We start from the raw sequence: 57671 nt of genomic DNA on the forward strand, positions 1-57671 counted from the left end.
GGGGTTGTTTTCGTTTTTTTTTTTTTGTTAAAATGAAGACATTGAGTATCGGCTGTACCCGGATGTGTGCGCTGTATAAAAACGTGTATAACAGGCCGTTTTGCTCAAATATAAAAAAGTCAAAAAAGGAGGAAGTATGAAGAAAATTATATTTTTTTCTGCCTCTTTGCTGCTATTTACAGCCGCGAGTGCAGAAGAATTACAGTTTGTAACTACAATATCTCCCCCGGTGGGTAGTTTTGCTCACTTGGACGCGGCGGACTCTACTCACGTAACTACTGCGCCGATACTTAACTTTTGTAATACGCGGTCCAGCGCAGGGAAGATAGCCATCAAAGGGGCGGGAGCGTATTTAAAGCAAATAGATATCCAAAACGGAACTGCCTTGGGCAGTACAAATACCCCGGAATACCGTTTGGGTGAAAAACTGACTATTGAAAATGGCGGAACGGTAACGGCCGGGCGCGTAATGGCTAATCAAGTTACCTTTGACGATACTAACTACCACAAAAGTAATGTAACAAATACGCTTTACGGAAATGATGTAGCCGTAATGGGCGGAAAAACGGACAATATGGAAATTAGTTCCACGGCTAAAATAAACAAAAGTGCGCAAAAGACAGAGAATTTGGGAGTGGAACTCTGGTGGGATAACCAATACAAAAACGATTATGACGCTTCCGGCAACAAGAAAACAAACGGCAAAACTTACACCTCGTTTTTGCTGAAAAGTAAAGGAAGTGTTGACGACTGCACGCCTTATCACTCTGAATATAAAAAAATTACGGAAGAAGAAGCCAAGACCTTGTCGGAAGATGACAACACTAACCTTTGTTACTCCTTCTACGCAAAATTGCAAAAATATACTTGTCCGACTAATTTGACCGAAAAAAAGGAATGTATAGATATTTATAAAGCTCATAGGGCCGGTTCTTCCTATGTAGGCATATATACGGAAAGAGCGCCACAAACGAAATTCAAAGATGACTATGGAACTGAAATTGATTATAAAAGGCGTCCAAGCGGAAGTCGTCCTACTTCTCCAAATGTTATGGAACAGTATTTGCCAAAAGGCATTCTCAGTCAGACCTTTAAAGGGTATATGGAATACTATGATTCATATTCTTGGATGGATTATCCAAAGGGTGTAATCATGAAGTGGGAGGGTATAGGCGGTAACCTGCCTTATGCAGCAGATGTTATACATGATGAGTTTAGGAAAATTTGTAAAGAACGGGCTCCGCTTGAAAGAGAAGAGGGCTACTATCTGATGTATTCGGGTGGTCTTTTTCGTGTGAAAGCACCGGATGGGACCCCGACTAACTATTGGTATGTTATTACTGCCGGGCTGTGTGAGGTCACAAAATCCGACCAATTTTACACGGCAAATGTTACCTGTTGCCCAAAGTAAGGCAATATTTTGGAATAAAGTAAAAACCTCCGCTTTTGCGGAGGTTTTTTACGGTAGTTTTATAACTTTTTGATAAACCTATTAAAGGCATCCTGCCCTTCGGGCGTGCGCTTAAAAACCCCTGCATATTCAAGCCCTTTGGCAAACACTTTTCCCACTTCGCTGTGCAAAATAGTTTGCGTGTTTTGCGGGGTAAAGGTATATCTTTTAAGCAGTTCTTCTGCCCACTCGGCGTGCTTATTTAGCGTGTCGCTCTTTTTTATGGACATTAAATCCCGCTTGATGAGTAAGGGGGCCAAGTCTGCCAGTTCCTTGCCTAACCGTGCCGGCAAAACAGCCAGGCCCATTACCTCAATCAGCCCGATATTTTCCCTTTTGATGTGGTGTACCTCTTGGTGCGGGTGGAAAATGCCGAACGGACATTCCGGCGAGGTGCGGTTATTACGCAGAACAAGGTCTATTTCAAACGCTTTTCCGCGCCGCCGGGCTATCGGTGTAATGGTGTTGTGGGGCGTGGTGTTTGTATGCGCCAAAATAGAGGCTTTTTCGTCGCTGTAAGCGCGCCATTTTTTAAGGATGTATCCGCTTGCTTCTATTAAATCTTTCTTCGTTCCGTTCAGGCGGATAACGCTCATCGGCCATTTGACGATGCCTGCTTTCACGCGCGGAAATTTCTTCATTTTAAAGGTCCTGTCCACGGGGGCCTTTTCCATAGCAAAGGTATATCGCCCGCCCTGAAAGTGGTCGTGCGTTAAAATAGACCCGCCGACGATAGGCAAATCCGCATTGGAACCGATAAAATAATGGGGTAAAAATTCCACAAAATTAAGGAGTCGCGCAAAGGTGGTTTGGGAAATCTTCATCGGTTCGTGATGCGCGGAAAGAAAAATACAATGCTCGTTATAATAAACATACGGGGAGTATTGAAGATACCACGGGTTGCCGTCCTTTAACACATCTAGCGCAATTAAGCGCAGGTTTTGGCGTGCCGGGTGATTAATTCTGCCGGCGTAGCCCTCGTTTTCCTTGCACAGCAGGCATAGCGGATAGGCGGAAGGTTTGGCTTGTAAAGCGGCGGCAATGTCTTGGGGGCTCTTTTCGGGCTTGGACATATTGATAGTGATGTCCAGCGTGCCGTACGGGGTGCGCGTTTTCCAAACTTGGTTTTTAGCCACGCGGTTGGTGCGGATATAGTCCAAAGCCCGGGCGTCGTGATAAAACTTATCGGTGGCGGATTTGGGGCTTTTTTTGTGCAGTTTAAAAAACTCGTCCGTAACTGCCGAGGGTAAACCGGCAAAAACACCCATTAGTTTCGTATCAAACAAATCGCGCATCGTAACCGTATCGGGCGAAATAAGGCCGTTTTGGGCGGCCCAGTTGCAGATGTTGTTTAAAATTTCGCACGGAAATTTGGGAGTTTTGCCCTTAAAGCCGCTGGGGATGTATTCGTCCAGGTGCAGGAGCGATAATAATTGGTTTACCGCCCACGCACGGTCGCGCGGCGCGAGCAGTTTTTCGTTGATTGCGTAGGTAATTAATTGGTCAATCAGTAAATTGATATCCATAGATATAAAAACTCCTAATATTTGCGGTGTTGTTCCCAGTTCCAAGCGGTTTCAATAATGCGGGTTAAGTTATACTGTGGTTTCCAGCCCAGTATGCGTTCGGCCTTGGCACTGTCCGCCACCAAAACGGCAGGGTCTCCGTCGCGGCGGGGGGCCTTTTCTACCGTAAAGTCTATACCTGTAATGCGTTTCGCCTCTTTGACGATTTCCGCCACGGAGAATCCGTTTCCGCTTCCCAGGTTAAAGCGTTCGCTGACGTTATCTTTGAACATTTTTTCAAGTGCTAAAATATGGGCGCGGGCCAAATCGTTAACGTGCACATAATCGCGCACACAGGTACCGTCCGGCGTTGGGTAGTCCGTACCGAACATTTTGATAGAAGCGCGTTTGCCTGCGGCGGCTTGCAACACAATGGGAATTAAATGTGTTTCGGGATTGTGTGATTCGCCGATTTCGCCCGAATCATCAGCACCGCTTGCGTTAAAATAGCGCAAGGCGGTAGCCTTTAAGCCGTAGGCGGTGTCAAAGTCCGCGAGTATTTTCTCCACCATTAATTTGGTGTTGCCATAGGGGTTAATGGGGTTTTGCGGGTGCGATTCGTCAATTTTGGGGCGGATAGGCTCGCCAAAGGTGGCCGCCGTAGAGGAAAACACAAAGTATTTGATATCGTTTTCCACCAACGCGTCCAGCAAATCCAGCACCTTGGCTACGTTGTTGTGGTAATATTTGGAAGGCTCCTTGACGCTTTCGCCCACTTCGGCAAATGCGGCAAAGTGCATTACCGCCTCTATACCGTATTTTTTAAATACTTCGGTTAATCGGGCTTTATCGCCCAAGTCGCCCAGTTCAAAGGGATAGTTGGCTACGGCTTCTCTGTGCCCTTTGGAAAGATTATCAAATACGACAGGATTATATCCCTGTTTGGCGAGCATCCGCACCATATGGGAGCCAATGTAACCTGCCCCGCCGATTACTAAAATATTTTTCATAAATTGTCCTCCAATCAAATAGGTATAGCCGAGGTGCTTTTTTGTCGGCGTAAAAATTTAATACATCTTTTCTTCTTGCCGCGCCGGACCGCCGACGGAAGCAATATAAAAATCTGCTTGGAGCCCTGTTTTTTCGCGGTAGATTTTGCCCACGTTATCAATAAAATGTTTTACGTCGGCATCTTGCACCAGTGCAATTGCGCAGCCGCCAAAGCCTGCACCGGTCATTCTCGCACCCAATACGCCCGGCTGTTGCCAAGCGGCTTCGGCCAAGGTGTCCAGTTCTTTTCCGGTTACTTCGTAATCGTCGCGCAAGGAAATGTGGGACTCGTTCATCAGTTTTCCAAAGGTTTTTAAGTCGCCCGCCTTTAAGCGTTCCACGGCCTGTAAAGTCCGTTGGTTTTCGTACACGGCGTGTTTGGCGCGTTTTCTGTCGGTCGGGTTTGTGATTAACTCTTTGTTTTTTTCAAACTCGTCTATGGATAAGTCGCCCAACGATTTAATTGGCAGTTTGCGTTGCAGTTCCTTTAAGGCGCGTTCGCACTCGCTGCGGCGTTCGTTATATTTGGAATCGGCCAATTCGCGGCGTTTATTGGTGTTCATAATTACGATAGACACGCCCTTTAAATCCAGCGGGGCATATTCGTAATTTAGCGTATTGCAATCCAAAAGCACCGCGCAGCCCTCTTTGCCCATACCGATAGCAAACTGGTCCATAATGCCGCAGTTCATCCCTACAAATTTATTTTCGGCCTCTTGGCAAAATTTCACCAGTTCCACTTGCGGGATATAGAGGTTAAAAACCTTGTTCATCGCTACGGCGGTAGCCAGTTCTATGGACGCGGAGGACGACAATCCTGCTCCGTTGGGGATATCTCCCCAGAACATCAGTTCAAAGCCTTGATTAATATTATAGCCGTGGTTTTGCAGGGTTTTGATGACCCCCAGCGGGTAATTGGCCCAGTCTTGTTTTTTATCGTAGGAAATGGCGGATAAATCAGCATCTATAATGCCCTTTTCGGGAAAATTTAACGAATAAAGACGTACTTTTTTATCGTCGCGTTTGCAGAATACACAATGCGTACCGAACGAGAGCGCGCACGGAAAAACGTGCCCGCCGTTGTAGTCGGTATGTTCGCCGATTAAATTTACGCGCCCCGGAGCAAAAAAATATAATTTTTCTTTCTTAAACACTTCGTTGAATTTACTTCTTAAAGCCAGTTGGTTCATATTTATCCCCTTGGCGCATAAGCGCCTGTTTTAAAGCACAGTCATTTTTAATTTCCAAACAAATTTGTCTTTGGGTTCTATTACGGCAGTACGGCGCAGTTTGTTGGCGACGTACAAATCGTCAAACTCGCCCGTGCAGGGTTCCAAGGCGATATTATAGTCTCCGCGGTAGCCTCCTTGGGTTTTCCATACGCCCAAATAAGGTATTTTTTTGCCGTCGTAATCGTAGCGGAGTTTTTCGCCGGTGTCGGTGTGTTCAATGGAGCACCAGCCGGCCAAGTTAAGGGCGGTAAAATAAAATTTTTCGCAGTTGCACGCGCTCGCCGGTTCGGTGGCGGCGAGGTCAATCGTTTTCCCGTGTATATCAGTAGTAATCGGGTAAGAATGGCGCGAACCCCAAACGCCCAAGTGCTGGGTGGAGTGTTCCACCGTCATAACTTGGGTTAAATTTTCCGGTACGATAATGCGCGTGGCAGGGGAACAGGCCAGCAGGCAGTGCGGTGTCCAAATAAATTTAAATTCCTCGCACGAGGTATTTTCCACCTCATATTCAAAGGTAATTTCGTTGTTGTTTAACGTGGTCCGGCGGGAAAAAATATACGGGAAAATTTTGCTCTCTGTGAACGCTTTTACCGATTTCCCGTCCGGCGAGGCTATGCCCTCCCAGGGGAGGGTCCACAGTTCGCCGTGGTCCGGCACGGGTAAGCCTTTATAGGGGCCGTCCGGGTACGGACAGGCATCAATAGAGGGGAACACTTCGTCAAAGCCGCTGGAATCATACGCGGAGAACGGCGCGCCGTATTCCGGTATGCGCAGGGTATTTTCCGGGGATTGGAACAACCACTCCCGCCCTGTTTTCTTGCTGAGTAAACTGGCTAATTTAAACCCGTACCCGGGCAGAAAAGTCAGGCGCAGTATTTCATTTTCCAGCACAAGGGCAGAAAGCCCTTTATAGACGGCTTCGGTCATAAGGTTCCCCCAGTGTGTAAAAGCGGAATTATTTTTCCGTAAATTTATCAAACGGATAAGGCATAATTTCGCGCAGTTGCTTTTTGTAGGCAACGCGTTTGGTTCCGTTTAATACGGCAATATATATCGGCGTATCGGGCGCCATAAATTCGCTCATTACCTGACGGCACGCGCCGCAAGGCGAGTTAAACGTCAGCCCGGGCAATTTTTGCGTAATGAGGGCTAATGCCCGGAAACGGCGTTTGCCCGCGCCGACAGCCGCGAATATCGCGTTGCGTTCGGCACATACAGTCAGCCCGTAGGAAGCGTTTTCAATATTGGTGCCTGCGAAGATATGATTATCCTCCGTAAGCACGGCCGCCCCTACTTTAAATTTAGAGTAGGGCGAGTAGGAATTTTCCCGCGCGTTCTGCGCGGCGTCTAACAGATTTTTTTCTTCGTCTTTGCTCAGCGGTATTCTCATACTCTTATTCTATAATAAAGTAACAAAAAGTCAACCCTTTTTTTGTACGCGCGTACGGCGCTTTGTTATAATAAGAGTATGAAAAAAGCATTTTTTATTTGTTTACTGGCGGGGGCGGCTTATTGGTTTTTTATGACACCGAAAACGGAAATCAAAAATTTGCATAACCCCGGGCTGACGGTGGTGGCATTTGGCGACAGTTTGACGGCAGGATACGGCGCGGGTAGGGATAATTCTTATCCCAGCGTGCTTGCTAAAAAAATTAGCCGCCCGGTGGTGAATTTGGGCCTTTCTGGCGATACGGGCGCGGCGGCACCGGTGCGCCTGGACAAAGTGATGGAACAAAACCCGTATATGGTGTTAATTGAGTTCGGCGGAAATGATTTTATGCGTGGGGTGGGGTTGGACGAAACGGAAAAATCTATCCGTCAAATTGTCGCTGCGGTGCAACAGTACGGAGCCATAGCCGTTATTGTGGATACAGGTGGATATTCTCAAATGGCACGCTACACCAAACTGTATAAACAAATTGCACGCGAAACCGGCGCTGTGTTTGTGCCGGGTATTTTAGATGGTATTTTTCACCAAAATAAATATAAAGCGGACCAAATACATCCTAATGCCGCCGGGTATGAAATCGTTGCTGAGCGGGTGCACAAGGTTATTAAACCATATTTGTAATTAAATAAACGGATTATAGGCCCATTGGAGAAGGGCTTGCCGCTGTCTTGGACGGCAAGACAGGTCTGCCGGGAGACAATTTTTTTCTACTTGCGCTAAATGGCGTTTAAAACTTTTCCAACGGGTTATTTGAAGTTCGTCCAAGCCGGCAATTCTCCTTCCCAGCCAATAGCGGCAATACCATTGAAACCAGCCTCGCGGGTCAGGCGGAAAAATCCAGCCGCGTTGTATCCAATCACTTCTATCCAAGCGGGATTTTACTCCAAAACAATTTAGCGTAATATCGGGGCGATTTGGATTTAATTTTGCCTTTTTAAACCACTCTGCCGGAAATTCCTCCGTACAGTCTGTTAAGTAATGTCCTTCAAAAATGCCCATTTCCAACATTTGCCCAGGCGTAAGTTGCGGGGAAAAGGCTAAGTCTGTTCCCGGCGGTTTTTGCAGCACATAGGAATAATGAGTTTGCATTTTATCGTGTACCGTAATTTTATGACCGGGTACATATAGGGAAAGTTTTTTTTGCATAAGCGGCTCCTTATTTTAGAATAATAAAAAGCACACTTTTGGGCAGAGGAAAAAAAGGGTTAAAAAACCCCGGAAATACCGGGGCGTTTAATTTACTTTTTGATGATTTTTAGGGGTTCCAGTACGCGGTCGTATCCTTCGGCTGCTACAATACGTCCTTTGAAGATGCTCCCGGGCGTAACGGGTTTTGTAAAGGTTACCCGTCCGTCAATATCCGGCGCATCTTTATAAGTGCGCCCAAAATCAGCGCCGTCCGCAACGGCTTCCAATTCGGAGCCTATCAGGTTTTTGTTGATTTTATCAATTACGCGGCTTTGCACTTCTTCCAATTCCCGCGCCCGGCGGTGCTTTATACTGGCGGGAATTTGTTTCATCTCATAGGCCGCTGTACCCTTTTCGCGGAAATATTCAAATACACCCATATTGTCAAACTCATATTCGCGGACAAAATCTTTTAATTCTTCAAAATCTTGCTCCGTTTCTTCCGGAAAACCTACAATAAAGTTTGTGCGCAGGGATACGTCGGGGATTTCCTTTTTAAGCATATCCAGCGTGGCACGCACTTTTTTCCCGTCGCATTGGCGTTTCATATTTTTTAGCACCGGGTCCGCAATATGCTGCAAAGGAATATCTACATAATGAAAAATTTTTTCTTCTCCGGCAATTAATTGCGCCAGTTCACGCGTAACCATATTGGGATATGCGTACATAATACGCAAACGGCCCAGCCCGCGGATTTTTAATAACTTTTTAAGCAGTTCCGTCAGTTGCGGCTTTTTATACAAATCAATTCCGTATGAGGTGGTATCTTGTGCAATCAGCGAAATTTCCTTCACGCCGTTTTGGGTCATCAGGCGCGCTTCCTGCACGACTTGTTCCATCGGTTTTGAACGGTACGCCCCACGGATAAAAGGAATAGTGCAATAAGCGCAGCGGTAGTTGCACCCGTCGGCAATTTTTAAATAACCGGTGTGCGTGGCCGTTAGGCTCATTTTGTATTCGGGGATATACAAGGCATTTGCCAAAGATTCTAAAAACAGGCCGTTTTGACCAATAATATCCTCTACGTGTTCCTGCGCGGCAATAGAAAACACTAAATCGGCTTCCGGAAAGTCTTTTGCCATTTTTTCTTTGTAGCGGTCCACCATACAGCCGGTAACGGCTACACGTTTGATTTTGCCCTCTTTTTTCAGTTCCAGCGCGCGGCGTATTTCGGACGTGCCTTCTTTGACGGCGGAGGAAATAAATCCGCAGGTGTTAATAATAACGGTGTCGGCTTCTTCTGGCGAGAATACGAGTTCGTGCCCGTTGGCTAAAAGCCGGGCGGAAAATTCTTCACTATTGGTTAAGTTTTTGGGGCAACCCAAACTGATAAGATAAAATTTCATACTTATATTTTACTAAATTGGCCCTCGGCTAAACGGCCACGTCCTCTTTTTCGGCGGGCTTGTCGTTGTCATCATCGTCATCATTTCCTAAAAGTGCCATACCAAACGTTACTACACCGATACGGCCGATAAGCATTGTGCCGATAATAATCAGTTTGCCCAACCACGAAAGTTGTGCCGTAGCCCCCGTGGATAAACCCGAGGTGCTAAGTGCGGCGGAGGATTCAAATACTAAATCTAAAAATGGCAATTTTTCTGTCCAGGTTAAAAGGAAAATACTGCCAAACAGCATTAAGGCATAGAGTAAAAAAGTAGAGGTGGCGGCATACATCCGCACCAAGGGCAAGCGGCGGCCCATCATTTCCACACGGTCGTGCAGACGCAACCGGTTATACATAATTGCCATTACGCTCACAAAAGCCGTTGTTTTGATACCGCCTGCGGTGCCGGAGGGGGAACCGCCGATGCTCATAAGTAAAATTAAAATAAGTAATGAACACGAGGATAAAATACCAATGTTTACCGTATTAAATCCGGCGGTGGTCATTGCGGCAACAGATTGGAAAAAAGATTCCCAAACGGAAAGCCCCGGCGTGGTTACAAATAGTGTAAATGTACCGAATGCCACCATTACTACGGTGGAAAGGCAAATCAGTTTGGTGGTAAAAGAAATTTCTTTGGTGCGGCGGCAGATAAAGTTGAACAGGTCTGTTACTACGATAAAACCCATAGCCCCCGCTAACATCAGGCACGACATTACCAAGTTAATGGTTTTGCTGTCGGCAAAAGTTTCCAAACTGTTATTCCAAAGAGAAAAACCCGCCGTACAAAAAGCGGAAACGCTGTGGAAAACGCTGTACCAGGCGGCCTGCCAAATAGTATAGTCGTGATGGCGGAAATAATTGAACAAAAAAACGGTTCCGATACTTTCCGCAATAACAGTGAACGCGAGTGCCGCCCACAAAAAGTCGGAAAGTTTTAAGGTATTTGGCAAGGCTACTTCGGCAGACAGGGCATCTTGTTGGCTTTTGCGCAGACGGTGCTTTTGTGAAAAGGACAAATACACAAACGAAGCGAACGTCATATACCCCACGCCTCCTACTTGAATAAGAATTAAGACTACTAATTTGCCTAAAAAGGTATAAGAGTCGGCAAAGTTTACACTGTTAAGCCCGGTCGTGGAAACAGCGGATGCGGCGGTAAAGAGATTATCCAAAAAAGAAACGTGTACCGTGTTCATAAACGGCAAAGAAAGGACAATCCACCCGATAAGCGTGTAGGATAAGACCGTTTGGGCGATGTTTTGGTGCGGAGTGAGGCGCACAAGAAACAACGAGTATTTTTTGAGCGTAATTTTGGTAAATTCTTTTACTTCGGCATATACCTGGTGCCAGTTAATTTTTCCCATAAAATTATTATAGTAAATCCCTGAGGGTGGCTGCTCAATGCGTTGGGTAGCGTTTGGTGGGACCATACACTATTTGTAAAGTTTCTGGCAAATGAAAAGGTAGCACCAGCCGTCATCCCCGAGTGTCTGCCGGCGCGGAGCGTTCGTGGATCTGTCGTGTTGTAAGCAAAAAACAAACAACAAAAACAGATTCCCGACTACGAACTTCGGGAATGACAACTAAAAGGAAAAAGTCCTTACAGACCGTTAGAATAAAAAACACCCCGGAAAAGGTAAATTTCCGGGGGTGATAATCTCTTGCCTGTTAAACTTATTTGGTGGGAACGCCGCCCGTTAAATCTTTGATAGCGGCCACCGCACCCAACACATTGGAGGCTTCGTAAGGCATATAGACGATTTTATTGTCTTTGCCGTCGGTCATTTTAGTTAAGGCTTCAATGTATTTGAGCGAAATCATATAACTGGCCGGGTTGGAAGATTGTGCCACGGTGGCGGCTACAATTTTGACGGATTCGGCTTCCGCCTGGGCCACTTTGATTTTGGCCTCCGCCACACCTTCTGCCTGTAAAATAGCAGATTGTTTCATACCTTCGGCTTTTTTAATTTCGCTTTCGCGTACGGCTTCGGCCTTTAAAATTTGGGCCGTTTTGGTACCTTCGGCTTCTGTTACCATCGCGCGGCGGTCGCGTTCGGCTTTCATTTGTTTTTCCATAGCCTCACGGATAGCGGCGGGGGGGATAATGTCCTGCAATTCTACGCGGTTGACTTTTACACCCCATTTGTTGGACGCATCATCCAAAATTACCTGTAATTTGCTGTTGATAATTTCGCGCGAAGTAAGCGTTTGGTCCAGGTCCATTTCGCCAATGATATTTCTTAACGTGGTTTGGGTTAATTTCTCAATGGCGGTCGGCAACGATTCCACTTTGTAAGCGGCTTTAATCGGGTCCGTGATTTGGAAATACAGCAAAGCGTTAATTTCAATACCCACGTTGTCTTTGGTAATTACGCTCTGGCGCGGAAAGTCATACACCGTTTCGCGCATATCAATCGTGTCGCGCATTTCCATAAACGGTACGGAGCGCGTGCGGCCCGTGGAATCCAAATATTCGCGGCTGTTGCGCCACTCCATTAAGTGCGGCTTATCCATAATCGGGATAATCCAGTTGATGCCCGGGTTTAACGTTTCCAAATATTTCCCGAAACGCTCAATAATAATCACCTGCGCCTGGCGCACAATTACAATGCCCTTGGCGATGATGACGATGACAAAGAAGATAAAGGCAGCCAAAAACACTAGCCCGAAGTTCCCTGCTGTTTCTGTCATAGAATAACTCCTTTTTTTATTTTACGCCCGTGGGCGTTCCTGCCAAATTACTCTTTGCGTACCGTCAAGGTTACGCCGTCTAACTTTTCAACTACGCATTTTGTGCCGGCCGGTAAGGGTTCTTTTGCGGTGGCTTTCCAACTTTCGCCCTCCACTTTTACGCGTCCGGTCTCTTGCAGCGGGTCAATATCCGTTTCCACCACAGCCGGTTTGCCAAGCACGTCCTCGGCCGGGGTTTTAACGTCCTTGGCCTTGCCGTAGAGATGTTTTAAAGCAAAAGGGCGGACACCTATCCAGGTAATGGCGGAAACAGCGGCAAATATACCTACTTGGGCCCATAAACCCAGCCCCAAATAAGCCGCCACGGCGGCCCCTAACAATCCCGTACCCAAGCACGCAAGCGAAAATTCCATAGAAAACATTTCGCCCACAAAACAACCTACGGCAATAATTAGCCATACATAATAGTTCATTTTTCCCTCCTTGGGGTTAGCCCTTGATAATATCCAAATAGCCGCGCAGGAATTTTAGACGCCTTTCATCGCGGAGTTTATTTAAAGCATAAATCATATTGGCGATAAAACGCCGGATAATTAAATGGGATGAAAGCGGTGTTAAGAAGGAATCGTGCCAAGAGAGTTGGCGGAGTTCAATGTATTGGCGGCAGTCGCGCTCGCTTAAAACTTTTCCGTTATCCAACGGGTCAATGAACAAGGCCTCACCCGTAGCAGGATTTTGCAAATTGACGAGTATCCGTCCGGCTAAATCAATCAGGTTTACATCCAGGCCAAAGCGTTGGCCTAATGCCGCATACAGACAAGCCATACATAAGCCGGAGCCGCGTTTTTTGGCTAAAAAACGGGAAAAAGACATATCCTTTACGTCCGCGCTGGCGGACAAGGCAGAAAATTGGCTTACATTAAAAATATAATGACCCAAAATAGCGGCAATTTCCCCATAATTGGCGGCATTTAATAAAGCCGGGCGTAAGTCTTGCGCCATACGGTCTAGCGGCGCGGAAATGTTCCCGCGTGCAGTGGTGGGACTGGTAAACTTGGCAAGTAAGGTGAGACCTTCTTCCAGATCCGGGTTGATTTTGTTGCAGTAGCGCGCCAATGCTTTGGACAGGTCTTCCCAACAGATTTCCTCTAATGCGTGGACGATGGTGCGCGGTGCCGAGGAGTGGAATTCTTCCTGCATTACGCGTTCTACCTGGTCGGGGTTTTGTTTGATAGCGACAGCCAACGCGTCCTTCAAAACGGGGCCGTATGCGTCGCCTTCCGTTTCCAAGAGTTTGATAAGTGCTTTGATGCCGTCGTAACCAAGAATAGTCATATAATAAAAGATAGCAAATTGGGGTTGTTTTTTCTACTGTTTTTTGAAGGGCATTTATTGACGGGGGAAAATATATTCCTTTAAATTTTGCCAACAAAAACCCCTCCCCGGGAATATCCCAAAGGAGGGGCTTTTCAGCAATATCGCTTCAAAAAAGTTATTGGATATCTTTTTCGTTGGCGGTGATTTGCAAGACTACGCGGCGGTTCTGCGCGCGACCGGCAGCGGTAGCGTTGCTGGCAATCGGGTTGGCGGAACCATAGCCCACATAGGTAATGCTCTTGGTCTTTAAACCGCTGCCCAAGAGGAAATCGTACACGGCTTTGGCGCGTTGGGTGGAAAGTTTATTGTTAATAGCAGCCGAACCGGTAGAATCGGTGTATCCCTGTACCACAATGCGGTTTTTGGGATATTTTTTGAACACTCTGTTCAGGTCCGTCAGCGTTTGCATAGAATCGGCGCTGAGTTCGGAACTGCCGGTGGCGAACAAAATATCGTTCTTCAAATAAACTTGAATACCGTTATCGGTCTTGACGACTTCGGCGATTCTGGCCAATTCTTTGGCTTGTTTGTCATAATAATTGCCTAACGCACCGCCAGCAGCCAAGCCGGCAAGCGCACCGTAAATGGCACCGTGTTCGCTCTTGTGGCCCGTATTGTTGGCGATGATAGCACCGGCAGCCGCGCCTACGGCAGCGCCGCCAGCGGCACCCCAAGCGGTTCTTTTGCCGGGAGTCGTGCAGGCCGCGCCGAGTAAAGCGCAAACCGTGCAAAGCAAAATAACTTTCTTCATAATAGGTGTATCTCCTTGTACAACTTTTTTAAAGTAAATATATTTTACTTTTTTTAGCGTTTGCTTCAAAGTATTTTTGGTAAAAAACGCATAAAAATAAAAAGCCCCGCGGGGGCGGGGCTTTTGTCATACAACCGGATAAAACTATTTGATTTCCAATTCCACGCGGCGGTTTTTGGCGCGTCCTTCGCGGGTTTTGTTGGAGGCAATCGGGTTCGCTTCGCCGTAACCGATAAAGGATACATTTTTAGCGGGTACGCCTTCCTTTACGAGTTCCAACGCTACGGCCTTGGCGCGGCGCTGGGAAAGGTCCATGTTGTAATCGGCGGGGCCGAAGGAATCGGTGTAACCGGCTACGCGGACGGTATGATCCGGGTATTTCTTCAAGGCGCGTGCAGTTTGTTTAATGGGTTTTAAAGAGGCGGGGTCAATTTCGTCGCTGTTGTAGCGGAAATTAATCGGTTCTTTATAGGTCAAAACAACGCGGTCTGCCTTGCGGTTGACTTTGGCAACTTCGGTAAAATCTTTGTCGTCCACTACGGTTTTGGCGGGTTTGGCAGTTTCTTTCTTGGGGGCCGGTTTAGCGGCGGCTTGGGTTTGAACGGGCTTTTTAGTGGTTTTGCAGGTGTTTTTTGTGCAAGTGCAATGGCACGCGCCTAAAAATAAAGCAGCGGCCAAGATTGTAACTACTTTTTTCATAGAATCTCCTTGTTGTGTACAGTATGACTGCTCTGTATATATTTTACAAAATACGGCAGGTGGGTGCGCCCTTTTTTTTCATCAACTCACGGTAGAGCCGGTAAACAGGCTTGCCCAGTTTGGGGTGAACATAGTCCGGCAACAGGTACGAGAGCGGTTTTAATACAAATTCCCGCTCGTGCAGGCGCGGATGCGGCAGAAATAAGTGATATTGCGGGTCGTCCTCAAACAGGACTAAATCGTCATAAAACAAAATATCCAAGTCAATTACGCGCGGGCCGTTGGTAAACGAGGGTTTTCTGCCCAACTCCTTTTCCAGCGATTTTAGTTTTTTTAAAAGCGGCATTGGCTGAAAGGGGGTGCTTAAAATCAGCACTGTATTGATAAAATCTTCTTGGTGAGAATATCCTTCCGGCTTGGAAATAATATACGGAGCCACTTCTTTTACTGTTCCGGCGGCAGACAGGGCCTTAATGGCGCGGTCTATGTGTTCCTTGGCGGGGGCAATATTGCTGCCCAAGGCAATTACGGCACGGGGCATTAGTTTTCTCCTCTGTATTCTATCCAGCGGTCAGGCTCTTCGCCTACTTTTACGCTAAACAAATGCGGCAACAGGGCATTTAGGCGGTTGTACATCCATACGGCCAGTTCTTCGGTGGTGGGTTGCTTTAAAAAGGTTCCCAGGTCGCAATCGTCCAATTTGTCGTTAATTTCCTTTTGAAAGGTGTCCGCTAAAAGGCGGAAATCAATCAGGTAGCCCTCCGCATTAGTGGGGCCGTAAAAAGTAACCTCGTAATGGAAATGATGCGCGTGAACGGCCTCGGCCAAGGTGCCGCCGTGTCCGTGGCGCGCGGTAAAGGAGCCGCATTGGGTCAAATAAACCTTGCTCATTTGGCCCCCTGTAATTCTTGGTAAAAGTCCATAATTTTGCGTGTATCTTTTACGTCGTGCACACGCAAAATGTCTGCCCCGCCCTGCAAGGCTACTAAATTAGCGGCTAATGTTTGCGCCTTGCGTTTTGGGGGGAGTTCGCGCTTTTGCGCAAGAAAGGTTTTGCGCGACAGTCCGACTAACATTTGTACTCCCAAATCTTTAAAGAAAGATAAATGTTTTAAGAGTTCATAGTTTTGTTCGCGCGTTTTGGCAAAGCCGAAGCCTACATCTATAATCACGTTTTGCTTTGCAATCCCGCACGAAACAGCTTCGTCTATTTTGCGGGCCAAAAATTCTTTTATTTCACCCAATAAATCTTTATATTCCGTCATTGTTTGCATTGTCTGCGGGGTTCCGCGGGTATGCATTACCACAATTTTTGCGTTAAAATCTTTGACAATTTTAAACATTTCTTTATCCGGGGTACCGCTTACGTCGTTAATGATAGACACTCCCGCCTTTAACCCCTCTAATGCTACCGGAATTTTGACGGTATCTAACGAAACGGGTATTTGCGGCCAGGCCTTGCGCACCTCTTTTATAAGCGGCAAAACGCGGGCCAATTCTTCCTCCGCCGGAACGGGGGCGGCACTCGGACGGGTGGATTCGCCGCCGATATCAAAAATATCTACACCGCCGTCTGCATAATCTTTGCATTTGGCAAGTAAGGTGGGCAGATTGTTTTGCGGATTTCCGTCGTAAAATGAATCCGGTGTGGCGTTTAAAATGCCCATTAATAGCGGTTTTGTCATAAGCGTGCCTATTTAATCATTTCCAAAAATTCGCTGCGCACTTCCATTTTTTTGAACGCACCGCGGATGGCACTTGTAACCATTACGGCATCGTGCTTTTCAATGCCGCGTGCGCTGATGCACATATGTTTGGCCTTGCAAACCACCATCACCCCATAGGGTTGTAAAGTTTCCATTAAACTGTCGGCAATTTGCGCCACCAATTTTTCCTGGATTTGCAGGCGGCGGGCATAAACCTCCACCAGGCGCGCCAATTTGGAAATGCCAAGCACGCGGCCCTTGGGCAGATAGCCGATGCTGATTGTGCCGAAGAACGGTTGCAAATGGTGTTCGCAGGTGGAATAAAATTCAATATCTTTCAGCACCACCATTTCTTCGCAGGAACCTTCTGTAAAGGTTTTTAAGACGTCCTGCGGTTTCATTTTGTAACCGCCAAAGAGTTTCTGCCAACTGCGCACGATACGTTTGGGCGTTTCCAGTAATCCTTCGCGGGCCGGGTCGTCGCCGATATAGGCTAAAATTTCACGCAGGTTTTGCAAAATCTTTTCTTCGGTTAGCGGATGTTTATCAGTTTGTGCATTTGCAGGCTTAACCGGGCTGTGGGATGTTCTTTTAGCAGTTTTACGCATAAGTCAATGTTCTCCTGTTTGTTACTTTCGGGTTGAAGATAAATATGGGTGTGTTCGTTTTCATACGCATAGTATTTCTTCAAATCTGTTAAATCGGTGTCTTGCCCGACAACGATTTTGATAATATCCGCCTTTTTCAGCATTTCCGGACTGACGTATTTTTTGGGCGATACACACACAAAATCCGCTTGGCTGACGTTGCAATCGCGTGCGCCGTTTGTTTCCAGGTGGACGGTGTAGCCGTGCTTTTTAAGCAGGGCAATCAGCGCGGGCAAATCTTGCTCGGTGGGCTCTCCGCCGGTAATAATAACGGTTTTTACCGGGTATTGCGCCAGGTCATTTAACAGGGCCTCTGCGCCCATTTCCTTGCCCGTTCCAAAGGCATATTTGGTATCGCAAAAGGAGCAGTTCATAGAGCAGCCGGACAGACGCAAAAAAACAGCGGGCATACCCGTATGGCGGCCTTCTCCTTGGATAGAATAAAAAATTTCGTTAACCTTCCACGACGGCTGCGGCATTGTCGCTCTCCCAAATTTCCAATGTTTTTAGTTTTAAATCTTTTTTTGCCAGTTCTGCGCCGATTTTTTGGAACAGGTAATCGGCCAAATTTTCTGCGGTGGGATTTTCCACCAAATCGTTCAAAAAGCGGTGGTCTGGCAAGTTGTCGTCCAACAATTTTTTAATAACCTTAAAGTCGCAGACCATCCCGTCCGGGCGTATTTCGCCCTCAATCACAAAAACAGCCTTCCAGGTATGCCCGTGCAGATTGTGGCAGGGACCGTCGTATTGCGGCAGACGGTGGGCCGAACTGAAAGAGCGGATAAGTTTTACTAACATTTATTTCTCCTCGGGAAGTGTATTAAAAAATTGTTGCATATAAATAAGGCATAAAATTATTTGGGCAAAGGTAAACAGCGGAATATTCCAGTATAGCCGTGCATACCACAGCGCAGACAACGGCCCCAGCATAAAAAAAGCCCATTTAAAAATAATCTTGCGCGGCAGGGCGCTGCGGGTAAGCAGTTTGAAAAACATCCCCACCGCCCCGGCTACACAAAAGCCGAAAAGCATAACAAGCGGAATAGCAACAAGTGCTGACAGGCACGCCATTACCATTAGTGCCGAGGCCAAAGAGTCTTTTTGCTTGGCTAAATTATCTTGCGAGGTTACAAACGTCAGTTGCGGCGGAAGTTCCCGGCTTTGCACCCCGTTGGCGGCCAGCATATAGAGTTTATTTCCGCTGACTAACATTAAAATTTGCTCCTTTACCATATCCGCTTGTGTGGGCGGTGTGGTGCGTGAAGCATCAAACACCAGTTTTACATCACTGTCCGGCACGGTAACGCTGACCGCGTTTTTAGGTGCCGCCAATACACCTTTTTCAAAGGTAACTTCGGGGAAGTTTTTAAGCAGGACAGGCAGATTTTTATCAATATATGAACCCGCAAAAAAGTAGAAAACAACCAGCGAGAGCATAAACAGATAAATGGCGAACGCAATCATTTGTCCCCGCGTGGCAAAGGCCAGGCGGTGATAGAAACGAAAAGAAAAAATACTTTTTATATGCAACCAAATCATATGTCCATTATAGCAATTTGGGGGTTATTTTTTGTTCTGGCAGGTAAGCGGAGTTCCCAAAAAGTAGATTTGGTTCTTTTTAAACACGCAAGTAAGTTTGGCTGATTGCGGTGAGCCGTTTGCCGCAGGGGGCAAACCCTTTAAACAAGATATCCGCGTGCAGGAATAGGTTTTGCCGCACTCGGGAAAAGACGAGGTGGGAAAATTATCAATAAACCAGGAAAAGGATAAATTGTAGTTGAGTGCTTTTAAAAAATTATCACAAGTCAGTTCGCCTTCAAAAGTGCAGGCGGGTTCGGCGGAGGAATTTTCGGTCGTCAGCGTTTGGGCGAGCAGGGTGTATCGTTCGGTGTCTATGGGGTCGCCTTGTACGCGGTACACATCAAAGCATTTAAAGCCTGGTTTCTCTTTGGACGAGCAGAAAAATTGGTTAAAAATATCGTTGCCCGGGCAGGTGTCCTCCACGGCTGCGCCGTCGGTGGATAAATATTGCGGGGCTTCACGCACCGTTTGCAGTTTTTTACTGCCGCCGTCTGCCGCTTGGATAGCGGTCGCGCCCAGGATCAAGAATAAAAATAAAAATTTTTTCATAAGGGTATAGTAGCAAATTTATTTTTTTGTGCTGGTGTAAAAAATGATTAGTTCTTGTTTTTCCGTACGCACGCGGACGGGCGCGTACTTCTGTATGTTGCAAGTGCGGGCGGAATTTATTAAGATATATCCGTATTATCATCTCTATATTGTAAAGAGGGCTTATGTCCAATAACTTTTTTTCCTTTTTTTCCAAAAAAGAAGTTCCGTCCGTTGAAATTAATACTTTAACTCCGGAAATGTTTTCCTTTTTAAGCCAGTTCCCTACGGCTATTTTGCTGTTAGATGCTACGGGAAAAATTGCCTTTGCTAACGCCAGCGCGGCGACGTTACTCCACAGTAAAGTATCTTCTTTAACCGGTGCCAAGGTGGACCGCTTCGGCCTGACAATGCCGCAGGTGCGTACAATGGCGGAGGATAAAGCCGCCAAAAAGGTGGTAATCCAACTCGTCAACCGGGATGCTGATGCCGTTTTTGTCAGTGCGGGTGCGAGCAATTTGGCCTCCACTCCGTTTATTATGCTGACGTTTGAAGCCGTGCCGCTTTTCAAACAACTAACAGCGGAAAAAAACTTTTTATCTTCTTTGTTGGACGGATATCCCTGTGCGCTTGCATTGCAAAATTTTGCGGGCGTTTGTACTTTGTGGAATAATGCAGCGGCCAAGTTGTTCGGCCATAAGTCGGCGGATGTAACAGGCAAAAGTATTTATGACTTTTTACCCAAGGAAATTATCCCGTCCGTCAAGCGCGTGGATGAACAGGTCCGCACCAAACTGGAACCGCGCGAGGGCGTACAACTGACGTATCGTAACACCAAAGGAGAGGAGCGCGCCCTGTGTGTAAGCAAAACCTTGGTAAAAGGCGATAACGGCAAACCGCAATTTATTTTAACCTCGTTTGAGGATTGCACCGAGCGCCGCAATTACGAACAGGACCTGTTGCAAAACCGTACTTTGCTGCGCGCCGTTTTGGATAACGTACCTTTGGGGCTTTATACGCGCGATTGCGACAACGAAATGACCTTTTACAACCGGCAGAGTATGACGGTGCTGGGCGAAACGGATGCAAAATGCGTCAATACCCCGCATCCGTATCAGGATAAAAATGTGGTGGCCGAGCATCATATCCGCGAACAAGAAGTTTTGAAAGAGGGAAAAATTCAAGACTATCCTTCCGAAGAATATGTGGACCACCACGGAAATAAAAAAATTTTACACTTAATTAAGGTGCCTCTTATGGATGCGGGGCCAAAACCTTTGGTGCTTTCTATTGTGGAGGACATAACCGAACGCCGCCAACAGGAAGAAAAAATTTCCCGTATGAACAGTATCCTTTCCGCCATTTTGCAAAATGCTCCTATCGGCCTGTATGCCCGCGGAGAGGACGGGACAATGTGGTTGCGCAACAAAAAATGCTGTGATATCTTTGGCGAAAAAGAGGAGGCTTTCTCTCTGGACGGTGCCTTGCCGCACGAAACGCCGGACCAAGTCAGCCAGTATATCACGCGGGAACACGATTTGTTAAAACAGGGCAAAACCCTAGATATCCCGGAGGAAGAATATGTGCTTGGCTCCGGCGAAAAGAAACTTTTGCATATGATTAAAGTGCCGATTACGGGTACTAATGGCGAACCTAATATGGTGATTACCCTGGCCGAAGATATCACGCAAAAGAAAGAGCAGGAAAAGGCTTTGATAGAAAATAAAAATTTCCTGCAAACCTTGTTGGACCAAGTGCCGGTGGCTATCTATTCACGCGGGGTGGACAAAAAAATCTCGTATGTAAACCGCCGCGCCTTGGAACTGTTCCCCGACGAAAATCCGGAAAAAGAGGACCCTTTCTATATCCAACGCGAAGACAGCATTTTCCACGACGGCAAAATGGTGGAATTTCCCGAGGAGTGGTACACCACCAAGCGCGGGGATAAAATCCTCTTGCATTTAATTAAAGCCCCGGTTTTTGACAAAGAGGGCAAGCCCTTTATGGTGCTGACGGTGGCGGAGGATATTACGCAAAAGAAAGCGCAGGAAAAGGCTATTGTCAATGCGCGCAACTTCTTGCAGACGGTTATTAACAACCTGCCTGTTTCCTTGTCTGTAAAAGATTACGACGGAAAATATATTTTGTGGAACAAAAAAGCCGAGGAAATCTTTGGCGCACTTGCCAAGGATGTTATCGGCAAGACCTCGTACCGCGCGGACTTGAACAAGGACCAGGCGGAGTTTGTACGCGAGTCCGATTTGCGTGTGTTTGATAACAAGCGCGAACAAAATATTCCGCAGGAACTTATATCCACGGCTACCGAGGGCGTAAAGATTATGCACACAGTTAAAACGCCGCTGTTTAACGAGGACGGCACCCCCAACTGTCTGCTTTCTGTTTCGGAAGATATTACCGCCAAAACGCGTATGGAAAAGCAAATCCGCGAAGCGAGCGACAAAAACACTCTCTTGGTTGAAAACGCCCGCGAAGGAATTGCCATTTTGGAGGACGGCAAAATTATCTACGCCAACCGCGCCTTGTGCAGTTTGTTGGGATATGAAGATTTAGCCACCGTAAAAGGCAAAGCACTGTTGGACTTGGCGGTTGAGGATCACCGCTTGTTTTTAAAGGATAAATACGATGCTGTGGTGGCCGGGGCCGATGATGCTTCCTCTGCCATTGATTTGCGTATGATTAAAAAGAACGGGGCGGAAATAGAAGCCGAGTTTGCCGCCGTGGCCTCTACTTATTTGGGCCGGCGCATTGTGCTGGGCTTCGTGCGTGATGTAACGGGGGCCAACCGCACCCTGCGCGAGGTAAAAAATGAGCGCGCCAATTTCCGCGCCGCGTTTGAAAAATGCGTAACCCCGGCATTTATCTTATCGCATAAGGGATATATCAGCGTAATGAACGAGTCCTGCCGCAGTTTGTTTGCCCTTACGGAAGCGGATAAGAATTTCTACCGTAATGTCTATATAAAACCGGCCATTTCGCTCTCTGCGCGTAAACTGTTGCGTGCGGGGCAACCGGCCCAAATGGATTATACCTTTGATTTTGACCGCGCCGCGCGGCAGTTCCCCGGGCGCGTAAAGGGTACAGGCAAAATGTCGCTCTCCGTCAGTTTTGTGCCGATAAACAAGCGCGATGCAAAGGACGGCTCTATTGAGGCCGACTATGTGGTGTTTTTGGAGCCTAAAAAACAGCACACTCCGCTGCCGCCCGCCCCGCCGGTGCACGAAGTCATCACCAAAACTCCGCAGGAAATGCTTGTTTTGCCCAACAGCGAGCCTTACGCGCTGTGCAAGGATACTTGGCAAATTGACGTATGCAATGATTTATTTTCTTCCTTGTGCCAAAGACCGCTGGACGGGCTGACGGGAAAAGATATCCGCAGTATGTTTGATGAAGAATCCCGCAAGCGGTTGGAAACCGATTTAAAGGACCTCTTGCAGGACGGCACCTTGGTCAACCGCGAGTACCATATTTTGCTGGGTAACGGCCCGGAAAGCACAGCCGTTCGCCTGACGGCTATCAAGGAAACGGACGGACGGTATTTGTTTGTGTTCCGTAATATGGCATTTCACCGCCAAATTATGAAGATTTTAGAGGAGCGTTCCGCCCAACTAAACGCTTTGTTGGAAGCCACCGACGGTGTGGTCTTTACTGTATTGTTTGAAAACGGACGTTTCGGACACATTGAACAGGCTGGTAAACCGCTTGCGCACAAGTTGGGTTTTTCGCAGGATGAGTTGGTGCATAAGAATTTTGCCGATTTGTTTGACGATAAAAACCGCGGCGAAAAATTTTGCGCGTCCGTCTTGGCTCGCGCCCAAGAGGAACTGGCCTTGCAAGGCAAAACGTCCTTTAAACTGCCGGTACGCAGAAAGGACGGCACTATTTTTGAAGCGCAAACCGTGCTGACCGCGCTGGATATGCCGGGGAAAGATTCGGCCTTGGTGGTGGTGCACGATTTGTCCGAGCAAATGGACCGTATGTCCAAAGACTCCAAGGAAGCGCAGGAATTAAAAAGCGTCCGCCAAGCCCTGCCCGGCCTCTATTTAAAAACCGATAATAACGGCCGGGTGTTGGAAGTGTATTCCAACTTGGACTATTTAAATAACCAGCAGGCCGCGGAACTGTTTTTGGATAAAAAACCCGCCGAATATTGGCCGGAGGAAGCCGCCGGACGGGCGCTGTTTGCTATTAAGGAATCGTTATCCATTAACGTAAGTTCCAACTTTGAGTTTTCGTGGACGGTGCCGGATAAACTGCGCCACTTTGAAGCAAGCGTAACGCCCATTTCCGGGCGGGATGAGGCTGTCCTGTGGGTAAAGGACGTTTCCAACTCCCACGCATACGACGAGCAAATACACGAACTGTATCATTTAACAAGCGAGCCGGGGCTTTCTATTACCGACCAGGTAAATAAAGTATTGGCTTTTGGTTTAAAGGCGTTCCGGGCGGATGTGGGGCTTGTTCTGCGGTTTGAACAAGGCAAATTGGGCTTGGAAAGCCACGTCGTGTACGTTACTAAAAATGATTTTCATTTGGAGCGCCATATGGAATTTCCGGTAGAGGAATGTTTGGTAGATGTTCCCGATGGAAATGTGGTTATGTTCCCGGATTTGGGTAATGCTTCCTGTGAGCATTGTTTGCATAAGGAAAAGAACTTCGGCTCCTTGGCCGCGGCCCCTTTGTATGTGGGGGGAAAGGTGCAGGGCGCGCTGTGTTTTGCTTCCCGAGCCTCCCGCCGCAGTTTTGACGACGGAGCAGAGGAACTGTTGGGAATTATGGCGCGGCTGCTCGGCCTGCGCATAGAATTGCGCCAAACCGGCAAGCAGTTGGGCGAGGCTTCGCGCTCCTTGGCGCGGACGCTGGAATATGTGGAAATGCCCGCCGCTATTATTGACTTGGATTATCAGACAACCTTTGTGAATAATGCACTGTTGCAGACGACGGGCAAGCGCATTGGCAATATGCTGGGGCACGACTTTTTTGCAACGGTTATCCGTAATGACGATTTATCCAAACGGATGTTCAAATCGGCCGAAAATTCCGCCGCGGGAAACGCGTTTCAAGTGCGTATGGATTTATTGCACGAAAACGGTCTCTACCAAGATACCGCGTGGGACGTGTATGCGTGCAAAAATTCCGACGGAGAGATTGACGGCTATGCTTTAATCGCCTCCGGCAATTAAGTTTTCGTTTAGCAGTAGTGTTATTTAAGGGACGGCCTGTCTTTTTCAGGCTGTCCCTTTTTGTGGTAATACTCTTTTATCTCGTTGTCCTTCCAGTACAACCTTTATTAACGGTCTTTTTGTCTTGTTATCCCCAAGTGTTTGGCGGTCCGCGTTATTATGGTTGTCATTCCCGAGTGTCGTAGTCGGGAATCTGTTTTTTTCGTAGTTGTTCTCTTCCGAAACGACAGATCCCCGACAGAAACCTTCGGGGATGACGAAGGAAGAATATACTCACCAAACCCTCGGGAATGACCCCAGTTTTTATAACGGCCTTTGTTTTATTTATGGGTGTTGTTTTGTTGGTTGCGACATTGCCAAAACAGGGTGGCTCCATTAGTCAAAAGAGGGAAAAAGGTAAGCCGTTCGCCGGACTTCTTTTTAAAGGGTTGTTTTATTTTTTTTTTTTGTTAAAATTTTGAAAATTAAGGCCGGATATACCCGGATGTATCCGGTATATAAAAACGCGTATAAAAGGCCGTTTTGCTCAAATATAAAGACCTTAAAAAGGAGAAAAAATGAAAGGGTTTATTGATGTTAGCCGTGCGGCTACTTGTGCTAGTGTCGTCATTCTGGAAAGTTGTAGTCCAGAATCTGTTGTTGCGAAACGGCGAGATTTCGTACAGAAACCTTACGGAATGACGTTTGTTTGGGGTGGCCGCACGGCAAGAGCCTTTGTCAAACGGTTGGTTGTTATGTTTCTGATTACTCTATTTGCGGCGGTAAATGCTCCGGCGGAAATCATTTCCGCGGTGTCGTATAATCCGTCGCGTATGGGCGATTACGTCTATTTAAAGGTAGCCGATAAGGCCAATTTAAAAGGCGGTATTGAAGCCAACACGATGACGGTCCGCTCCGGCGGTACTGTGAGTGCCAGTTCACCTAATTTAAATTATAATGTTCCCGCTGTGGTGGGGGAGTCCGGCTCTGCGCTTGATATGCCCAATACGGCTATCCACGGAGCGGCGGCCAATACTTATGATAATTATCAGGCAGTCAATACGGGTACGCCTACGGCACTTTTAAATAAAGTGTATGTAAACGGCGGAACGACAACGGTTAAAAACGATTCGTATATATCCACGTTAGATGCGGTAAACCGCTTAAAACAAAAGGCGGCTACATTGCGTGCTAATAAATTATCTGTCAGCGGGTCTGAGGATGCAAGCCTTTATGATGATGCCACAACGGACGGGTTTACATTGTCTGGGAACGATATTCCACAGCCGACATCTTCGCACGTCAATACAGGCGCGGCACTTAGCAACTGCACCTTAAAATGGGAAGAACGCGTAACAAGCAACAACCAAAAAGTAAAACTCTTGGCCTTGGCAAATTGTAATGGCAGTTCCGATGGGGATTTCTCCGGAAGCGAAAAGTGTACTTGGGGCAGCAAGGGCAATTTAATAAGTTGCCAAATAAGAGAATCTACCTATTGTCAATTATTAGATAATGGTTTAAGCCAAGTTGAGATTATGGTATCTTCTACTTGTGGGGCGGACCGCTATGTGGCTAATTCGTTGTCTGAATGCCCGACGGCCACGAGAGGCGCAACCTGCGTGGTGCGGGAACAACACAGTAACCGTATTGCTTGTAGATATGGGCAAATAAGTTCGTCCAAAACGGTAACAATGTGCCAAGGACGGATTTATACGGCAACTTGTAAACCTTCAAAATTATAGCATTAGGCGACTCATTTACCCCGGGGTACTATAAAAGGTCCCCAGGGTTTTTAAGTGTTTTTAAGGCTAACTATTTGCCCCAAATTTGTCTGGCTTTGGCATTGTCCGGCTGGACGGTTTGTGTTTCCAAATCTACACGCCACTTACCGCAAGGAAAGGTGGAGGCTTTTAATTGGGCGGTATTTACTCCTGTGCGGGCTTTGGCGTGGCAATAGACGGTAAATCCTCCCTGTGTGTTTAATTCCTGCGCTTGCAACAGGCGCTCGCTTAACATAAATACGGCCCCTTGGCGGTTATAGGACTTATTCATTTGATAGAAATATTTGTCTATTTTTGGCCCCGCCACGAGGGAGAGCAAAGCCTTGGCCTGCGATTCCTTGCTAATGGGTTGTGCGCCCCTTTTAGCGGCATTTTCGGCCTGCTGTTGGCGTTGCTCGTTTAAATAAGCGTTGCGTCTGGTTTGCAGGCGGGTGGCGGCCTCTTCAATTTGTTTTAATCGTGCGGGATTTTCATATTCCTTATACGTCAGTTTTACAAGGCCGCTGTTTGAAACCGCACCTTTGGGGTCTGTGGTTACTTTGGTGGTGTTTACTAAATTGGAGTGCGTTACCTTAAAGGTGATTTTTCCCGGGGTATATTTGCGTGCGCGGCCATAGTAAGCCAGGCGGGCGTCAAAATCTTTATTAAAGTCCAGCGTTACTTCGCTTTTGTCGCTGCGCCAGCAACAAGCATTTACGCAAGATTTTTTTAAATCCACCGCTTCGGCGGCTTCTTGCGGCCAAAAATGAAGATTAAATTGGTAGCAAGAGTCGTATTGTTTGCCGTCAAAGTCCAGTTTCTTGGCGGAAACTTCCAACCAAGGTTTTGTGGTGGCTACGCCGGAGTTGTTTAGCGGCGTATAACAAGCAGAAATTAGGCAGGCAAGCATTGCGCCGCAAAGTATTTTTTTCATACACTTTATTATAGTAACTTTTTGACAGAAAGGAGCATTTTGTGAAATTTATCCTGCCGTTAGTGGAAAACTTGCCGTATATCCCGGACAAATATAACGTGTTGATTGCGCAAATTATGTCTGCGGTACTGTTTGTGCTGATATTGTATGTGTTGGCGCGCATTAGCACTTGGTTTTGCAATACTTATTTGAGCAAACTGGTGGCTAAATTGCACTCCGACAAGTGGTTTAACGCAATGCGCGAGCACCGTTTTTTTACCGCCCTTGGCGTGGTCGTTGCGGCAATGGTTGCCATTAACTTGCACCCGGTTTTTATTTTTCAAGATGTTACTTGGCTGGCAACCTTAATGGGTAAACTGACGGGCCTGTTCGTGGTGATTAGTTTTTCGTGGCTGATTAATGCGCTATTGGATACATTATCCCATTTGTACGGGCGGAACCCGAATATCCCCATAAAGGGGCTTGTGCAGGCGGTAAAAATCGTCGTCTTTTTGGGCACAGGGCTTTTTATATTGTCCTTGGTGTTGGGGCGCAAACCAATGTATATTATCACGGGGTTATCCGCTTTGGCAGCCGTATTTTCTTTAATTTTTAAAGACCCGATTTTAGGATTTGCCGCCAGTATTCAGTTGACTACAAACAAACTGATTAAAATAGGCGACTGGATTACCGTAGATTCCGCCGGGGCTGACGGAAATATTATTGATATTTCGCTTACCAGTGTGCGCGTGCAAAACTTTGATATGACGATTGTCAGCGTGCCGACTTACGATATGATTTCCAAACCGTTTAAAAATTGGAGCGGTATGTACGCAGCCAAGGCCCGGCGTATCCAGCGCAGTATTTTAATTGATGTGGATACGGTTAAATTTTTGGATAGCGATATGTTGGCGCGGTTGAAAAAAATTGAACTGTTAAAAGATTATTTGGCGGATAAAGAGGCCGAAATTGCGGCCTTTAATGCCAAGCGCAACGTAAAGGAAAATTTGATTAACGGACGGCATTTAACAAACCTGGGTACTTTCCGCCATTATGCGGAACTGTATTTGGCTTCGCGTCCGTATGTGGTATCAAATGACTCCAATTTTACTTTAATGGTCCGCCAATTAAAGCAAGAGTCGCAGGGCCTTCCGTTGGAGGTGTATTGTTTCTTAAACACGACGGTTTGGACCGATTACGAAGCGTTGCAGAGTGATATTTTTGACCATTTATTTGCTGTATTGCCGCAGTTTGGCCTGTATGCTTACCAACAGCCCAGCGGGCGGAATATTGCGCAAGGTATGGCAAATTTGTTGGATAACGCGCCCAAAGCATAAAATAGTAGTTTTTTGACGTTCGCCCTAGTGCCTGTTTAGGTGCTGGGGCGTTTTTGCGTGGGGAATTTTTGTCCTCTCCGTTCCCTGCGGGCGGCATACTGGCAGGCCCGCCACTCTTTCTGGAATGACAACAACAGGAAGAGTTATCCCCGAGGGTTTTGGCGGCCCGCAGGGTTCGGGGATCTCGTAGCGGTGTCGTAAGGAAACAAGTCCGACGAACAACAGATCCTGGACTACGACTTTCCAGGATGACGGCACCGGCGAACAACGGATTCCCGACTACAACATTCGGGAATGACGGCTATTTTGCTTTGGTTGTCATCCCCGAGGGTTGGCGACCCGCAGATTTCCGAGCCTTTCCGTTATTACACTTCTTTCGTTTGAAAGCACCATAAAAAAAGCCCGGCAATCAAAATGCCGGACTTTGGGTTTTGTAGGGAACCTCTGTAAATTCTACGGAATAGAATCCATAATTTTACGCAACTCTTCTTCGCTTTTGTCGCGCACTTCTACGGTTTTTTCCTTTCCTTTGGCGCCTTTTACAATAATAATGCTTTCTTCTGCCACGTTAAAGAAATCAGCCAGGAAGGTTTTCATAATGGCATTGGCGGCATCATCATCTACCTTTTTATTTTTAATCTTTACACGCAGTACGCTTCCAATGCGGCTAATTACCTCATTGCGTCCGGCGGTTGGGATTAAACGGACCTTTATAATCATAAACCCTCCAATGTTGTGGCAAATAAACGGCTGCCAATTCGCGGCAAGGTAGAGCCTTCCTCTACCGCCACCCTAAAATCTTCGCTCATCCCGAGAGACAAATACCGCTCGCCCCCGGGAAAATCTTGGTCAAAGGCTGTTTTGACCTGTTTAAAAATTTGGTGCAATTCCTCTTCGGATGCGCCTTGCGGGGCAATACCCATATACCCGCAAATTTTAATATGCTCTAATTCCGCCAGTTTTTTGACTAATTTCCGCGCTTCTTCAAGCGGTAAGCCGGACTGGGTGTCTTTTTGCGTCAGTTTTATTTGTATAAGCGCACGGATGATTTTTCCTTCCGGTGCGGTACGGTTCAAAGCCAAGGCGGTTTCTTCGCTATCCAAGGAGTCTATAAAATCAAACAACCGCGCGGCTTTTGCCGCTTTGTTTTTTTGTAAATGACCGATAAAATGTTTAACGGTTTTATACTTTGCAAAAACGGAATTTGTCCAACGTTTTTCAGCCTGTTGGACCCGGGATTCGCCGATATGCCGGATAAGGCCGCTATCCAAGAGCGTTAAAACATCTTTGTCTTGTGCGTACTTGGTTACCGCCATTAGGGATACATCCTGCGGGTTCCGGCCCGCCTTTTGGCACGCGGCGCACAGGGCAGACTCTACAAATTGCACATTTTTTATGAGTTCTTCTTCCCTGGTCATAAAAATCCCTTGACATATTATATCAAAATTTACTTTAATTGGGAAATTTTTTCTATTTGTACCCGTCGGGCACTCAACGGGGACGCGGTTAATTTTATACAATATATATTATGCAGCGCGAAACAAAACGCAGTATGATTCTTATTTCCGCAGCCAACGGCCTTTTGCTTTTTGGCTACGGGCTTTCTTTGCCGTTTTTTACCATTTATTTAATTACCCAACGGAATTTGACGCCCTCTTTGGCCGGCCTGGTGATAGCATTAGCCGGGTTGTCGCGCTGTGTATCCAGTGCTATCAGCGGCGAATTGGCTGATGCGTTTGGGCGAAAAAACGTAATGATGTGGGGATTGTTTTCCCAAATAGTAGCAATGTTTGCGCTGGGGCTGTGTATTGAACTAAAAGTAAATGTGGGCTGGATGCTTATTTGGTACTTTTTAACCACCTTTTTGGGTGCTTTTTTCCGTCCGGCCTCTAATGCGTGGGTAACGGATAATACCACGCCAAAAGACCGCGTGGAAGCCTTTGGCATTATCCGCATCGGGCTTAATATCGGTTGGGCATTAGGCCCGGCTATGGGTGGATTTTTGGTGCGCTATTCGTATAGTATGGCCTTTTATTTTACGGCTATTTTATATGCTGTTACTATTTTGTATTTGGGCCGCTTGGTGCAGGATAACCATATTCCGTGCAAATCCCGCAAACCCAGTTTTGTTTCCACTTTGCTTGCTTTGAAAGATACGCGGCTTGCCAAGATGTGTTTGTATGTACTGCTGATTACGGCGGTAAACTCCCAGTTGGTGGTGGGGCTTTCGGTGCATTGTAAGCAGTATTTGCATATGCCGGAATATTATATTGGGTGGCTATTTACCGTAAATGGCCTCGTGGTGGTTTTTTTGCAATATTGGGGGACGGTGCTAATGAGCAAAATCCGCCTTTCTACGGCAATGCTGCTAGGTTGTCTGGCTTATGCGGTGGGGTTCGGTTCGGTGGGATTTTTTAACAGTTTTCTTTTAATTGCTTTCGGTGTATTTTTAGCCGGGGTGGGGGAATTGCTTGTGTCGCCTGGAGAGCAAACCTTGGTGTCTAATATCGCTTCGCGCGAAACCCGCGGGCGGTATTTGGGGATGTTAATGGTATTTTATAATTTAGGTTCAGCGGTCGGTTTTTTTATAGCGGGTCTGTTGGGCGATTATGTGGCCCCTCATTATTTGCCGGGTCCGTGGCTGATTGTGGGCGCGGTAGCCGTGTTGGCGGGTATCGGTTTTTGGCGTATGCGTTACAGCCTTACGGACAGCGAGGACGGTAAGACAAACGTCCCTGTGCCGATTAAAAAAGATACAATTACTTTAAACTAATTAAGGAGAGTCGTATGAGAGGAATTGTTTTTGCGTTGCTGACGTTAGTCTTGGGGGCCTTGATTGGCCTGGGCCTGGAAAAACTGGCCGCCTATCTGCCCCAACAGTTAGACCACGCCTTAACGCGCGTTTACACGGTGGGGATTCACCCTTTGGCCCTGTGCGTGAGTATTTGCGGAATTATCGGCTTGGTGTTGGGCTATTTGATTATTGCCAAATTTGTGCGTAAATAATATGAACTTAATTTTAGCCTCCAAATCTCCGCGCCGCATTGCGCTGTTAAAGGAATTAGGGTTTACTTTTGATATTATTCCGTCCCAAAACCCCGAAACAAGCACCAAAAAGCGCCCCGCGGCCCGCGTAAGCGAACTGGCGGAACAAAAAGCCTTTGATGTTGCCCAAAAATATCCGGGTGCGGTGGTAATCGGCGCAGATACGTTAGTATTTTGCAAGGGGGAAATTATCGGCAAACCCAAGGATAAAAAGGATGCCTTGCGTATTTTAAACAAGTTAAACGGATCCTGGCAGTCCGTTTATACCGGGGTGTGCATTATGTGCCTAAACGAGCATAAAATGCTCTATGGGTACGATGTTTCAAAATGCAAGGCGCGAACTTTGTCGCCAGAACAACTGGACCACTTAGCCGGGAAACATATGGATAAAGCCGGTGCCTATGCCGTACAGGACGAAGAAGACCCGTTTATAGAGCGTATCGTCGGCAGCCGCAGTAATGTGGAGGGCTTTCCGGTGGAATATTTCCAAAAATTATACAAGGAGTTTTTATCATTATGAGAGAAGTGGATTTGCTTATTATCGGTGCCGGGCCTGCCGGGTGCAGTGCGGCTATTTATGCGGTGCGGGCGGGGGTAAAACCCGTGATTGCCGGCGGTGCGGTTCCGGGCGGACAATTATTAACTACACCCGATATTGAAAATTATGCCGGGTTTGTAAATCCCGTAGGCGGGTTTGAATTAATGGACAATATGCACAAACAATGCAAACGCCTGGGCGTGGAATTTACAGCAGAAGAAATTGCCAAAGTGGAGGGGGAAAAATCGCCCTTTACGCTAACAACGACCGACGGCAAGCAATATTTGGCGAAAAGTGTTATTGTTGCCGCGGGAGCCAAGGCTCGGTGGCTGGGATTGCCCGGTGAGGAAAAATTTATCGGCCGAGGCCTTTCCGCTTGTGCCACTTGCGACGGATTTTTTATGCGCGGTAAGACCGTGTGTGTAGTGGGCGGGGGAAATACTGCTTTTGAAGATGCACTCTTTTTATCGCAATTTTGTCCCGAAGTGAATTTAATTCACCGCCGTGATGCTTTCCGCGCCGACCAGGTAACGGTTGAAAAGGTAAAGTCCAACCCCAAAATTAAACTGGTGCTTAACAGTGTGCCGGTGGAACTGTTGGGCGGCGAAGCGTTGGAAGGTGTAAAGGTAAAAAATGTAAAAACAGGAGAAATCAGCCAAATTTCCTGCTCCGGCGTATTCGTAGCCATTGGCGCCGAACCGCAGACAGCCTTTTTAAAGGATTCTTTGGTGGCGCTTGCCGATAACGGCCTTGTGCTTGCGGATGAACGCACGCATACCACGATTGAAGGTATTTTTGCCGCGGGTGATTGTGCCGATAAACACTACCGGCAGGCAATTATAGCCGCCGGAAACGGAGCCAAAGCGGGTATTGAAGCCGCCGCCTTTGTGAATTTGCACCGTTAGCCTTGGTTATAATAAAAAACCCCGTACGTTTTTTCGTGCGGGTTTTTTATATATGCCTTTCCCGCGTGGATAGTCCAAATTTAGTAAAATATATATTCTATGATAGACATTAAAGACCTTTCCTTCCATTTTGGCTTGCGCACTTTGTTTGAAGATACCTCCGTAATGATTCAAGACGGACAAAAAGTGGGCCTTGTCGGCCCGAATGGGTGCGGCAAAAGTACGCTTTTTAAACTGATTGAAGGAAAGTTCTCCCCCGACGGAGGCAAAATAGACATCTCCCGCGGTACGCAAATTGCATCCGTGGCGCAGGAAATCACGGATCCGTCTGTGCCGCTGTTGGATTATGTTTTATCCGCAGATAAGGAATTGTCCTCTTTGCAAAAAGAATTGGAAAATCCCGCCATTTCGGGCGAACGTATGGCCGAAGTGTTTGATAAATTGGAGTTTTTGGGGGCGCACAGTGCCGAGGCCCGTGCAAGTGCTATTTTAAGCGGACTTGGTTTTTTAAATACCGATTTCCGCCGTCCGTTAAAGGAATTTTCCGGCGGTTGGCAAGTGCGTGCTAATGTGGCGGCTTGCTTGTATGCGCCGTCTAACTGTTTGCTGTTGGACGAACCTACCAACCACTTGGATTTGGAAACCGCAATGTGGCTGGAAAATTACCTTGTCCGTTTGGACAAAACCGTTTTTATCATCAGCCACGACCGTCATATTTTAAACCGCCTGTGCGATAAAATTATCCACGTGGAGGACGGACAGTTAAAACTCTACAACGGCAATTATGATACTTACGAGCGCACCCGCGCGGCCGCCATTGAGGGCTTGCGTTTGGCGGCTGCCAAGCACGAGCGTGTGGTAGCGCATTTGCAATCGTTTGTGGACCGGTTCCGTTACAAGGCTACCAAGGCCAAACAGGCACAGAGCCGTATTAAAATGATTGAAAAGTTGGGGGCCGCTCCGCAAATACCCAAAGACCCTGAATCCCATTTTGAATTTCCGTCTCCGGCGCGTTTGCAAAATTCCTTAATCACTATTGAAAACGGCGTAGCCGGGTATGACGATAAACCTGTTTTGAGCGGTTTAAATTTGCGCATAGAACCGGATGACCGCATTGCGCTGTTGGGTGCAAACGGAAACGGAAAATCTACCTTGGCTAAAATTTTGTCCCACCGCTTGCTTTTGATGAGCGGCAAAATGACGGTTGCCAAAAAAATGAAGATTGCGTATTTTTCCCAGCACCAGACCGAAGAGTTGGACGTGGAAAAAACGCCGTATGAGCAACTTTCCGCCGTAATGCCCTTGGCTACGGAAACGCAGGTCCGCGCGCAGTTGGGCGCGTTTGGCTTGAACAAGGCCAAGAGCGATACGGAAATCGGTAAACTTTCAGGGGGCGAAAAATCCCGCCTGCTCTTGGCGCTTATTACCAAAGATGCCCCTCACTTGCTTATTTTGGACGAACCTACGAACCATTTGGATATCCAATCCCGCCAAGCGCTCTTGGAAGCATTAAATGAGTACCAAGGGGCGGTGGTGCTGATTACGCACGATTTGCACGTTATTGAACTCACTTGCGATACCTTGTGGATTGTCCGCCACGGTACTTGCCAAAATTTTACGGGTGATTTGGACGATTATAAAGCCCAACTCTTAAAAAATAACGACCGCAACGACCTGGCAAGCGACAAAATGACTTCCAAAGAGGCCCAGCGTAAGGCAGCCGCCGAGCGGCGCGCGCGCGTTGCTCCGCTTAAAAAAGAAATCCGCGCGTTAGATGAAAAAATAGAAAAACTCTCTGCCCGGAAAAAGACTTTGGAGGAACAACTGGTGGCTGAATATTCGGCGGACGGGAGCATTGAACTGGCACTTTTAAATGACCAGTTAAAAAATGCCGAAGAAGAATGGCTGCGCTTAAACGAAGAATGCGAAGCCGCCTTGGTGGAGGATAAGTAATGAACGCCTTTGAATTATTGCCCGAATTTTTGCAAAAAGCCCTAAAATGCCTGGATATTACGGAGCCGACTCCGGTGCAGGAGGGAGCGATTGCTCCTGCCTTGCGCGGACAAGATGTGTTGGCAACCGCCCAGACGGGAACAGGTAAAACCTTTGCTTTTTTGCTTCCGTTGGCGGCCCGGCTGACGGATAACCCGCAGGAAAATGCGCTTATTTTGTCGCCTACGCGGGAACTGGCCCAGCAAACCTATGCGGAACTTAACAAACTGACAGATGAAGAACATCCGCTGTCCTCTGCTTTAATTATCGGCGGAGATAATATACATAAACAATATGCCGATTTGCGCCGCCGCCCGCGTGTGATTATTGCCACGCCGGGCCGTTTGCTGGACCATATGGCCCGCAAGAGTGTGGATGTTAAGCAGGTGCGCTATTGGGTGCTGGACGAAACGGACCGTATGCTGGATATGGGGTTTATTGATGATATGCGTAAAATTGCCGCTGCCTTACCAACTCCGCGCCAAACGCTCCTTTTTTCGGCGACGCTCCCTAATGAAATTGTAGGGCTTGCCAATGATTTTTTGCACCGGCCTGCCCGCGTAAAAATCGGCTCAGTAACGTCGCCTGCCGATTTGGTGGTGCAGGAAATTGTGCAAGTGTCCGTGCGCGAAAAATTGCCGCAGTTACTTCACGAATTAAACACGCGGCCCGGCTCTATTTTGGTATTTACACGCACCAAACACGGAGCGGAACGCTTGGCCAAGCAACTTAAACTGTATGGACAAAAGGCCAATGCTTTACACGGAGATTTGCGCCAAAACCGCCGCCGCCAAGTGTTGGAATTTTTTAGGAGCGGTGCGGTGCGCATATTGGTGGCTACCGACGTGGCCGCCCGCGGGATTGACGTGCCCAATTTATCTTGTGTGATTAATTACGATTTGCCCCAGTGCCCCGAAGATTATATCCACCGTATCGGCCGTACGGGCCGCGCGGGAGCGGTGGGGGCGGCGGTATCGCTCATTTCCGACGATATGGATAAGTGGAGCGATATTTGCAAGGTTACTAAATTTTCAATACCGGTCAAAAAAATTCAAAAGACGATTGAGCCTTTACCCGCGCCTAAATTTGTAGCGCAGGAAGAAGGCGCTGCGCACGCTAAAAAACGCCGTAAACGCGAGGCCCGCCCGTCTAAGGCAACCGAAGTCGCCAAGCGGTTATTGGCCGAGGGCGAAGTGTATTTGCCACAAACCCCGCGCGTGGAAGCCGTGCTTAAACCGATTCCGCTTAAAAAGCCTAAAACTTTCCGCAAAGCCGCCGATACCGCGCGGATATTAGGTGAAACCGAACCGCCGAAAAACCCCTTTGCCGTGCATGTGGGCGCGAGTAAAAAGAAATTAAAGCAGTTGCAAACCAAAAAAGCCTTTGCTTCCCAAGGAAATAAACGTTTTTCCAAGTTCTTCAAACGCAAGAAAAACGGCAGGTAAGCAAATTGGATGTGAAAGGATTGTTTCTGCCTGTCATCTCCGGGGCGTGGAGGCCCGCAGGTTCGGATACCTGTTGTTTTTGTACTAACGACAGATTTCCAACACGACAAGGAATATCTAATTTTAGTGTAAAAAAGCCCCGGGTTTTATTGCCCGGGGCCATTTTGTTTAGGCAAATTATCGAATCAAATACCCGCCGGCAGAATCCTTAACGGCGTTGCCGCTTGCATCCGTGGCGCCCATAGCAGGGCAAATCCACTCGTATTTTACGTTGCTGCTGGGGGTGCAAGTAAGCGCACTTTTGCCGTAGGTCCCGTGGTTGTAGTACATTTTAAAGCAAAAAGTATCGTTATAAGTATTGGACCCGCTTAACCGGCAGGCGCTGATACCGTCATTTGCAAAAATATATTCAAACTTGCCGATACCAAAGTTGGCTTCGGTGGTGCTTGTGGCGTCAAAGAAAGACACGTCCAAGCCGTTTAATTTCGTTGGCGTTTCCGAATTAGCGGAACGGTAGCGCTTGGCGGAGTCAAAAATCGTGCGCAGGTTGACTAACGCTTCCATAGACTCCGCGCGTTGGATAGAGCGGCGGTATTGCGGCAAAGCGATAGCCGTCAAAATACCGATAATCAGTACCACGGCCAGTAACTCAATAAGGGTAAAACCTTTGTTAAATCTCTTCATATAAAAATCTCCTTTACTTTGTTAGTATATCGGTTTTTGGGGGGATTTTCAATATTAACCCTTGTGAACGGCTCAAAAAAGGTTATAATAATTAGTAGCATTTTTATTTTTAAGAGGTTTTATGAAACTTACAAAACACGGTTTTACACTTACCGAACTAATGGCAGTAGTGATTATTATCGGCATTTTGGCCGGTATCGGGTTTGGCTCGTACCAAAAAGCGATTGAGCGCAGTCGGTTTTCCGAAGGGCTGGCTGCCGGCGCGGCGGTGCAGGAGGCCGTAAACCGCTATTATTACGAAAATACGGATTTAGCGTCAAGCGCGCGCAAATATCCCAAAATAGCATATTTAGATATTTCCCTGGCCAATGCCAAGGACTGTGCCACCAAGAGCGATTATTGTGTGCGTACGAAATATTTTGAGGTTATAGTTAATAATTCTGGGAGAGTCTATGCGTATCATATGAAAGGGACTACGCGCCAATTATATTATTTGCTTTGGCTTCCCAGTTTTGGTTCCGAACGGAAAAGCGAAGCCTGTGTTCCTTTTGGCAGTAACGCTACCGAGGGTGCAGATTTTTGTAAGAGTATGGGTTATACTTCTAAGCCTGCATCTGGTTCATTATATTACAAGCCGTAAAATTATTTACCCAATAAAAAAACCCCGCCAAGTGCGGGGTTTTTTAAAATGGAAATCTGATTTAGCCGTTTTGGACAGGCGGAAGAATTTTCTTCCCCTGTCCGCCAGCGAACAACTTGGCTGGCTTCAAACTGCTTTATGGGGTACTTTTACCCCAGCGCGCTTGCCTTATTTCTTGGCAATCATATAATGCGCGCCGCTGACGTTTTCGCCCACTTTTACGAGGGCATCTGCCATTTTTTCAAGCAACTTATTCATTACTTTCTCCCTTAAAAATATTACGATAAGGAGAATCCTTCTTATCTTTACTACACTAAAATTATACAAATTTTTGCAACGGTTGTAAAATTGGGGTATATATATTAACAAATATAAAAATATTATGCAAGTTTTTATAGGCAAATTTACCCTTCACTATTATATAATATATATATGAAAACACTTTCTACCGATTGTTTGGTTATCGGCGCCGGTATTGCCGGGTGCGTTTATGCGCACGAGGCCGCCAAAAAAGGCCTTAAAACTACGCTGCTTTGCTGCGGGGAAATGCTCCAAGCCAACAGCGATTTAGCACAGGGGGGCATTGTATATGAGCCCCATTTGAATATGGATGACCTCTTAGCCGACGTAAAAATGGCCACCGCCGGTATGTGCAACGATCAAGCGGTAAAGGAACTCTCCGCCGCGGGTTGCAAAGCCATAGAAGAAGTCTTTTTAACGGATTTATCCGTTCCCTTTGACCGTGATTCCCAACATCACTTACGATTTACGCGTGAGGGTGCACACCGCAAAAACCGTATTATTTACTCCAAAGACACCACAGGCCACGCCCTCTTGGCCGCTATTCAGGCATCTGTGCGCCAAAACCCGCTTATTACGGTAAAGGAGTTTACTTCTGCGATTGATTTATTAACGCTCTCCCACAGTTCGCCTGACCCGATGGACCGCTATTACCCGCTGACCGTTTTCGGTGCGTATGTGTTGGATAACAAGACGGGCGAAGTGTATGCTATCACCGCTAAAAAAACCGTGTTGGCTACGGGCGGGGTGGGGCAGGTGTATTTGCACACCACCAATGCCGAACACGCCTACGGCCACGGTATTGCAATGGCCTACCGCGTGGGGGCGCGTGTGATGAATATGGAGTTTTTGCAATTTCACCCCACGGTGTTTGCCAAGGGTAAAAGTTTTCTTTTGTCCGAAGCGTTGCGCGGGGAAGGGGCTGTTTTGCGCAACTGTAAGGGCGAAGCCTTTATGCCGAAATATCACCCGCTGAAAGATTTGGCTCCGCGCGATATTGTGGCCCGCGCTATTGAAGAGGAGCGGTTGGAAACCTCGCACGATTGCGTGTATTTGGATATTACCGCCAATCCGGCGGAGGAAACCAAAGAACGCTTCCCGGCTATTTACAAAAAATGTTTGGAAGGCGGCTACGATATGACCAAGGTTCCTGTGCCTGTGGTTCCTGCGGCGCACTATTTCTGCGGCGGCGTATATGCTACACCCGCAGGGAGAACAAATATCGCCAACTTAAATGCAATCGGCGAAACGGCTTGTACGGGTTACCACGGGGCCAACCGCTTGGCAAGCACCTCTTTATTGGAAGCCGTAGCAATGGGGTATTTGTGCGCGCACGCGGACGCGGAAGACATCAAAACGCAGCCTTTCCATATTCCTGCGCCTAAGGACTGGGTTGTGCCGGCGGAAAAGCCGGACCTTAACTTGGTAAAGCAGGATTTGGCCACGCTTCGCAATACAATGTGGAACTATGTGGGGCTTATCCGCAGCCGCAAACACTTGGGCCGGGCTGAAAAGATTTTGCGCCATTTGCATAACGAAATTGATTCCTTTTACAAGGGCAATGCCTTGTGCCAGGAACTGTTGGACTTGCGCAACGGCACGCAGACGGCTCTGCTGATTACCTATGCTGCCTTAAAAAACCGCCACTCGGCGGGGTGTCATTATTTGTCGGACGAAAAAAAGTAAGTGTATTCTGTTATCCAAACAACCGGGGCAAGGAGAGACTCCTTGGCCCGGTTGTTATGTCTAAAAGGTGCGTGCCACAGAAGGGTTTTTAATGGTACAATACAAAGATAGTAAGGAGGATTGTTTTCTATGAAGAATCGTTTTATTTTGCGCGCGCTTTTGGTAGGTGCGCTAGTTGTGCAAACTCTTTTGCCCGCTTTTGCGGCGGCCCCGGCCTTAAAAATTTTGTCTGCCAGCCCCAAAGGAAAACTGTATGCAGGGGGGCGTTATCCTGTTTCGGTATCGTTTAACCAACCTGTTGCCGCGCTGGGGGAAAAAACGGAGTTCTCTTCGGCTGACTGTCCAATTATTATTTCTCCCAAAATTAAGGGTTCCTGCCGTTACAGCGGCACACAAACGGTGCTTTTTGAGCCGGCTGAAAACTGGCCCGAAGCCACTGCTTACAGCGTAACAGTTCCGGCGGGTTTTAAATCGGCTGTTAGCGGCAAGAGTCTGGCGCAAAATTATATCTTCCGCTTTACTACACCGGTGCCCGAAGTAAACTTTGTCCAACCCCGCAACAACGAACATTGGATTAGTTTAAATCCTACTCTATATGTAGTGTTTACCCGTCCGGTGAAAATGGAAGAACTTTCCAACTATGTCCAACTTTCTTATACGGCCCCGGCCGAGGCTACTTTCAGCCAGCGTTTGGGTTTATCCTCCGCCAAACGCCCCGACGTTACCAAAACCGTCCCGCTGATTGTCCGCCCGATTAGCCAGTTGGAATACGATAAAGATTTTTCTTACTATAACAAACAAAATATTGCGGTTATCAGCCCGTTGTCCTCCTTGGAAAAGGGAACGCATTATACCCTTACGTTAAAGGCGGGCCTGCCCGCGCCCACGGGCACGCAGGGGATGGAAAAAGATTATAATACTTCTTTTTATACCTATCCTAATTTAACGGTTTTAAACCAAATTAATGACGGCTGTCTGCCCTATATGCCGACGGTGGATTTTTCCACCCCGGTCCGCTTTAAAGAAATGGCTGCGGCCGCCACCGTGGAGCCTGCTTCTGCCGTGCGCAAACTTTCCGAGCAGGAGGGAGATGCGTTGGGGTATGATGTGGTGGATAGCAAAACGGGACAAGCGTATTTCCGCACTCCGTTTATGTTTTTAAACTTAACCCCCGGACAAACCGTTACCGTAACTTTGAGTAAAAATCTGCGTGATATTTATGGCAATGCCTTAGGGGAAGATAAAATCTTTCAAATCACAAATTCCGGTTATTGCCCGGCGACGGATTTTTCGGGCGGGCTTGGCGTGTTGGAAAGTTATTTAAGCCCGCGCTTGCCCATTGATTTGATGAATACGCCTTCTTTGCCTGTGCGCGGGGCGCGCTTTAACAAAGAAAATTTTATTCCGTTTGATACGGCTTCTGCGGGCTACTGTGCCAAAAAACCGCTCACGTCAGCCACTTTTGACGGCACTTATACCTTTAAAGACGTAAAGGACCGCACCGTTAAAACCTTTATTGATTTAAATAAATTTAACCCCACGGCCAAGGACAGTATTGTTTTTAGCCAAGTAAAAATCCAAGACAAAAACCGTAAGGACGGCTGTTGGGTATCCTCTACCGATAACATTACGGATGTGGGCGTAACCTTAAAGACCTCGCCTGAAAATATTTTGCTTTGGGCTACCTCGCTCCAAACGGGCGAGCCGATGCCCAATTTGGCGGTGGAGTTGCGCGGCAAAGACAATAAAATATTGTGGACGGGCAGTACCGACCAGGACGGCCTTGTCCGCGCTCCCGGTTGGAAGAATTTGGACGTTACTGCTGAGTGGGGCCAACCCGTGGTCTATGCGTTTGTGTCCAGTGCCGGCGGCGATGCGGTTGTCAGCAGTGCTTGGAACGACGGATTGGAGCCGTGGCGCTTTAATTTAAATTACGATTATAATCCCCAGCGGGATGAATTACGCTCGGTCTTGTTTACAGACCGCGGTATTTACCGCCCCGGAGAAAGCGTATATTTAAAAGGGGTGGTCCGCCAGTTAAAGGGCGGTGCGTGGAGCCTTTCGCCCGCAGTGCGCGGCAAGGTACGCATTAGTGATGCGCGCGGAGAGGAAGTATTAAATAAAGATGTTACTATTTCTTCCCAAATGGGAACTTTTGACCTGAAATTTGATATTCCCAAAACGGCTTATACAGGTTCTTGGGATATTTCTTTTACTCCGCAGATAAAGGGGCAAACGGATGTTGCCGGTGCGTATTATAATTTTCAGGTGGAGGCCGTTAAACAGGCTGATTTTAAAGTAAATCTCCGCCCGGAACGGGAGGATTATTTCTCGGGTGATACGGCCCATTTTTCGGCTTCTGCCCAATATAATTTTGGCTCTCCGTTGGCGGGAGCCAAGGCCAACTGGAATTTGCGCCGGATGCGCGCCTGGTTTGAGCCGAAGGGTTTTGACGGTTACACCTTTACCCCGTATTTTCTGCGTGAAGACGAATACAAAGAGGATGGCAAACTCTTATTAGACTCCGGCAGCCAATTAGACGATAAAGGGGCTTTATCCTTTTCCGCACGGTTGCCAAAGGTGGATTTCCCGGTAACCGTATATGCTGAACTGGACGTGCAGTCTCCCGCGCGGCAGAATCTATTTGCCCGTACGGATGTTTTGGTACATCCGGCCGCTTTTTACTTGGGGGCCAAACTGGTAACGGACCGTGTGGAACTGGGCGATACGGTGCAGGCTGATTTGGTGGCGGTAACGCCTAATGGTGTGCGGACTTCGGCTACTGTTACGGCGGATATCCGCAAGGAACAATGGTTCAGCGTGCGCAAGGCCGGGCTGGCGGGCCGCTTGGAGTGGGTAAGCGAAAAGCGGGTAACCAATTTGCCCAGCCAAACCGTTCAGGTCGCCTCGGACGGAGGCAGATTATCTTTTAAACCGACAGAAGCCGGAAACTATTTTGTAACGCTTACGAGCAAGGACTCCTCCGGCCGCACCGTATTGGGCGGATTTAACATAATGGTCTACGGGCAGGGGCAGGCCTACTGGAAAAAAACAGATGATGACCTGTTAGTTTTAAAACAAGATAAAAATTCTTATAAACCGGGTAAAACGGCCCGTATTGCGGTGGAATCTCCGTATGACAATGCGTTGGCCTTAGTAACGGTGGAGCGAGAGGGAATTTTGGATGCGTGGATTACGCCGGTTAAGGGCGGGGCGGATTATGTGGAAGTTCCGGTAAAGCCTTCCTATCTGCCTAACGTATATGTCGGTATAACTTTGGTGCGCGGACGCAGTGCGGACCCTGTAAACGGCAAAGGCCTTGATTTGGGAAAACCGCAAGGTAAGGTGGGATATGTTAATTTGACGGTTCTGCCTGATTCCAAAAAAATTACACCTGTTATAAAAACTAACAAAACCCGCTACCAGCCGGGTGAAGAAGTAACGCTCAAACTGACCGCCAAACCGCACCGGAAAAATACTCCGGCGGAAATAGCCGTTATGGTGGTTGACGAAGGCGTTTTGGCCCTGACGAATTACCAAACGCCGGATTTGTTTGGTAAGTATTATGGCTCTCGCCCGGTATCTGTATTTACAATGGATAACCGCGTGTATGTGGTGGGCCAGCGTAATTTTGGCGAAAAAGGCGAAAACCGCGGAGGCGGCGGTGCGGATTATGCCGCCAGTAAATTAGGCGGGGTAGATTTGCGCACAAACTTTGTGTTTACGCCATATTTTAAGGCGGTTGTAAACACCGATAAAAAGGGCCGCGCAGAAGTGAAATTTAAACTGCCAGACAACTTAACCAAATTCCGCATAATGGCGGTAGCCCTGACGGCGGACGAGTTTGGCTCGGCAGAAACATCTATCCAAGTATCTAAACCCGTTATGGTAACGTCCAACTTGCCGCGTTTTGCGCGCAAAGGGGATAAATTTTCGTGCGGGGTGGTGGTGTATAATTACGAAAATAAAAAAGGCGAATTGTCCGTAACCGCCCGCGCCGAAGGGACTGTAACTTTGTCCGGCCCGGAAACCAAAACCGTAGAGGTCCCCTTGGGTAAAGCGCAAGAGGTAACTTGGGCGTGCGAAGCCGTGGAAAACGGAGAAGCGCAGGTAGCGTTTAGCGTAAAGGGAGGAAGAGCGCAGGATGGTGTGCTTTCTAAATTGACGGTGTCCCCGGTGGAAAAAATGCAGACTCTTTCCGTCTATGCGGCTACGAAAGATGTACAAGAGGAACTGCTAGATAAGCCCGGAAACTTAAATGAAGCGGCAAAGAACCAAATCACCCTTTCGCTTGCTTCTACGGCACTTTTAAACTTAAAGGGGTCTATGGTCTATTTGCTTACTTATCCGTATGATTGCTTGGAGCAAAAAATGTCCAAGGCGCTGCCTGTTATTTCGGGGGCGAAATTGGTGGAAGATTTTAAATTGGGCGATACCGCGCAATATAAAAAGCAGGTGCAGGAAATTTTGGACGTACTGCCCGAATACCAATATGCTTCCGGCGGCTTCGGCTACTGGAAAAATATTTCTTTGCCAGACCCGTATGTAACGGCTTATACGTTGGAAGTAGCCTATTTGGCCAAACAGGCCGGCTATCGGGTACCGGGCAAAACCTTAAATAAGGCTGCCGCGTGGTTGGAAAGTGCCTTTAACGGCAAGACGGCCCGTGCGTATAAGTATTCTGCTTTGGAAACCGACACCGCCCGCGCCTATGCTGCATATGTGTTGTCGTTGTATGGTAAAAACGTACAAAGTGCTTTTAATACACTCTATGCCAAGGCGGACTCTCTGCCGCTTCCCGCGCAGGCTTATTTGTTAAAAGCCGCGCAGGCCTCCGGCCGTTCCCAAGCCATTAAAAACGCCATAGCCCAGCGTTTGTTAAACCGCGTGGTCTTTACGCCGGAGTCGGCCTATTTTGATGTGCCGCAGGAAATGCCGTGGCTGCATATGAACAATACAAAAGGAACGGCTCTTGCGTTGGATGCGCTGTTATACGCGCAATATCCGTTTGAGCAAGCGTTCCAAACGGCGCATTGGCTGATTACGCAGTTAAATGCCGAGGGCCATTGGAATAACACAAGCGTAAATGCCGCGGTGTTTAGTGCATTAAATACTTATTACCAAACCCAAGAGGGCGCGGAACCTGATTTTTTGGCCTCTGTTAAAATAGCCGGAAAAACTTTGTTGCAGAACGCCTTTAAGGGCCGCAGTATGGAAAGTAAAACGGCGGCGGTTCCGTTTGCCGGAGTTTATGGCAATAAGGGCGAGGCCCGTTTGACCTTTGCCAAAGCAGGAAACGGAACGCTGTATTATACGCTTGGGCAGGTATATGAGCCGCGCCGCTATGATAAACCTGTGGACGGCGGCTTTGCGGTTTCCCGCGCGATTACCACCTTGGACGGCAAACCCGTAAGTGAAATTGTGGCGGGCGAACGCTATAAAATTACTTTGACTGTTAAAAATGCTACTGCGCGCAACTTTGTGGTAGTGGAGGATTTTATCCCGGCCGGGTTTGAAATTGTAAATACCTCGCTGGCGACCGAATCCGCCGCGCAGGGTGCTGTATTAGCCGAGGACAACGGCGACTATTATAACGGCTTTACGCGGAGCGAAAAATATGACGACCGCTTAGCCGCCTTTGCCGATTACTTGCCCGCCGGCACGCACACCTATTCTTATTTGGTGTCTGCTTCCGTTCCGGGTACGTTTGCCTATCCTTGCTTGTGGGCCAGCCAAATGTATGAGCCGGCTGTCTTTGGCCGAAACGCAACCGGAACGCTTATTATTAAATAATGAAAAAGCGTTGGACGCTTCTTTTAAGTTTATTGCTTCTTCCTTGCCTGGCGGGCGGGGAAGAAGCATTTTTGTTGCCGTCTAAACAAATTTACGACCGCTATGGCGCCCCCATACGCGGCTTTTTATCTAAAAATAACACTTATTATTTGCCTGTTTCGTTAAACGAGGTGTCGCCTTGGCTGATAGCCGCCGCCGTGGCCGCAGAGGATAAGCGTTTTTTTACGCACGCCGGAGTGGATATCCGGGCTGTGTTGCGTGCCGCGTGGCAAAACACCAAAGAGGGCGAAATTGTTTCCGGAGCGTCCACCATTACCCAACAACTGGCGCGTGCGGTGGAGCCGTATCCCAAAACCTTGTGGGGCAAAACGCGCGAAGCATTTAGTGCGCTGAAAATAGAGCGCAAAATGACAAAAGAGGAAATTTTAGAGGAATATTTTAACCTTTTGGAATTGGGTAATTTAACGCAGGGGGTGGAGGCTGCCAGCCGCTTTTATTTTAATACACAAGCGGCCGATTTATCCTTATCACAGGCGGCTTTTTTGGCGGGTCTTGCCAAATCTTCCACATATTATAATCCGCTTAAACATTTTGCCCGCGCGCTCAAACGGCGTGATTGGGTACTGAAAAAAATGTTGGATAACGGGTTTATTGATGAAGAAATGTATGCGCTTGCGGTGAGTGAAAAATTAGAACTTCGCTCTGCCGCCCGTCCGTTTGATGCGCCGCACTTTACGCAGTTGTTGCAGCCTTTGCTGCCGCAAGAATCAAAAGAGATTTTCTCAACCTTGGACCGCGACTTGCAGTTGTATGCCGAACAGGTGGTGAAAAATTATATCGTGCGTTTGACGGAGCAAAATGTAACAAACGGAGCGGTGGTGGTATTGGAAAATGCTACCGGGGCCGTGTTGGCATATGTGGGGTCTGCTGATTTTTACAACACCCAAAACAGCGGTCAGGTGGACGGCGCGCGTGCCTTGCGCCAGCCCGGCTCGGCCTTAAAACCCTTTGTGTATGGCTTGGCTTTGGAGCGCGGAAACCTTACCCCGGCTACTTTACTGGCTGATGAGGACACTTTTTTTGAGGGGGGATTTAGACCCCGCAATTATGACGAAAACTATCACGGCCTTGTTTCCGTGCGCCGCGCGTTGGCGTGTTCGTACAATATCCCGGCGGTTAAGGCGGCGGAACTATCCGGCACATCTAATTTGCTGGCTCTTTTGCGCCGGGCGGGGTTTGAATCTTTAAATAAGGCCGCTGATTTTTACGGCTTGGGTTTATCTCTTGGAAATGGCGAGGTGCGCCTGCTGGATTTGACAAATGCCTATGCTTCGCTTGCGCGCGGCGGCGTGTATAAACCTGTTTTGTTTGCAACAAACCCGATTATCCGCGCCCCGGGCAGAGAAGCGCGTTTGTTTACCCCGCAGACGGCCTATTTGCTTACGGATATGCTGGCAGACAACAATGCCCGCGCTCCCGCATTTGGGCTTAATTCGCCCCTGTTTTTGCCTTTTCCGTTTGCGGCAAAAACGGGTACTTCCAAAGATTATAAAGATAATTTTGCCGTTGGTTATACGGCCCGTTGGACGGTCGGCGTTTGGGTGGGTAATTTTAATGCTACCTCTATGCAGAAGGTTTCCGGCATTACCGGGGCCGGACCGATTTTGCACGATTTGGCCGTCTATCTGCAAGAAAAATATCCGGCGGAACCGTTCCCGGTACCCGACGGAATTGTACGCGCCCCGACGTGTTTGGATAGCGGGTTATTAGCCGGAGAAAATTGCCCCCATACGCAAGAAGGGGTATTTGATGCGGCTCATTTGCCGGGTGTTTGCTCGGGCCGGCACCGGGTGGAGTCACCCGTCCTTAAAATTACGTCACCCACAGACCAAGATATTTTTAAAATAGACCCGTCCGTTCCGCTCGCATCCCAAGCGGTTAAGTGGCAGGCCGTTTGTGCCGCGGATAAATGCACTTGGACGTTGGACGGACATATTCAGGCGGGTTCGGCCTGCCAAAACTGGTGGCCCCTAGAAGTGGGTAAGCATACCTTATCCGTTTCGTGCCACGGCGAAACGGACAGCCTTACCTTTGAAGTTCTGCCATAAGATGAGTGTTCTTTTTCTTGCAGAAATATTGTTATTGACCGGATTTTTTGTTTTTGATAAACTAACTAAGAGTACAAAAAAGGAGATATAAATGAAAGGTTTTACTTTAATTGAATTATTGGTAGTGGTACTTATTATTGGTATTTTATCGGCAGTCGCGTTGCCGCAATATACTCGGAGCGTACAGAAAGCCAGGATGACACAACTGCAGACTATGACTGCTTCTGTGTATCAGGCAGAAGAAATATATTATTTGGCAAATAGTACATATACCAGTAATTTTTCTGACTTGGATTTGACAATTCCCGGAGAAAGTTTTAGTGGAAATATAGGGGGTATTTCGGGAGCATCGTCTGCTTCGCATATCAAAAATGGTAATTATTATTATATTGTTTACTCTTATGAGGCTGGCAATTTTTTTACATATGGGGCTTATATCCCGGCTTCGGGATCTAAGACTAAACCTGATTTTGGTTTTATTCGGTACAGTAAAAATTATAGTATGGGTCTAGCGGGGGTAACCGCCTGCGTGGCATATAGTACAGATGCGGAAAATCTGTGTCGTTCAATGAACGGCAGTTTAATAAGTGGTACGGTTTTAGGTGTAGGTGGAAAGTTATACCGCTTAAATTAAATGCCTAAATATTAGAATTCTTGCCATAGTATTTTGAAAGGCCCTGGCTTTTATATGCCAAGGCCTTTCTTCTGCCGTTATTTGTTTTTATTTTCTTTGTTTTTTAAACTGGCTTTAATAAGCCCGTCAAACAGCGGATGCGGGCGCAAGGGGCGGGAGCCAAATTCCGGGTGGAACTGCCCCGCGATAAAATACGGGTGGTCTTGGCGTTCCACAATTTCGGGTAACACCCCTTCGTGCCAGCCGGATACGGTTAAACCCGCATCAGCCAACTGCTTTACATAAGCGGGATTAAATTCGTAGCGGTGGCGGTGGCGCTCCACAATGCGGTCTTTGCCGTATAAACGGCGGGCCAGAGAGCCTTCTTTCAGGTCGGCTGTGTAATTACCCAAACGCATTGTTCCGCCCTTGTAAACCACATTTTTTTGTTGCGGGGTTAAATCTACCACCGGGTCCTGTGTGGTGGGGTCAAATTCGGTGGAATTGGCATCGTGCAGGCCGCAAAGGTTGCGCGCGGCTTCTATCACCACGCATTGCATCCCCAGACAAATCCCCAACAACGGTATTTTGTGTTCGCGCGCATATTTGACAGTGGCTATTTTGCCCTCAATGCCGCGGCCGCCAAACCCGCCCGGAATCAAGATACCGTCCACGGTTTTTAATTTTTCTTCCAGGTTGTCTTTTTCGGTATTGATGTAAGTAACTTCCACTTTGGCGTCGTTGTTCATTCCGGCGTGTTTTAAGGCCTCGTGTACGGACTTGTATGCCTCTTGGAACTCGGCATATTTGCCCGCAATAGCGATTTTGACAGACTTGCTGGGATTAAGTGCCTTATCAAAAAACTCAAACCATTTGGGGTCAATTTCTTGGGTGGGTTTTAAGCCCAACAGCGAAATAATTTGCTTATCCACGCTCTGTTTGTAGAACATTTCCGGCACGTGGTAAATGGATTTTGCATCGGCGCATTCAATAACAGCCTGCGCGGGAACACTGCAAAAAAGGGATAATTTTTCTTTTAAATGTTGGCTTAACGGCTTTTCCGTGCGGCAAATGAGCATACTGGGTTCAATGCCCACCTCGCGCAGTTTATTGACGGAGTGCTGCGTTGGTTTGGTTTTGAGTTCCTGCGCTACGGCAATATACGGGATAAGCGTAACGTGTACACAAATCACGTTTTGCGGCCCCTTTTCCAAGCGCAGTTGGCGGGCGGCTTCCAAGAACGGCAACGATTCAATATCACCCACGGTGCCGCCGATTTCAATAATGGATACGTCGCACTCATTTTCAAACGCGGTAAAGCGTCGTTTGATTTCGTTGGTAATGTGCGGGATAACCTGTACGGTGGCGCCCAAATATTCGCCGCGGCGTTCCTTATCAATAACGGTTTGGTAAATACTGCCTGCGGTGTTGGTGTTGGCACGGGTCATATTTACGTCCAAAAAGCGTTCGTAGTGGCCTAAATCCAGGTCCGCTTCCGCCCCGTCCGTAGTTACAAAAACTTCGCCGTGTTGATAGGGGCTCATCGTGCCCGGGTCCACATTAATATACGGGTCGCACTTAATCATATTGACAGTGAGGCCGTTTAACTGCAAAAGTTTGCCAATGCTTGCGCCGGAAATTCCTTTGCCCAGCGAACTAACCACACCGCCGGTGATAATAATAAATTTAGACATAATAAAACGACTCCTTGAATAAAAATAAAAAGGCTGCTATTTACAGAAAAACTCCCGCCGGGAGGCGGGAGTCCTGTTATTTGTGTTCTTTAAAATACTTTTCGGCATCTTCTAAGTCTTGCGCCGTGTCAATGGCCGGGCCGGCGGAGCCGATAACCGCGCACTTAATGGTCATACCGTCTTCCAAGGCGCGCAGTTGTTCCAATCTTTCCAACTGTTCCAGCGGGCTCATAGGCAGTTCCACAAAGCGTTTTAAGGCTTCGCGGCGGTAGCCGTAAATGCCGCAATGCTGCCAATAGGGAGCCTTTTTGTTTTCTTCGGTCAGTTCCCGCTTGTACGGCACGCGCGAGCGCGAAAAATACAGTGCGCGTCCGTCTTTGGCGATGACGGCTTTCACGCAGTTGGGGTTATTGATTTTATCTTCGTCTAATGTAGCCGTAACAGCGGTGGAAATATCGCAGGCCGGGTCCGTTTTTAACAGTTCCGCTACTGCAAAAACCGTTTCGGCCTTGATAAAGGGTTCGTCGCCTTGTACGTTAATAATAAATTTTTCGGGTCGGTTTTGGGCGGCCTCATAAATGCGGTCGGTGCCGCTTTGGCATTGGTCGCTGGTTAAAACGGCCTTTGCGCCGAATTTGGCTACGGCTTCCACCACCAGAGGCGATTCCGTGGCGATAATTACGTCGCCCACGTTGGCTTTCACGCACGCTTCGTAAACGTGCTGGATAACCGGCTTCCCGGCTAATAATTTAAGCATTTTGCCCGGCAGACGGGACGAACCGTAACGCGCCGGAATAGCGATTAATACATCACTCATTTTAAAACTCCTTCAATTTCCTCACGCGTAGCGGTGGCTGTGCCGGATTTTTCCACCACAATTCCCGCCGCGTAGTTGGCCAATACCGCCGCTTCGGACAGTTTTGCCCCGGCGGCTAATGCCAATGTAAAAACAGAAATAACCGTATCGCCCGCACCTGTAACATCATACACTTCGCGCGCGGTGGCTTTAATAGTAATGGGTTTTTCATTACCCTTTTCAAACAAACTCATACCGTCTGCACTGCGGGTGATTAAAATAGAATCGGCGTCCAACATCTTTAATATTTTGTTGCCCAGTTTTACAATGGCTTCCTCGCCTTGTTTGGGGGAGTCGCCTGCGCCTTCCCAGGCTTCCTTGGTGTTGGGGGTCATACAGGTAATATTTTTATACTTTTTAAAATTATCAATTTTAGGGTCTACGCACACCGGAATTTTATGTTTGCGGCACATATCCACAATAGTTTGGATATTGTGGTCCGACAGCATACCCTTGCCATAGTCGGACAAGATGACCCCTTTGGCCGTTTTAATAGCCAGTTCAAAACTTTTCATACATTGGGCGGATACGGAGGGGGAAATAGTCTTTTTGCTTTCGCGGTCAAAGCGGACGATTTGCTGCTGCTCTGCCATTACGCGGATTTTTTGCGTGGTCGGGCGGTCGGGGTCCTCGGTTACGCCGTAAATGTTTACTTTTTTATCGCGTAAAAAGCCCTTTAACATTTCACCGCCCAGGTCCTGCCCCACGACGGATACCAGTACGGGCTTCGCCCCTAAGGCCGCCAAGTTGACGGCTACGTTGCCCGCACCGCCGGCTACAAAAAATTCCTTTTTTACATCTACTACCGGCACAGGCGCTTCCGGCGAAATGCGGCTGACGGTGCCCTTGATAAAGTGGTCCAGCATAATATCGCCTACCACGATGATTTCTTGTCCTTCAAAATGATTTAAAATTTCTTTTAAGCGTTTGGTTTGTACAGTTGTCATTAGACGCTCCTTTGTATTTATCCATTATATCTTTAATTGCGTTTGTATTCCAGTAGTTCGGCGGATACGCTGCCGATAAAGACTTCCGTTTTCATTTTAACGGGCATTTTATATTCGTCATCCGTCAGCCAGACCTTTAAACTTTTGCCCTTGCTGACAAAGATTCCTTCGCCCCTAAATTGCGGTTCTACTACAATACAGTCAAATTTGCCTGCCGCGGTTTTTACCGTTTCCTTGCCTAATACTTTTACGATAAGGGGGTATTGTTTTTCGCGGTTGATAATGTCAAAAATGATGTCTTGCCCTTTGGTTAAGGTTTGCGCGCGGACGAAATAGAGAGAGGACAACATATCCAACACCCGCTCGGAAAGCGGGCCGGAAAGTACGCGCGGGGCTTCTTTTTTTTGCACTTCACCATAATAAACTTTACTATCGTAGTCAAAGGTCAGCCACTCGTCGCGTTTGTAGTTGCCTTCGCGCACGCTTTGCGTGTAACCGAGCGAATAAAAATTTTCGGCATCTATCCAGGAATAATTTACGTCGCGCACTTTAAAAAAAGCATCTATAACAGAGGCGGAAAAGGCGGTCGTTTGGATGAGGTATGCCTTGCGCCCGTTGGCGGTAGTAACGCCACGGTTTTTGATATAGGCGGTGCCGGCCTTGATAAACGAATAGTAAAGGCCGTATTTTAATTCTTCCCCGCTCCAAGCGGCAGCGGTTTTTTCGGGCGAAACAGCATTGTAGGCAAGAGGGCTTAACCGCCGGCCCGCCAAGGAAATTAACTCCTCGTCCTCAAAGGATATTTTATCCGGTGTAGGTGCGGAGAGCATTTGGGCCTTGCGCGCCTGTTCCACGCGGTTTTCGGGTGTGATTTCAGGCGCCTTTTCGGTTTGCGGAGTGGGCGGTTGTTGCGGCAGTTTTTCCGCAGATAAAGTGGTTTTCTTTTGTTTGGCGGGAGCGAAGATGATTTTTTGGGGATTTTCGGTGTTTTCGTGCTCCTCAATCAGCGGGGCGGAAATAACCTTTTGAGAGGTGGACTCCGCCTGCTTATGCGCGCAAGCACACAGCAAAAGAGCAGTTGAAACAAGAGCGCACAGCAATTTATTTACCATTAGCCGCTCCGTCGTCCGCCACAATAAAACGGGCGGCATTTAAAAGATTGGAGGCTGTTTTTTGGGGTTTTAGATCGGGATATTTTTTTAAGTGGTTTTTGCCGTTTGCCGTAGTAACCAGAACAGACTTTACCCCAATGTTGTGCCCAAATTCCACATCAGCCTTTTTGTCGCCAATCATATAAGAACGGGCCGTATCAATGTTATATTTTTTTATAAGGTAAAGGCCCAATTGGGGCTTGGGTTTGCGGCAATCGCACGTTTCGGTCGGGGCGTGCGGGCAGAAAACGATTTCCTCTATTTTAGCGGGTTTTAACAGGTCTAAAAGCCGTGCGTGAACTTTGTTTACTTCTTTTTCGGTAAAGTATCCGCGCCCGATACCCGATTGGTTAGAAACGATAAACAGTTTAAAACCGTGTTCTTTTAAAAGGGCAAGCGCCGGAGCCGTACTTTTGTAGGGGCGGACTTTGGCTGGGTCGCTTAAATAGGTGCCGGGTTTTTCGTGGATGAGCGTTCCGTCCCTGTCCATAAAAACGGCTTTAATTTTTCCGCTCATACACGTTCCTCCGGGTGTGCTTTCAAATACGCTTCTCCCTCGGCTTCGCGTTTCCAGCGGTTATGCGCCCACAGCCAAGAGCCGGGGTTATCTTTCAGCCAATCTTCGTAATAACCAACCAGAATTTTGGTAAATTTGCGGACATTTTCCATACTAAATTCTTTGGGGGGATAAACGGCGTCCATTACTTCGGACACAATGGTCCCGTCTTTTTCTCTCCACACGCGCACCGGAAAAACAGGCACCTGCATTTTAATAGCCAGCAAGGCGGTAATTGGCGAAAACGCCGCTATGCGCCCCATAAAGGGCACCCATACTTCGCTAGACCCTGCATTTTGGTCAATTAAAATACCGAGCATTTTCTTCTTTTTCAGCCACCGCATACAGGCAAAGAAAGGTTTATCCTCGTTGTTGCTGTAAAAAGTGCGGCCCGTAAAGATGTTGCGTAGGCGGTTGGTTTCCTCATCTACATAGGGGTTATCCACGCGCTGGGCCAAAACGGCCTTGTCCACCCCATAGACGGCCCCGGCGAGACCAAAGGCTTCCCAGTTAGTAAAGTGCCCAATGTGGATAATGCCGCCGGTTATGTTTTGGGCATTGAGCATTTTTTCTGCCCCGATAATGCGGCTATGCTTTTTAAACTCTTCCGGGGTCATTTGGGTCAGTTTAATAAATTCAGCCAAAATTCCGCCCATATTGCGCCAAGATTCCAGCGCGGTGGCACGGGCCTCTTCTTCCGTCATTTTAGGGAACGCACGTCTTATATCATAGACGGAGCGGTTAAAGCGTTTTTTCATTACAAAGCGCACCGCGCCCGTGGCTTTTCTGCCCAGCCAAACGGCGGTTTTGTAAGGTAACAGCCCAAACAGTACGCAAAACCATTTGAGCGCGAGGTATTGGATATAATGCAGCGGAGTCTTTTGAAAACGGGTATTTGCCATATATACACATTATACTAATTTTGGCTCCTTTTCCCGCCCGGTTTTGTAAGTGCTTGATAAATGCTAAAATATCTAAAAGTTTGTTTTTTTAGGGGAGTTTATGAATTTAGAAGAATTAAAAGAAAATTTGCAGGATAATGCCTTGGGGCGCGGATTGTTGTGGAGTGCATCCAAATTATACGGTATGGGTGCGTGGTTCCACCGCACAATGTATGAAAGCGGTTGGAAAACGGCTCAATCGGTCAATTCCCGCGTGGTGTGCATTGGCAATATTACTGCGGGCGGAACAGGTAAAACGACGGCTGTTTTGCTGGCGGCTACGGCCCTTGCCAAAGAAGGGGTTCGCGTGGCGATAGTGTCGCGTGGTTACAAACGCCAACAAAAGGCCGAAGGGCCCCTGGTGCTGTTTGACAACCCGGATGCCGATTGGCGTATGGCGGGAGATGAACCCTTTATGATGAGCCGCGTATTGGCCCAGTACAAGGTACCGATTGTCATTTGTCCCGACCGGGCCGAGGGTGCCAAAGAGGCCCTGCGCCGCTTTAAAAGCCAAATCATTCTGTTAGACGACGGACTGCAACATCACCGCTTGGAACGCGATGCAAATATTATTTTGGTGGATGCCAAAAATCCTTTTGGAAACAAGCAACTGTTACCCTATGGTGTTTTGCGCGAGCCTTTAAGTGCGCTCAAACGGGCCAATTTGATAGTGCTCACGCATTGTGATTTGGTTTCCCCGCGCCAGTTGGAGGACGTAAAGGACGAAATCCGCCTGTATAACGATACGGTGGAAATTTTGGAAAGTGTCCACTCTCCTGAATATTATTTTGACATTTGCCAAAGCAAAAAGGTGGATTTGAGTATGATTAAGGGTCCGGCGGCTTGTTTCTGCGCTCTTGGGCATCCGGAAAGTTTTGAAAATACGCTTGAAAAATTGGGATTGGAACTCAAACAAAAGTGGCGTTTTCCGGATCACCAATTTTACACCGAGGAAAATTTGCGGACTTTTGAGGAAACGCGCGGCAATTTGCCGCTGGTTACTACATTTAAAGATTTTGTTAAATTTCCCGATAATTGGCGCGAAATTTTAACCAAAGATGTTTATGTGCTGTCGGTTAATTTGAAAATCCGTGGCGGACAAGGCGAAATGGATAAATTTACGGATATGCTTTATCCTAACTTCTCGCAATTAAAGAACCGCCGTTAATTTCAGCCTGTTTGGGCACGATAAGGACAGGGCTTTATACCGGGCGCTGTCCTTTTTTATTTTCTAATGGAGCGGTCTTTTTGGCATTTTGTGGATGTAAATTTCTTTGTTCTGTATGAGAAAGGAGTTCTCTGCCTCACTAATGTTGCAAGCCTGTTTTGCTACTGCTTTTAAGTAACCGGTTATCTGCGGGTAAACAAATTCCAATATGTTTTCCAAGGGGTCTTTTGGGGGAAAAATACATTAAATGTATCTTTTTCCATTAGAGAATTGGCGGCTGGGGTATCTACAAAAACAGGCAAGTTTTTGGGGGTAATTTCAGCGAAGTTTTCTATTCTTTTTCGGAAAGGATAAAAAGCAAAAGCATCGGCCTTTAATCCCAGTTGCGTATGCAGGCGGTAGGTGCTTTCCTGTGCCAGATAAGCGGCCTCGTCAGCGGGCAAAACAGATAAATCCTCCCCGTTTAATGCAATCGCTCCAAAGGAAATAAGCCCGCTTTTAGCAAGCATTTTTAAATCTTTTTCCGTCAGTAAATTTTGCCAAGGTTCTTGGTGCGGGTTTTGCCATTTGTTATAGGTGCCGGTGGCATTTGTAGGCAAAAATAATGTGGCCGGTGTTTTGGAGTCTTGCAATAAGGGGAAAATATCGGTTAGAAAAGATTTGTACCCGCCCATAAATACCAATAAAACAGGTTTGGGGGGCCTGGCGGCTGATGAGTTCAATCTTCCTGCATTTATTGGGGTAAACCCGTGCGCGCGGAGCCATAAAAGCGTTTTTTTAAATTGATTGACGGTCGTCCACTCTTTTTTTAAGGGGGAATTTTTAGGCGCGGTGCCAATTTTTTCGTAGGCCAAAACGAGCAATGCCTCCGGCTTGTGGCGGCAGACCAAAGCCATTAAAATTCCCGACAAAAGGACCAACCCTAGCGCGAGGTAAAGCATAGGTTATAAGCGGCTTTCCCCGCGGGTGATTTGCAAGTAAAAATCAAACATTGTTTCGCCTCCGCGCGGGAAGGCCCGGCGCAAGGTGGTTTTTTTGCGCCACGGCCAGGGATTTATGCCCTTTTTGGTGCTGAAATCAAACAAATATCCGGCTTTAAATACTTGCGGGCGGACCCGCTTGTCAAAACCGCCAGCCCCATACGGATAACATAAAGCCGTAACCGGGCGGCCCAGTTTTTCTTCTAAAATTTGTTTGCTTTGTGTGAGTTCCTGCCAAATTTCCTCGTCAGGCAAACTGCGCAGGCGGCGGTGCGAACAAGTATGGGAACCAAAGGTTACAAGTTCGCTTTTTTGCATTTCATCAATTTGTGCCCACGTCAAATAGCCGGGGCGTTTTTCAATATAATCGGTAATTAAAAAAATCAGTGCGGGCACATTGTATTTTTTTAAAAGGGGGAAAAGCGTGGTGTAATTGTCTTCGTAACCGTCATCAAATGTAAACATAACAGGTTTTTCAATAAGAGATTTTCCCGCTTGATAGGCCGTTTGTACATCCTCTAACGATACTAATGTATATCCGCGCGACTTTAAGAACAAAATCTGCCGTTCCAACATTTCCGGGCGCATTGTAAACGGGTATTGCTCCTCCGCCGGGTCGTCCAATACGCCAACGTGATGATACATTAAGGCCACAAAGCCCTTCCGGGGGGGCAGATACCACGTTTTACGCAGCAGCGGGAAACGCCAAAACAAAAACACTATTAAAACCAGTAAAGCCAGCAAATATACGGTCATTTTTCTTTTTGCTCCTGTAATTGCCAAAGTTTGGCATTTTTTACCAGTACATAAAAAGTGGAAAAGGCGGCCCAAAGCAACCCGCGTATGCCGTCCAATATACCTAATTTTAAGATGTAGCGCTTGAAAAATTCAAATGGCAATGTAAATGCTACCTTGATAAGCGAAAAGCGTTTTCCGTTTTTGTACATTTGTTCCGCCGCCAGTGTAGTGTAGCGGTTGAATTTGCGGAAATAGGTTTCAATAGTATCGTAGGAGTAGTGGTTGATAGAGTGCTTCAAACGGCCGATTTTGCCTTTTACATCCAGCCCTTCGTGGACCAATCCGCCCACATATTTGGCGCGTTTGGTTTTAACCAGCCGCAGGTGTTTTTCTTTATTTAGGCCGCTAAACCGCATTTTCTTGCCCAGAAAGTAGTTGCAAAAGGGAATATCATAT

At 47.5% G+C, this 57671-nt stretch carries 51 protein-coding genes (1 of these 51 running past the window's edge); 17 read left to right on the forward strand and 34 right to left on the reverse strand.

All coding sequences use genetic code 11. The features are described 5' to 3' along the window. The first annotated feature begins 136 nt into the window (after positions 1-136). Positions 137-1411 carry a hypothetical protein gene (locus tag ACZOTW_RS03080; RefSeq protein WP_483997452.1) on the forward strand — a complete coding sequence of 425 codons (1275 nt, stop codon included), beginning with the start codon at positions 137-139 and terminating at the stop codon, positions 1409-1411. A 59-nt stretch (positions 1412-1470) separates the two neighbouring features. Here the strand turns inward: ACZOTW_RS03080 and ACZOTW_RS03085 are convergent, their stop codons facing one another. The 5 genes from ACZOTW_RS03085 to cdd are packed head-to-tail and all read right to left on the reverse strand — an operon-like array spanning position 1471 to position 6627. After that, positions 1471-2976, reverse strand: coding sequence for a UDP-glucose--hexose-1-phosphate uridylyltransferase (locus ACZOTW_RS03085; RefSeq protein ID WP_483997453.1), 1506 nt, complete (start codon positions 2974-2976; stop codon positions 1471-1473). A 14-nt stretch (positions 2977-2990) separates the two neighbouring features. Next, a complete protein-coding gene (gene galE / locus ACZOTW_RS03090; protein ID WP_177748856.1) occupies positions 2991-3965 on the reverse strand; it encodes a UDP-glucose 4-epimerase GalE in 975 nt (324 codons plus the stop codon). Between the two features lie 57 nt (positions 3966-4022). Next, positions 4023-5195, reverse strand: a complete 1173-nt coding sequence (locus ACZOTW_RS03095; protein ID WP_428038321.1) for a galactokinase — start codon at positions 5193-5195, stop codon at positions 4023-4025. Positions 5196-5225: 30 nt separating this feature from the next. Further along, positions 5226-6164, reverse strand: coding sequence for an aldose epimerase family protein (locus tag ACZOTW_RS03100; RefSeq protein WP_483997454.1), 939 nt, complete (start codon positions 6162-6164; stop codon positions 5226-5228). A 28-nt stretch (positions 6165-6192) separates the two neighbouring features. Further along, positions 6193-6627, reverse strand: a complete 435-nt coding sequence (cdd, locus tag ACZOTW_RS03105; protein WP_177748862.1) for a cytidine deaminase — start codon at positions 6625-6627, stop codon at positions 6193-6195. 78 nt (positions 6628-6705) lie between these two features. On the opposite strand from cdd, the gene ACZOTW_RS03110 reads away from it, so the two are divergent. Next, positions 6706-7308 carry a GDSL-type esterase/lipase family protein gene (locus tag ACZOTW_RS03110; RefSeq protein ID WP_483997455.1) on the forward strand — a complete coding sequence of 201 codons (603 nt, stop codon included), beginning with the start codon at positions 6706-6708 and terminating at the stop codon, positions 7306-7308. Here the strand turns inward: ACZOTW_RS03110 and ACZOTW_RS03115 are convergent, their stop codons facing one another. The 16 genes from ACZOTW_RS03115 to ACZOTW_RS03190 all read right to left on the reverse strand — a co-directional run bounded on the left by ACZOTW_RS03115 (position 7309) and on the right by ACZOTW_RS03190 (position 19266). Further along, complete coding sequence (locus ACZOTW_RS03115) at positions 7309-7833, reverse strand: hypothetical protein (protein ID WP_483997456.1); 525 nt, start codon at positions 7831-7833, stop codon at positions 7309-7311. Positions 7834-7925: 92 nt separating this feature from the next. Then, positions 7926-9221, reverse strand: a complete 1296-nt coding sequence (rimO, locus tag ACZOTW_RS03120; protein ID WP_483997457.1) for a 30S ribosomal protein S12 methylthiotransferase RimO — start codon at positions 9219-9221, stop codon at positions 7926-7928. A gap of 28 nt (positions 9222-9249) precedes the next feature. Further along, positions 9250-10629 (reverse strand): TrkH family potassium uptake protein, encoded by a 1380-nt coding sequence (locus tag ACZOTW_RS03125; protein ID WP_483997458.1) that lies wholly within the window; start codon positions 10627-10629, stop codon positions 9250-9252. A gap of 310 nt (positions 10630-10939) precedes the next feature. Next, positions 10940-11956, reverse strand: a complete 1017-nt coding sequence (locus ACZOTW_RS03130) for an SPFH domain-containing protein (protein WP_428038315.1) — start codon at positions 11954-11956, stop codon at positions 10940-10942. Positions 11957-12003: 47 nt separating this feature from the next. Then, a complete protein-coding gene (locus tag ACZOTW_RS03135) occupies positions 12004-12429 on the reverse strand; it encodes an NfeD family protein (RefSeq protein WP_428039949.1) in 426 nt (141 codons plus the stop codon). Between the two features lie 16 nt (positions 12430-12445). Continuing rightward, positions 12446-13291, reverse strand: a complete 846-nt coding sequence (locus tag ACZOTW_RS03140) for a transglutaminase family protein (RefSeq protein WP_483997459.1) — start codon at positions 13289-13291, stop codon at positions 12446-12448. Between the two features lie 157 nt (positions 13292-13448). After that, positions 13449-14084, reverse strand: a complete 636-nt coding sequence (locus tag ACZOTW_RS03145) for a YiaD family glycine zipper/OmpA-like lipoprotein (RefSeq protein ID WP_177748879.1) — start codon at positions 14082-14084, stop codon at positions 13449-13451. Between the two features lie 144 nt (positions 14085-14228). Then, the gene (locus ACZOTW_RS03150) at positions 14229-14783 is read right to left on the reverse strand and encodes an OmpA family protein (RefSeq protein WP_428055475.1); all 555 of its coding nucleotides are present in this window, start codon (positions 14781-14783) and stop codon (positions 14229-14231) included. A gap of 43 nt (positions 14784-14826) precedes the next feature. Next, entirely contained in the window at positions 14827-15324 is a 498-nt protein-coding gene (folK, locus tag ACZOTW_RS03155; RefSeq protein WP_428055473.1) for a 2-amino-4-hydroxy-6-hydroxymethyldihydropteridine diphosphokinase, read from the reverse strand. Continuing rightward, on the reverse strand, positions 15324-15674 hold the full coding sequence (locus ACZOTW_RS03160; RefSeq protein ID WP_483997460.1) for a 6-pyruvoyl trahydropterin synthase family protein: 351 nt from the start codon (positions 15672-15674) through the stop codon (positions 15324-15326). Before ACZOTW_RS03160 ends, folK begins: the two co-directional genes overlap by 1 nt. Further along, complete coding sequence (gene folP / locus ACZOTW_RS03165) at positions 15671-16468, reverse strand: dihydropteroate synthase (protein WP_483997461.1); 798 nt, start codon at positions 16466-16468, stop codon at positions 15671-15673. Before folP ends, ACZOTW_RS03160 begins: the two co-directional genes overlap by 4 nt. A gap of 8 nt (positions 16469-16476) precedes the next feature. Further along, on the reverse strand, positions 16477-17097 hold the full coding sequence (folE, locus tag ACZOTW_RS03170) for a GTP cyclohydrolase I FolE (RefSeq protein WP_177748889.1): 621 nt from the start codon (positions 17095-17097) through the stop codon (positions 16477-16479). Further along, positions 17022-17615: a 7-carboxy-7-deazaguanine synthase QueE gene (locus ACZOTW_RS03175; RefSeq protein WP_483997462.1), complete on the reverse strand. Its 594-nt coding sequence runs from the start codon at positions 17613-17615 to the stop codon at positions 17022-17024. The genes folE and ACZOTW_RS03175 overlap by 76 nt, the downstream gene beginning before the upstream one ends. Beyond that, the gene (locus ACZOTW_RS03180; protein WP_177748893.1) at positions 17590-17934 is read right to left on the reverse strand and encodes a 6-pyruvoyl trahydropterin synthase family protein; all 345 of its coding nucleotides are present in this window, start codon (positions 17932-17934) and stop codon (positions 17590-17592) included. Before ACZOTW_RS03180 ends, ACZOTW_RS03175 begins: the two co-directional genes overlap by 26 nt. Continuing rightward, positions 17935-18675, reverse strand: a complete 741-nt coding sequence (locus ACZOTW_RS03185) for a DUF1189 family protein (protein ID WP_483997463.1) — start codon at positions 18673-18675, stop codon at positions 17935-17937. 24 nt (positions 18676-18699) lie between these two features. Beyond that, a complete protein-coding gene (locus tag ACZOTW_RS03190; RefSeq protein ID WP_428076932.1) occupies positions 18700-19266 on the reverse strand; it encodes a hypothetical protein in 567 nt (188 codons plus the stop codon). Positions 19267-19430: 164 nt separating this feature from the next. Between ACZOTW_RS03190 and ACZOTW_RS03195 the strand changes: the two genes are divergently transcribed. Together ACZOTW_RS03195 and ACZOTW_RS03200 are read left to right on the forward strand one after the other, a co-directional pair. After that, the gene (locus ACZOTW_RS03195; protein ID WP_483997464.1) at positions 19431-24446 is read left to right on the forward strand and encodes a PAS domain S-box protein; all 5016 of its coding nucleotides are present in this window, start codon (positions 19431-19433) and stop codon (positions 24444-24446) included. A 557-nt stretch (positions 24447-25003) separates the two neighbouring features. Further along, positions 25004-26167: a hypothetical protein gene (locus tag ACZOTW_RS03200; protein WP_483997465.1), complete on the forward strand. Its 1164-nt coding sequence runs from the start codon at positions 25004-25006 to the stop codon at positions 26165-26167. A gap of 70 nt (positions 26168-26237) precedes the next feature. On the opposite strand, the gene ACZOTW_RS03205 is transcribed toward ACZOTW_RS03200, so the two are convergent. Next, on the reverse strand, positions 26238-27119 hold the full coding sequence (locus ACZOTW_RS03205; RefSeq protein ID WP_483997466.1) for a hypothetical protein: 882 nt from the start codon (positions 27117-27119) through the stop codon (positions 26238-26240). 41 nt (positions 27120-27160) lie between these two features. On the opposite strand from ACZOTW_RS03205, the gene ACZOTW_RS03210 reads away from it, so the two are divergent. Then, the gene (locus tag ACZOTW_RS03210) at positions 27161-28435 is read left to right on the forward strand and encodes a mechanosensitive ion channel family protein (protein WP_483997467.1); all 1275 of its coding nucleotides are present in this window, start codon (positions 27161-27163) and stop codon (positions 28433-28435) included. A 453-nt stretch (positions 28436-28888) separates the two neighbouring features. Here the strand turns inward: ACZOTW_RS03210 and ACZOTW_RS03215 are convergent, their stop codons facing one another. After that, a complete protein-coding gene (locus ACZOTW_RS03215) occupies positions 28889-29155 on the reverse strand; it encodes a DUF167 domain-containing protein (RefSeq protein ID WP_177747271.1) in 267 nt (88 codons plus the stop codon). Beyond that, complete coding sequence (locus tag ACZOTW_RS03220) at positions 29152-29853, reverse strand: YggS family pyridoxal phosphate-dependent enzyme (RefSeq protein WP_483997468.1); 702 nt, start codon at positions 29851-29853, stop codon at positions 29152-29154. Before ACZOTW_RS03220 ends, ACZOTW_RS03215 begins: the two co-directional genes overlap by 4 nt. A 110-nt stretch (positions 29854-29963) precedes the next feature. On the opposite strand from ACZOTW_RS03220, the gene ACZOTW_RS03225 reads away from it, so the two are divergent. The 6 genes from ACZOTW_RS03225 (at position 29964) to ACZOTW_RS03250 (ending at position 36360) form a co-directional block, all read left to right on the forward strand. Then, the gene (locus ACZOTW_RS03225) at positions 29964-31208 is read left to right on the forward strand and encodes an MDR family MFS transporter (protein ID WP_428049624.1); all 1245 of its coding nucleotides are present in this window, start codon (positions 29964-29966) and stop codon (positions 31206-31208) included. A 14-nt stretch (positions 31209-31222) separates the two neighbouring features. Then, positions 31223-31441, forward strand: a complete 219-nt coding sequence (locus ACZOTW_RS03230; protein WP_177747262.1) for a hypothetical protein — start codon at positions 31223-31225, stop codon at positions 31439-31441. A gap of 1 nt (position 31442) precedes the next feature. Continuing rightward, the gene (locus ACZOTW_RS03235; RefSeq protein WP_483997469.1) at positions 31443-32000 is read left to right on the forward strand and encodes a Maf family protein; all 558 of its coding nucleotides are present in this window, start codon (positions 31443-31445) and stop codon (positions 31998-32000) included. Then, positions 31997-32923, forward strand: a complete 927-nt coding sequence (gene trxB, locus ACZOTW_RS03240; RefSeq protein ID WP_483997470.1) for a thioredoxin-disulfide reductase — start codon at positions 31997-31999, stop codon at positions 32921-32923. The genes ACZOTW_RS03235 and trxB overlap by 4 nt, the downstream gene beginning before the upstream one ends. Before the next feature lie 99 nt (positions 32924-33022). Beyond that, positions 33023-34876: an ABC-F family ATP-binding cassette domain-containing protein gene (locus ACZOTW_RS03245; RefSeq protein ID WP_483997471.1), complete on the forward strand. Its 1854-nt coding sequence runs from the start codon at positions 33023-33025 to the stop codon at positions 34874-34876. Next, positions 34876-36360 carry a DEAD/DEAH box helicase gene (locus tag ACZOTW_RS03250; protein WP_483997472.1) on the forward strand — a complete coding sequence of 495 codons (1485 nt, stop codon included), beginning with the start codon at positions 34876-34878 and terminating at the stop codon, positions 36358-36360. Before ACZOTW_RS03245 ends, ACZOTW_RS03250 begins: the two co-directional genes overlap by 1 nt. A gap of 177 nt (positions 36361-36537) precedes the next feature. Here the strand turns inward: ACZOTW_RS03250 and ACZOTW_RS03255 are convergent, their stop codons facing one another. Next, complete coding sequence (locus ACZOTW_RS03255) at positions 36538-37044, reverse strand: prepilin-type N-terminal cleavage/methylation domain-containing protein (RefSeq protein ID WP_428040482.1); 507 nt, start codon at positions 37042-37044, stop codon at positions 36538-36540. Positions 37045-37165: 121 nt separating this feature from the next. Here ACZOTW_RS03255 and ACZOTW_RS03260 point away from each other — a divergent pair, with 121 nt between their 5' ends. The 5 genes from ACZOTW_RS03260 (at position 37166) to ACZOTW_RS03280 (ending at position 48205) form a co-directional block, all read left to right on the forward strand. Next, positions 37166-37684 (forward strand): prepilin-type N-terminal cleavage/methylation domain-containing protein, encoded by a 519-nt coding sequence (locus ACZOTW_RS03260; protein WP_483997473.1) that lies wholly within the window; start codon positions 37166-37168, stop codon positions 37682-37684. Between the two features lie 432 nt (positions 37685-38116). Further along, positions 38117-39670, forward strand: coding sequence for an L-aspartate oxidase (locus ACZOTW_RS03265; RefSeq protein WP_483997474.1), 1554 nt, complete (start codon positions 38117-38119; stop codon positions 39668-39670). 129 nt (positions 39671-39799) lie between these two features. Then, complete coding sequence (locus ACZOTW_RS03270; protein ID WP_483997475.1) at positions 39800-45463, forward strand: alpha-2-macroglobulin family protein; 5664 nt, start codon at positions 39800-39802, stop codon at positions 45461-45463. Then, positions 45463-47571 carry a penicillin-binding protein 1C gene (pbpC, locus tag ACZOTW_RS03275; RefSeq protein ID WP_483997476.1) on the forward strand — a complete coding sequence of 703 codons (2109 nt, stop codon included), beginning with the start codon at positions 45463-45465 and terminating at the stop codon, positions 47569-47571. Before ACZOTW_RS03270 ends, pbpC begins: the two co-directional genes overlap by 1 nt. Positions 47572-47662: 91 nt before the next feature. Then, positions 47663-48205 (forward strand): type IV pilin protein, encoded by a 543-nt coding sequence (locus ACZOTW_RS03280; RefSeq protein ID WP_428039717.1) that lies wholly within the window; start codon positions 47663-47665, stop codon positions 48203-48205. Positions 48206-48282: 77 nt separating this feature from the next. Here ACZOTW_RS03280 and ACZOTW_RS03285 read toward each other — a convergent pair whose 3' ends face one another. The 6 genes from ACZOTW_RS03285 to ACZOTW_RS03310 all read right to left on the reverse strand — a co-directional run bounded on the left by ACZOTW_RS03285 (position 48283) and on the right by ACZOTW_RS03310 (position 54290). Then, a complete protein-coding gene (locus ACZOTW_RS03285; RefSeq protein WP_428039718.1) occupies positions 48283-49878 on the reverse strand; it encodes a CTP synthase in 1596 nt (531 codons plus the stop codon). Positions 49879-49954: 76 nt separating this feature from the next. Then, positions 49955-50695, reverse strand: coding sequence for a 3-deoxy-manno-octulosonate cytidylyltransferase (gene kdsB / locus ACZOTW_RS03290; protein ID WP_177747232.1), 741 nt, complete (start codon positions 50693-50695; stop codon positions 49955-49957). Continuing rightward, positions 50692-51681, reverse strand: a complete 990-nt coding sequence (rfaE1, locus tag ACZOTW_RS03295; protein WP_428037287.1) for a D-glycero-beta-D-manno-heptose-7-phosphate kinase — start codon at positions 51679-51681, stop codon at positions 50692-50694. Before rfaE1 ends, kdsB begins: the two co-directional genes overlap by 4 nt. Before the next feature lie 32 nt (positions 51682-51713). Then, positions 51714-52793 carry a DUF3108 domain-containing protein gene (locus ACZOTW_RS03300; RefSeq protein ID WP_483997477.1) on the reverse strand — a complete coding sequence of 360 codons (1080 nt, stop codon included), beginning with the start codon at positions 52791-52793 and terminating at the stop codon, positions 51714-51716. Then, on the reverse strand, positions 52783-53349 hold the full coding sequence (locus ACZOTW_RS03305; protein ID WP_428055904.1) for a D-glycero-alpha-D-manno-heptose-1,7-bisphosphate 7-phosphatase: 567 nt from the start codon (positions 53347-53349) through the stop codon (positions 52783-52785). The genes ACZOTW_RS03300 and ACZOTW_RS03305 overlap by 11 nt, the downstream gene beginning before the upstream one ends. Further along, positions 53346-54290 carry a lysophospholipid acyltransferase family protein gene (locus ACZOTW_RS03310; RefSeq protein WP_428081704.1) on the reverse strand — a complete coding sequence of 315 codons (945 nt, stop codon included), beginning with the start codon at positions 54288-54290 and terminating at the stop codon, positions 53346-53348. The genes ACZOTW_RS03305 and ACZOTW_RS03310 overlap by 4 nt, the downstream gene beginning before the upstream one ends. A gap of 100 nt (positions 54291-54390) precedes the next feature. Between ACZOTW_RS03310 and lpxK the strand changes: the two genes are divergently transcribed. Next, complete coding sequence (lpxK, locus tag ACZOTW_RS03315) at positions 54391-55497, forward strand: tetraacyldisaccharide 4'-kinase (RefSeq protein ID WP_428044690.1); 1107 nt, start codon at positions 54391-54393, stop codon at positions 55495-55497. A 182-nt stretch (positions 55498-55679) separates the two neighbouring features. Here the strand turns inward: lpxK and ACZOTW_RS03320 are convergent, their stop codons facing one another. The 3 genes in view from ACZOTW_RS03320 to ACZOTW_RS03330 are tightly spaced (at most 3 nt apart) and all read right to left on the reverse strand, a layout consistent with a single transcriptional unit that may run on beyond the window. Then, entirely contained in the window at positions 55680-56438 is a 759-nt protein-coding gene (locus ACZOTW_RS03320) for a polysaccharide deacetylase family protein (protein WP_483997478.1), read from the reverse strand. 3 nt (positions 56439-56441) lie between these two features. Continuing rightward, on the reverse strand, positions 56442-57233 hold the full coding sequence (locus ACZOTW_RS03325; protein ID WP_483997479.1) for a polysaccharide deacetylase family protein: 792 nt from the start codon (positions 57231-57233) through the stop codon (positions 56442-56444). After that, a protein-coding gene (locus ACZOTW_RS03330) for a glycosyltransferase family 2 protein (protein ID WP_483997480.1) crosses the window boundary here: on the reverse strand, positions 57230-57671 show its 3' portion. Its footprint extends 320 nt past the window's final position; the window shows 442 of its 762 coding nt (coding positions 321-762); its start codon lies off the right edge, out of view; its stop codon occupies positions 57230-57232. The genes ACZOTW_RS03325 and ACZOTW_RS03330 overlap by 4 nt, the downstream gene beginning before the upstream one ends.

This window comes from Candidatus Avelusimicrobium sp. (genome assembly GCF_056976295.1).

Bases quoted from the DNA above. Each gene is read 5' to 3' on its own strand.
- ACZOTW_RS03095 (WP_428038321.1), bottom strand. From the start codon at position 5,195: ATGAACCAACTGGCTTTAAGAAGTAAATTCAACGAAGTGTTTAAGAAA.
- ACZOTW_RS03135 (WP_428039949.1), bottom strand. From the start codon at position 12,429: ATGAACTATTATGTATGGCTAATTATTGCCGTAGGTTGTTTTGTGGGC.
- rfaE1 (WP_428037287.1), bottom strand. From the start codon at position 51,681: ATGACAACTGTACAAACCAAACGCTTAAAAGAAATTTTAAATCATTTT.
- ACZOTW_RS03325 (WP_483997479.1), bottom strand. From the start codon at position 57,233: ATGACCGTATATTTGCTGGCTTTACTGGTTTTAATAGTGTTTTTGTTT.
- folP (WP_483997461.1), bottom strand. From the start codon at position 16,468: ATGACAAAACCGCTATTAATGGGCATTTTAAACGCCACACCGGATTCA.
- ACZOTW_RS03300 (WP_483997477.1), bottom strand. From the start codon at position 52,793: ATGGTAAATAAATTGCTGTGCGCTCTTGTTTCAACTGCTCTTTTGCTG.
- folE (WP_177748889.1), bottom strand. From the start codon at position 17,097: ATGCGTAAAACTGCTAAAAGAACATCCCACAGCCCGGTTAAGCCTGCA.
- ACZOTW_RS03225 (WP_428049624.1), top strand. From the start codon at position 29,964: ATGCAGCGCGAAACAAAACGCAGTATGATTCTTATTTCCGCAGCCAAC.
- ACZOTW_RS03145 (WP_177748879.1), bottom strand. From the start codon at position 14,084: ATGAAGAAAGTTATTTTGCTTTGCACGGTTTGCGCTTTACTCGGCGCG.
- ACZOTW_RS03305 (WP_428055904.1), bottom strand. From the start codon at position 53,349: ATGAGCGGAAAAATTAAAGCCGTTTTTATGGACAGGGACGGAACGCTC.
- ACZOTW_RS03110 (WP_483997455.1), top strand. From the start codon at position 6,706: ATGAAAAAAGCATTTTTTATTTGTTTACTGGCGGGGGCGGCTTATTGG.
- ACZOTW_RS03080 (WP_483997452.1), top strand. From the start codon at position 137: ATGAAGAAAATTATATTTTTTTCTGCCTCTTTGCTGCTATTTACAGCC.
- ACZOTW_RS03115 (WP_483997456.1), bottom strand. From the start codon at position 7,833: ATGCAAAAAAAACTTTCCCTATATGTACCCGGTCATAAAATTACGGTA.
- ACZOTW_RS03185 (WP_483997463.1), bottom strand. From the start codon at position 18,675: ATGATTTGGTTGCATATAAAAAGTATTTTTTCTTTTCGTTTCTATCAC.
- ACZOTW_RS03260 (WP_483997473.1), top strand. From the start codon at position 37,166: ATGAAACTTACAAAACACGGTTTTACACTTACCGAACTAATGGCAGTA.
- ACZOTW_RS03230 (WP_177747262.1), top strand. From the start codon at position 31,223: ATGAGAGGAATTGTTTTTGCGTTGCTGACGTTAGTCTTGGGGGCCTTG.
- ACZOTW_RS03245 (WP_483997471.1), top strand. From the start codon at position 33,023: ATGATAGACATTAAAGACCTTTCCTTCCATTTTGGCTTGCGCACTTTG.
- ACZOTW_RS03220 (WP_483997468.1), bottom strand. From the start codon at position 29,853: ATGACCAGGGAAGAAGAACTCATAAAAAATGTGCAATTTGTAGAGTCT.
- ACZOTW_RS03140 (WP_483997459.1), bottom strand. From the start codon at position 13,291: ATGACTATTCTTGGTTACGACGGCATCAAAGCACTTATCAAACTCTTG.
- ACZOTW_RS03160 (WP_483997460.1), bottom strand. From the start codon at position 15,674: ATGAGCAAGGTTTATTTGACCCAATGCGGCTCCTTTACCGCGCGCCAC.
- galE (WP_177748856.1), bottom strand. From the start codon at position 3,965: ATGAAAAATATTTTAGTAATCGGCGGGGCAGGTTACATTGGCTCCCAT.
- trxB (WP_483997470.1), top strand. From the start codon at position 31,997: ATGAGAGAAGTGGATTTGCTTATTATCGGTGCCGGGCCTGCCGGGTGC.
- ACZOTW_RS03255 (WP_428040482.1), bottom strand. From the start codon at position 37,044: ATGAAGAGATTTAACAAAGGTTTTACCCTTATTGAGTTACTGGCCGTG.
- ACZOTW_RS03175 (WP_483997462.1), bottom strand. From the start codon at position 17,615: ATGCCGCAGCCGTCGTGGAAGGTTAACGAAATTTTTTATTCTATCCAA.
- ACZOTW_RS03205 (WP_483997466.1), bottom strand. From the start codon at position 27,119: ATGAAAAAAATACTTTGCGGCGCAATGCTTGCCTGCCTAATTTCTGCT.
- ACZOTW_RS03150 (WP_428055475.1), bottom strand. From the start codon at position 14,783: ATGAAAAAAGTAGTTACAATCTTGGCCGCTGCTTTATTTTTAGGCGCG.
- ACZOTW_RS03265 (WP_483997474.1), top strand. From the start codon at position 38,117: ATGAAAACACTTTCTACCGATTGTTTGGTTATCGGCGCCGGTATTGCC.
- ACZOTW_RS03235 (WP_483997469.1), top strand. From the start codon at position 31,443: ATGAACTTAATTTTAGCCTCCAAATCTCCGCGCCGCATTGCGCTGTTA.
- folK (WP_428055473.1), bottom strand. From the start codon at position 15,324: ATGCCCCGTGCCGTAATTGCCTTGGGCAGCAATATTGCCCCCGCCAAG.
- ACZOTW_RS03215 (WP_177747271.1), bottom strand. From the start codon at position 29,155: ATGATTATAAAGGTCCGTTTAATCCCAACCGCCGGACGCAATGAGGTA.
- ACZOTW_RS03310 (WP_428081704.1), bottom strand. From the start codon at position 54,290: ATGGCAAATACCCGTTTTCAAAAGACTCCGCTGCATTATATCCAATAC.
- ACZOTW_RS03280 (WP_428039717.1), top strand. From the start codon at position 47,663: ATGAAAGGTTTTACTTTAATTGAATTATTGGTAGTGGTACTTATTATT.
- pbpC (WP_483997476.1), top strand. From the start codon at position 45,463: ATGAAAAAGCGTTGGACGCTTCTTTTAAGTTTATTGCTTCTTCCTTGC.
- ACZOTW_RS03100 (WP_483997454.1), bottom strand. From the start codon at position 6,164: ATGACCGAAGCCGTCTATAAAGGGCTTTCTGCCCTTGTGCTGGAAAAT.
- ACZOTW_RS03085 (WP_483997453.1), bottom strand. From the start codon at position 2,976: ATGGATATCAATTTACTGATTGACCAATTAATTACCTACGCAATCAAC.
- ACZOTW_RS03285 (WP_428039718.1), bottom strand. From the start codon at position 49,878: ATGTCTAAATTTATTATTATCACCGGCGGTGTGGTTAGTTCGCTGGGC.
- ACZOTW_RS03190 (WP_428076932.1), bottom strand. From the start codon at position 19,266: ATGAAAAAATTTTTATTTTTATTCTTGATCCTGGGCGCGACCGCTATC.
- rimO (WP_483997457.1), bottom strand. From the start codon at position 9,221: ATGAAATTTTATCTTATCAGTTTGGGTTGCCCCAAAAACTTAACCAAT.
- ACZOTW_RS03250 (WP_483997472.1), top strand. From the start codon at position 34,876: ATGAACGCCTTTGAATTATTGCCCGAATTTTTGCAAAAAGCCCTAAAA.
- lpxK (WP_428044690.1), top strand. From the start codon at position 54,391: ATGAATTTAGAAGAATTAAAAGAAAATTTGCAGGATAATGCCTTGGGG.
- ACZOTW_RS03200 (WP_483997465.1), top strand. From the start codon at position 25,004: ATGAAAGGGTTTATTGATGTTAGCCGTGCGGCTACTTGTGCTAGTGTC.
- ACZOTW_RS03270 (WP_483997475.1), top strand. From the start codon at position 39,800: ATGAAGAATCGTTTTATTTTGCGCGCGCTTTTGGTAGGTGCGCTAGTT.
- ACZOTW_RS03130 (WP_428038315.1), bottom strand. From the start codon at position 11,956: ATGACAGAAACAGCAGGGAACTTCGGGCTAGTGTTTTTGGCTGCCTTT.
- ACZOTW_RS03180 (WP_177748893.1), bottom strand. From the start codon at position 17,934: ATGTTAGTAAAACTTATCCGCTCTTTCAGTTCGGCCCACCGTCTGCCG.
- cdd (WP_177748862.1), bottom strand. From the start codon at position 6,627: ATGAGAATACCGCTGAGCAAAGACGAAGAAAAAAATCTGTTAGACGCC.
- ACZOTW_RS03195 (WP_483997464.1), top strand. From the start codon at position 19,431: ATGTCCAATAACTTTTTTTCCTTTTTTTCCAAAAAAGAAGTTCCGTCC.
- ACZOTW_RS03125 (WP_483997458.1), bottom strand. From the start codon at position 10,629: ATGGGAAAAATTAACTGGCACCAGGTATATGCCGAAGTAAAAGAATTT.
- kdsB (WP_177747232.1), bottom strand. From the start codon at position 50,695: ATGAGTGATGTATTAATCGCTATTCCGGCGCGTTACGGTTCGTCCCGT.
- ACZOTW_RS03320 (WP_483997478.1), bottom strand. From the start codon at position 56,438: ATGCTTTACCTCGCGCTAGGGTTGGTCCTTTTGTCGGGAATTTTAATG.